This window comes from Pseudotabrizicola sp. (genome assembly GCF_030684215.1).
GTDB lineage: Bacteria > Pseudomonadota > Alphaproteobacteria > Rhodobacterales > Rhodobacteraceae > Pseudotabrizicola.
Genome location: NZ_JAUXOV010000056.1, coordinates 1 through 57,671, shown reverse-complemented (window position 1 = coordinate 57,671; position 57,671 = coordinate 1). Strand labels below are relative to the sequence as shown.

The 57,671-nt window shown below is 60.4% G+C and carries 50 protein-coding genes and 1 tRNA gene (1 of these 51 running past the window's edge); 22 read left to right on the top strand and 29 right to left on the bottom strand.

The genetic code is table 11. The features are described 5' to 3' along the window. From iolG to uxaC, 9 genes are all read right to left on the bottom strand, one after another. On the bottom strand, positions 1-146 hold the start of the coding sequence (gene iolG, locus Q8K08_RS11605; protein ID WP_305250150.1) for an inositol 2-dehydrogenase. Its footprint begins 856 nt before the window's first position; only the first 146 of its 1,002 coding nucleotides appear in the window; it begins with the start codon at positions 144-146; the stop codon falls past the left edge of the window. Positions 147-500: 354 nt separating this feature from the next. Continuing rightward, positions 501-1,925 (bottom strand): mannitol dehydrogenase family protein, encoded by a 1,425-nt coding sequence (locus tag Q8K08_RS11600; RefSeq protein ID WP_370654088.1) that lies wholly within the window; start codon positions 1,923-1,925, stop codon positions 501-503. Next, positions 1,903-2,625, bottom strand: coding sequence for a 2-dehydro-3-deoxy-D-gluconate 5-dehydrogenase KduD (gene kduD, locus Q8K08_RS11595; protein ID WP_304796526.1), 723 nt, complete (start codon positions 2,623-2,625; stop codon positions 1,903-1,905). Before kduD ends, Q8K08_RS11600 begins: the two co-directional genes overlap by 23 nt. Next, positions 2,622-3,446: a 5-dehydro-4-deoxy-D-glucuronate isomerase gene (gene kduI, locus Q8K08_RS11590; protein ID WP_304796530.1), complete on the bottom strand. Its 825-nt coding sequence runs from the start codon at positions 3,444-3,446 to the stop codon at positions 2,622-2,624. The genes kduD and kduI overlap by 4 nt, the downstream gene beginning before the upstream one ends. Positions 3,447-3,457: 11 nt before the next feature. Further along, positions 3,458-3,766, bottom strand: a complete 309-nt coding sequence (locus Q8K08_RS11585; RefSeq protein WP_304796532.1) for a cupin domain-containing protein — start codon at positions 3,764-3,766, stop codon at positions 3,458-3,460. A gap of 7 nt (positions 3,767-3,773) precedes the next feature. Beyond that, positions 3,774-5,054, bottom strand: coding sequence for a TRAP transporter large permease (locus Q8K08_RS11580; protein WP_304796535.1), 1,281 nt, complete (start codon positions 5,052-5,054; stop codon positions 3,774-3,776). Continuing rightward, positions 5,054-5,581 carry a TRAP transporter small permease gene (locus Q8K08_RS11575; protein ID WP_304800192.1) on the bottom strand — a complete coding sequence of 176 codons (528 nt, stop codon included), beginning with the start codon at positions 5,579-5,581 and terminating at the stop codon, positions 5,054-5,056. The genes Q8K08_RS11580 and Q8K08_RS11575 overlap by 1 nt, the downstream gene beginning before the upstream one ends. A gap of 100 nt (positions 5,582-5,681) precedes the next feature. Beyond that, on the bottom strand, positions 5,682-6,665 hold the full coding sequence (locus Q8K08_RS11570) for a TRAP transporter substrate-binding protein (RefSeq protein WP_305250148.1): 984 nt from the start codon (positions 6,663-6,665) through the stop codon (positions 5,682-5,684). Positions 6,666-6,690: 25 nt separating this feature from the next. Next, positions 6,691-8,097: a glucuronate isomerase gene (gene uxaC / locus Q8K08_RS11565; RefSeq protein WP_305250147.1), complete on the bottom strand. Its 1,407-nt coding sequence runs from the start codon at positions 8,095-8,097 to the stop codon at positions 6,691-6,693. Positions 8,098-8,197: 100 nt separating this feature from the next. On the opposite strand from uxaC, the gene Q8K08_RS11560 reads away from it, so the two are divergent. After that, positions 8,198-8,929 (top strand): GntR family transcriptional regulator, encoded by a 732-nt coding sequence (locus tag Q8K08_RS11560; protein ID WP_304797040.1) that lies wholly within the window; start codon positions 8,198-8,200, stop codon positions 8,927-8,929. A gap of 18 nt (positions 8,930-8,947) precedes the next feature. Here the strand turns inward: Q8K08_RS11560 and Q8K08_RS11555 are convergent, their stop codons facing one another. Beyond that, positions 8,948-10,273, bottom strand: coding sequence for an aspartate aminotransferase family protein (locus Q8K08_RS11555; RefSeq protein ID WP_305250146.1), 1,326 nt, complete (start codon positions 10,271-10,273; stop codon positions 8,948-8,950). 206 nt (positions 10,274-10,479) lie between these two features. Here Q8K08_RS11555 and Q8K08_RS11550 point away from each other — a divergent pair, with 206 nt between their 5' ends. From Q8K08_RS11550 to Q8K08_RS11525, 6 genes are all read left to right on the top strand, one after another. Continuing rightward, on the top strand, positions 10,480-11,085 hold the full coding sequence (locus tag Q8K08_RS11550; RefSeq protein ID WP_305250145.1) for a TetR family transcriptional regulator C-terminal domain-containing protein: 606 nt from the start codon (positions 10,480-10,482) through the stop codon (positions 11,083-11,085). A gap of 68 nt (positions 11,086-11,153) precedes the next feature. Then, entirely contained in the window at positions 11,154-12,473 is a 1,320-nt protein-coding gene (locus Q8K08_RS11545) for a helix-turn-helix transcriptional regulator (protein WP_304797035.1), read from the top strand. Between the two features lie 76 nt (positions 12,474-12,549). After that, complete coding sequence (locus Q8K08_RS11540) at positions 12,550-12,918, top strand: response regulator transcription factor (RefSeq protein ID WP_304797033.1); 369 nt, start codon at positions 12,550-12,552, stop codon at positions 12,916-12,918. 4 nt (positions 12,919-12,922) lie between these two features. Further along, positions 12,923-13,216, top strand: a complete 294-nt coding sequence (locus tag Q8K08_RS11535; protein WP_304797031.1) for a hypothetical protein — start codon at positions 12,923-12,925, stop codon at positions 13,214-13,216. Between the two features lie 12 nt (positions 13,217-13,228). Further along, complete coding sequence (locus Q8K08_RS11530) at positions 13,229-15,916, top strand: sensor histidine kinase (protein ID WP_305250144.1); 2,688 nt, start codon at positions 13,229-13,231, stop codon at positions 15,914-15,916. A gap of 88 nt (positions 15,917-16,004) precedes the next feature. Then, positions 16,005-16,994: a FliM/FliN family flagellar motor switch protein gene (locus Q8K08_RS11525; RefSeq protein ID WP_305250143.1), complete on the top strand. Its 990-nt coding sequence runs from the start codon at positions 16,005-16,007 to the stop codon at positions 16,992-16,994. Positions 16,995-17,013: 19 nt separating this feature from the next. Here the strand turns inward: Q8K08_RS11525 and Q8K08_RS11520 are convergent, their stop codons facing one another. The 4 genes from Q8K08_RS11520 to Q8K08_RS11505 all read right to left on the bottom strand — a co-directional run bounded on the left by Q8K08_RS11520 (position 17,014) and on the right by Q8K08_RS11505 (position 19,236). Next, complete coding sequence (locus Q8K08_RS11520) at positions 17,014-17,439, bottom strand: protein tyrosine phosphatase family protein (protein ID WP_304800175.1); 426 nt, start codon at positions 17,437-17,439, stop codon at positions 17,014-17,016. Next, on the bottom strand, positions 17,421-17,870 hold the full coding sequence (locus Q8K08_RS11515) for a DUF6691 family protein (RefSeq protein WP_370654126.1): 450 nt from the start codon (positions 17,868-17,870) through the stop codon (positions 17,421-17,423). The genes Q8K08_RS11520 and Q8K08_RS11515 overlap by 19 nt, the downstream gene beginning before the upstream one ends. 4 nt (positions 17,871-17,874) lie before the next feature. Then, complete coding sequence (locus Q8K08_RS11510) at positions 17,875-18,300, bottom strand: YeeE/YedE family protein (RefSeq protein ID WP_304800179.1); 426 nt, start codon at positions 18,298-18,300, stop codon at positions 17,875-17,877. Positions 18,301-18,372: 72 nt separating this feature from the next. Next, positions 18,373-19,236: an MBL fold metallo-hydrolase gene (locus Q8K08_RS11505; protein WP_305250142.1), complete on the bottom strand. Its 864-nt coding sequence runs from the start codon at positions 19,234-19,236 to the stop codon at positions 18,373-18,375. A gap of 156 nt (positions 19,237-19,392) precedes the next feature. Here Q8K08_RS11505 and Q8K08_RS11500 point away from each other — a divergent pair, with 156 nt between their 5' ends. Further along, entirely contained in the window at positions 19,393-19,623 is a 231-nt protein-coding gene (locus Q8K08_RS11500) for a hypothetical protein (protein ID WP_305250141.1), read from the top strand. A 111-nt stretch (positions 19,624-19,734) separates the two neighbouring features. Beyond that, positions 19,735-21,537, top strand: a complete 1,803-nt coding sequence (locus Q8K08_RS11495) for an enoyl-CoA hydratase-related protein (protein WP_304803385.1) — start codon at positions 19,735-19,737, stop codon at positions 21,535-21,537. On the opposite strand, the gene Q8K08_RS11490 is transcribed toward Q8K08_RS11495, so the two are convergent. Continuing rightward, positions 21,524-21,739 (bottom strand): hypothetical protein, encoded by a 216-nt coding sequence (locus Q8K08_RS11490; RefSeq protein WP_304803383.1) that lies wholly within the window; start codon positions 21,737-21,739, stop codon positions 21,524-21,526. The two genes, Q8K08_RS11495 and Q8K08_RS11490, sit on opposite strands and share 14 nt — an antisense overlap. A 123-nt stretch (positions 21,740-21,862) precedes the next feature. Here Q8K08_RS11490 and Q8K08_RS11485 point away from each other — a divergent pair, with 123 nt between their 5' ends. Continuing rightward, positions 21,863-22,117, top strand: coding sequence for a DUF2312 domain-containing protein (locus tag Q8K08_RS11485; protein ID WP_304803380.1), 255 nt, complete (start codon positions 21,863-21,865; stop codon positions 22,115-22,117). Positions 22,118-22,163: 46 nt separating this feature from the next. On the opposite strand, the gene Q8K08_RS11480 is transcribed toward Q8K08_RS11485, so the two are convergent. Beyond that, a complete protein-coding gene (locus Q8K08_RS11480; protein ID WP_304803378.1) occupies positions 22,164-22,973 on the bottom strand; it encodes a hypothetical protein in 810 nt (269 codons plus the stop codon). A gap of 242 nt (positions 22,974-23,215) precedes the next feature. Between Q8K08_RS11480 and Q8K08_RS11475 the strand changes: the two genes are divergently transcribed. Beyond that, positions 23,216-24,874 (top strand): iron ABC transporter permease, encoded by a 1,659-nt coding sequence (locus Q8K08_RS11475; RefSeq protein WP_305250164.1) that lies wholly within the window; start codon positions 23,216-23,218, stop codon positions 24,872-24,874. Between the two features lie 42 nt (positions 24,875-24,916). Beyond that, positions 24,917-24,992, top strand: a tRNA-Thr gene (locus tag Q8K08_RS11470). Between the two features lie 346 nt (positions 24,993-25,338). Here Q8K08_RS11470 and Q8K08_RS11465 read toward each other — a convergent pair. Next, positions 25,339-25,554: a hypothetical protein gene (locus Q8K08_RS11465; RefSeq protein ID WP_304803374.1), complete on the bottom strand. Its 216-nt coding sequence runs from the start codon at positions 25,552-25,554 to the stop codon at positions 25,339-25,341. A 542-nt stretch (positions 25,555-26,096) separates the two neighbouring features. On the opposite strand from Q8K08_RS11465, the gene Q8K08_RS11460 reads away from it, so the two are divergent. The 3 genes from Q8K08_RS11460 to Q8K08_RS11450 all read left to right on the top strand — a co-directional run bounded on the left by Q8K08_RS11460 (position 26,097) and on the right by Q8K08_RS11450 (position 29,201). Continuing rightward, positions 26,097-26,831 (top strand): trans-aconitate 2-methyltransferase, encoded by a 735-nt coding sequence (locus Q8K08_RS11460; RefSeq protein WP_304803372.1) that lies wholly within the window; start codon positions 26,097-26,099, stop codon positions 26,829-26,831. A 25-nt stretch (positions 26,832-26,856) separates the two neighbouring features. Continuing rightward, positions 26,857-27,546 carry an acyl-homoserine-lactone synthase gene (locus Q8K08_RS11455; RefSeq protein WP_305250140.1) on the top strand — a complete coding sequence of 230 codons (690 nt, stop codon included), beginning with the start codon at positions 26,857-26,859 and terminating at the stop codon, positions 27,544-27,546. A gap of 206 nt (positions 27,547-27,752) precedes the next feature. After that, positions 27,753-29,201 (top strand): cell wall metabolism sensor histidine kinase WalK, encoded by a 1,449-nt coding sequence (locus Q8K08_RS11450; RefSeq protein ID WP_304798733.1) that lies wholly within the window; start codon positions 27,753-27,755, stop codon positions 29,199-29,201. An 83-nt stretch (positions 29,202-29,284) separates the two neighbouring features. Here Q8K08_RS11450 and Q8K08_RS11445 read toward each other — a convergent pair whose 3' ends face one another. The 6 genes from Q8K08_RS11445 to ytfQ form a co-directional block, all read right to left on the bottom strand. Then, positions 29,285-29,674 (bottom strand): response regulator, encoded by a 390-nt coding sequence (locus Q8K08_RS11445; protein WP_304798736.1) that lies wholly within the window; start codon positions 29,672-29,674, stop codon positions 29,285-29,287. Positions 29,675-29,921: 247 nt separating this feature from the next. Then, a complete protein-coding gene (locus tag Q8K08_RS11440; protein WP_304798740.1) occupies positions 29,922-30,665 on the bottom strand; it encodes a FadR/GntR family transcriptional regulator in 744 nt (247 codons plus the stop codon). Position 30,666: 1 nt separating this feature from the next. Next, on the bottom strand, positions 30,667-31,644 hold the full coding sequence (gene yjfF, locus Q8K08_RS11435) for a galactofuranose ABC transporter, permease protein YjfF (protein ID WP_304798743.1): 978 nt from the start codon (positions 31,642-31,644) through the stop codon (positions 30,667-30,669). Beyond that, positions 31,641-32,657, bottom strand: coding sequence for an ABC transporter permease (locus tag Q8K08_RS11430; RefSeq protein WP_305250138.1), 1,017 nt, complete (start codon positions 32,655-32,657; stop codon positions 31,641-31,643). The genes yjfF and Q8K08_RS11430 overlap by 4 nt, the downstream gene beginning before the upstream one ends. Next, positions 32,654-34,180: a sugar ABC transporter ATP-binding protein gene (locus Q8K08_RS11425; protein ID WP_305250137.1), complete on the bottom strand. Its 1,527-nt coding sequence runs from the start codon at positions 34,178-34,180 to the stop codon at positions 32,654-32,656. Before Q8K08_RS11425 ends, Q8K08_RS11430 begins: the two co-directional genes overlap by 4 nt. Before the next feature lie 103 nt (positions 34,181-34,283). Then, a complete protein-coding gene (ytfQ, locus tag Q8K08_RS11420; RefSeq protein WP_304798752.1) occupies positions 34,284-35,255 on the bottom strand; it encodes a galactofuranose ABC transporter, galactofuranose-binding protein YtfQ in 972 nt (323 codons plus the stop codon). Positions 35,256-35,845: 590 nt separating this feature from the next. On the opposite strand from ytfQ, the gene Q8K08_RS11415 reads away from it, so the two are divergent. From Q8K08_RS11415 to Q8K08_RS11405, 3 genes are read left to right on the top strand one after another with little or no spacing between them, the layout of a single operon-like run. Then, the gene (locus tag Q8K08_RS11415) at positions 35,846-36,889 is read left to right on the top strand and encodes a glycosyltransferase family 2 protein (protein WP_305250136.1); all 1,044 of its coding nucleotides are present in this window, start codon (positions 35,846-35,848) and stop codon (positions 36,887-36,889) included. 3 nt (positions 36,890-36,892) lie between these two features. After that, positions 36,893-39,208 carry a rhamnan synthesis F family protein gene (locus Q8K08_RS11410; RefSeq protein WP_305250135.1) on the top strand — a complete coding sequence of 772 codons (2,316 nt, stop codon included), beginning with the start codon at positions 36,893-36,895 and terminating at the stop codon, positions 39,206-39,208. Further along, the gene (locus tag Q8K08_RS11405; RefSeq protein ID WP_304797007.1) at positions 39,205-40,785 is read left to right on the top strand and encodes a glycosyltransferase; all 1,581 of its coding nucleotides are present in this window, start codon (positions 39,205-39,207) and stop codon (positions 40,783-40,785) included. The genes Q8K08_RS11410 and Q8K08_RS11405 overlap by 4 nt, the downstream gene beginning before the upstream one ends. On the opposite strand, the gene Q8K08_RS11400 is transcribed toward Q8K08_RS11405, so the two are convergent. The 5 genes from Q8K08_RS11400 to Q8K08_RS11380 all read right to left on the bottom strand — a co-directional run bounded on the left by Q8K08_RS11400 (position 40,769) and on the right by Q8K08_RS11380 (position 47,371). Next, positions 40,769-41,467: an acetyltransferase gene (locus tag Q8K08_RS11400; RefSeq protein ID WP_305250134.1), complete on the bottom strand. Its 699-nt coding sequence runs from the start codon at positions 41,465-41,467 to the stop codon at positions 40,769-40,771. The genes Q8K08_RS11405 and Q8K08_RS11400 overlap by 17 nt on opposite strands. Before the next feature lie 256 nt (positions 41,468-41,723). Continuing rightward, a complete protein-coding gene (locus Q8K08_RS11395; protein ID WP_305250133.1) occupies positions 41,724-43,253 on the bottom strand; it encodes a GMC oxidoreductase in 1,530 nt (509 codons plus the stop codon). Between the two features lie 454 nt (positions 43,254-43,707). Beyond that, positions 43,708-44,877: an AAA family ATPase gene (locus Q8K08_RS11390; protein WP_305250132.1), complete on the bottom strand. Its 1,170-nt coding sequence runs from the start codon at positions 44,875-44,877 to the stop codon at positions 43,708-43,710. Then, the gene (locus tag Q8K08_RS11385) at positions 44,878-45,846 is read right to left on the bottom strand and encodes a hypothetical protein (protein WP_305250131.1); all 969 of its coding nucleotides are present in this window, start codon (positions 45,844-45,846) and stop codon (positions 44,878-44,880) included. A 274-nt stretch (positions 45,847-46,120) separates the two neighbouring features. After that, positions 46,121-47,371: a hypothetical protein gene (locus Q8K08_RS11380; protein ID WP_305250130.1), complete on the bottom strand. Its 1,251-nt coding sequence runs from the start codon at positions 47,369-47,371 to the stop codon at positions 46,121-46,123. 209 nt (positions 47,372-47,580) lie between these two features. Between Q8K08_RS11380 and Q8K08_RS11375 the strand changes: the two genes are divergently transcribed. Further along, positions 47,581-48,012, top strand: a complete 432-nt coding sequence (locus Q8K08_RS11375) for a MarR family winged helix-turn-helix transcriptional regulator (protein ID WP_305250129.1) — start codon at positions 47,581-47,583, stop codon at positions 48,010-48,012. 102 nt (positions 48,013-48,114) lie between these two features. On the opposite strand, the gene Q8K08_RS11370 is transcribed toward Q8K08_RS11375, so the two are convergent. Then, entirely contained in the window at positions 48,115-49,542 is a 1,428-nt protein-coding gene (locus Q8K08_RS11370; RefSeq protein WP_305250128.1) for a PLP-dependent aminotransferase family protein, read from the bottom strand. A gap of 64 nt (positions 49,543-49,606) precedes the next feature. Between Q8K08_RS11370 and Q8K08_RS11365 the strand changes: the two genes are divergently transcribed. The 3 genes from Q8K08_RS11365 to Q8K08_RS11355 all read left to right on the top strand — a co-directional run. After that, positions 49,607-50,308 (top strand): pyridoxamine 5'-phosphate oxidase family protein, encoded by a 702-nt coding sequence (locus Q8K08_RS11365; protein ID WP_305250126.1) that lies wholly within the window; start codon positions 49,607-49,609, stop codon positions 50,306-50,308. Positions 50,309-50,635: 327 nt separating this feature from the next. Further along, the gene (locus Q8K08_RS11360) at positions 50,636-50,944 is read left to right on the top strand and encodes a transposase (protein WP_305250162.1); all 309 of its coding nucleotides are present in this window, start codon (positions 50,636-50,638) and stop codon (positions 50,942-50,944) included. Positions 50,945-51,167: 223 nt separating this feature from the next. Beyond that, positions 51,168-57,671: beta strand repeat-containing protein (locus tag Q8K08_RS11355; protein ID WP_370870545.1), on the top strand; the 6,504-nt coding region annotated here is incomplete at its 3' end.

Genomic DNA, 57,671 nt, shown 5'->3' with positions numbered 1-57,671 from the left:
CAGCCATAGGCATCTCTGATCGCCTGCGCGGCGGCAGGAACCGGGTCGGCGATGGCCACAAGGCTGGCACCGGGAACGGCGGCCACTGCGCCTGCGTGAACCTTGCCGATGCGGCCTGCGCCAAGGATTGCGAATCTGACGGTCATGGTGGTCCTTTTCTGCCCGGCGTATCTGCACGGGGCGACGTGATGTCGGGTGGCGCTGTCATTGGACATAACCCACTGAATGACAGGCATAAAATGCCGATAGCCAGTGAAGGCCAGTCAAAGCGTGAATGATGTAGAACGCAGCGCCTCCCCTAGCTGCGAGTTGCGCGAAAGGTGCGTCAGACGGTGTCTTTGGTCAACGGGTCAGCAGGCGCTATCCATCATTTCTGACGAAATAGCGCGCATGGAATGACGAAAATCCATCATTTCACTGAAAGGGTTTGGCCCGGTTCACGGACAGGGTGGCAAAAGGGGCGATGACAGGCCCATCGGCCATGTCATCGCCCCAATGCGTCAGGCCAGCGTCTCCATCGCCGCCTTGGCCCCTTGGTTCACCAAGGTTGCATAAGCGTTGCGCAGGGGCTGCTCTAGCCTGTTTGCCAATGCTTCGGGGAACACCGCGCGCAAGCCAAGCAGCGCGCCGACCGGATCGGCTGAGGTTGCAGCCTCGCGCAGACGGGGGGCGAGTGGATCTTTGACCTCAATCGGGGCCCCGGTCAGATCGGTGCCGCGCACATAGATCATCCATGCCGCCACCGCCAGCATCAGGCCGGGGCAGGGGCGGCCTGCCTCAAGGTTCGTCTCCAACGTGCCAAGGATTCGCTGCGGCAGTTTCTGGCTGCCATCCATCGCGATCTGCCAGGTGCGGTGGCGGATCGACGGATTGGCATAACGCGCGTGCAAGGCGCCCGCATAATCCGCAAGACTGACACCTTCGGGCGGGGTCAGCGCCGGGATAATCTCACGCGACCACAACGATTGCACGAAACGGTCCAGCACAGGGTCAGCCATGCAATCGGCAATGGTTTCATGGCCCGACAGATACCCCAGATAGGCCAGCGACGAATGGGTGCCATTCAACATGCGCAGCTTCATGTGCTCATATTCGGTGACATCCGCCACCATTTGCACACCCACCGCGCCCAGATCGGGGCGCAACCCGCCGATGAAATCATCCTCTACCACCCATTGCCGGAACGGTTCGTGCAGGACCGGGGCCGCATCCTGCGCGCCGATCAGCGCCGCCACCCGCGCGATGTCTTCGGGCTTGGTGGCAGGCACGATGCGGTCAACCATGGTGGAGGGAAAGCGGCACTCTGCCTGTATCCAATCGGCCAGTGCAGGATCAATGGCGCGCGCAAGGTCCAGCACCACGCCGCGCACGACTTGGCCGTTGTTGGGCAGGTTGTCGCAGGTCAGCACGGTAAAGGCAGCAAGCCCGCGCGCATGTCGCAAGGCCAAAGCGCGCACCAGAAAACCGGGGGCCGAAACGGGCAGGGCGGTGGCCAGGTCATGCAGGATATCGGGGTGCCGGAGATTCAGCCGCCCCGTTGAGGGCTCGTGGCAATACCCCTTTTCGGTGACCGTCAGGCTGACAATCTTTACCCCCGGATCGGCCATCGCCTCCAGCACCGCGCCGGGGTCTTCACGCGCGACAAGCACGCCCTGCACCGATTGCACATGGCGCAGGGTCTCGCCATCCGGCCCCAGCTCCAGTGCCGTATAGGTGCCGCCCTGCGGGGTCAGCTGATCGCGCATCGTGGTTGATTGCAGCGACACGCCAAGGATGCCCCAGTCGCCACCCGAGGCCGACATGGCTTCCTCGATGTACACAGCGCCATGGGCACGGAAAAACGCGCCAAGGCCAAGGTGAACGATGCCCACCGGAACGGCAGGGGCACTTCGGGTCAGGCGATCAGCGGGCAAGCCAGCCTCCATCAACGTTCAGAACCGCTCCGTGAATATAGGCGGCGGCAGGAGAGGACAGGAACACGGCGGCCTCACCGATATCATCCGCGCGGCCCCAGCGTCCGGCGGGAATTCGGTCCAGAATGGCCGCGTTGCGCGCGGGGTCTGCACGCAGGGCTTGCGTGTTGTTGGTCTCGATATAGCCGGGCGCGATGGCATTCACATTGATCCCCTTTGCTGCCCATTCATTGGCCAGCAGTTTGGTGATCCCCGCCACACCATGCTTGGACGCGGTATAGGAAGGCACCCGGATGCCACCCTGAAACGACAGCAAGGATGCGATGTTCACAATCCGCCCACCGCCCCGCGTCAGTGCCGCGCGTGCAAAAGCCTGACAGGTGAAGAACACCGCCTTAAGGTTCACATCCATCACCGCATCCCAGTCTTCTTCGGTGAACTCCACCGAGTCCGCGCGGCGAATGATGCCCGCATTGTTCACCAGAATGTCGATGGGGCGGCTGGCGAACACGTCACGCGCGGCCATCGGATCGGCAAAGTCCAGCTGCAACGCCTCACCGCCCGTGATCGCCACGGTCTCGGCGCAAGACGACCGCCCCGCTGCAATCACATGCGCACCAGCCCGCGCCATGGCGGCGGCTATGGCCTGACCGATGCCGGTATTGGCCCCGGTGACAAGCGCTGTCTGGCCGGACAAAGAAAACGGGTTCACCGCAAATCCTCCATCTTCACCATTTCCACATCGCGGTAATCCACATTGTCGCCCGCCATCGCCCAGACAAAGGTATAGCTGGCCGTGCCCGCGCCACAGTGGATCGACCATGGCGGCGAAATCGCGGCCTCTTCATTCGCAATCACCAGATGCCGGGTCTCGGCCGGGTCGCCCATGAAGTGAAACACCCGCTGGCCCTCGGGAATGTCGAAATACAGATACGCCTCCATCCGGCGGTCGTGCAGGTGGGCTGGCATCGTGTTCCAGACCGAGCCACCATGGAACTGGGTATATCCCAGCACCAACTGGCACGAGGTCATCACCTCGGGGTGGATGAACTGGTTGATGGTGCGGTGGTTCACGGTTTCGGCCGCGCCCAGCGTGACTTTTTTGGCATCCTCCAGCTTTATCAGGCGCGCCGGATAGGCGTGATGCGCCGGGCAAGAGTTGATGTAGAATCGGCCCTGACCCGCAAAGGTGACAGCCCCCGCGCCCATCGGCAAGTAAAGCACATCGCCCTTGGACAGCGCATGAGTCTCACCGCCCGCCGTTACAGTGCCATCGCCGCCGATGTTGACGATGCCCATTTCACGACGGTCCAAAATGCTGGCAGTGCCCGCTTCCTTGACCTGATCCAACACCAGATCCTTGCCTGCCGGCACCGCGCCGCCAACAATCATCCGGTCGTAATGCGTATACAAAAGCCGGACCTGGCCGTCCTGAAACAACCCCTCGCCATGAAAATTGGCACGCAGGGCGGTGGTGTCCATGCCCTTGGCCTCATTGGCGGAAATTGCCTGACGGGTTTCAACAGTCAGCATAGGGTATCCTTTCAGAGAAAATCATTCCGACGGGGGGTGAACCCGTCGATCAGTGTGCCGGGCTCAAGGCAGACGCAGCCATGAACGGCGTTGGAGGGGATGACAAAAGCATCACCCGGCCCCACTTCGAAATCGCGCGCTTCAACCGTGAACCGGAACCGCCCCGATTGCACAAAAGTCGATTGCACATGGGGGTGATGGTGCAGCGCGCCCACAGCCCCAGCGGCGGCAAAGCGGAAGGCCACGGTCATCAGCTCAGGCGCATCGGCCAACACCTGCCGCGTCACGTTCTCACCGGTTTCAACAATAGCATAGGTCATAGGGGCCTCAACGGAACAGGGCTGGCAGCCACAAGGACAGTGCCGGGATGTATGTGACAAGCATCAGGGTTCCAAAGGCCGCGCCATAGAACGGCCAGATCGTGCGTACCGCCTGCCAGACGGAAATCTTGCCAACCGCACAGCCGACAAACAGCACCGCGCCGACAGGTGGCGTGCAAAGCCCGATTCCAAGGTTCAGCACAAGGATCACCCCGAAATGCACCGGGTCCACCCCAAAGGCCACGGCTACAGGCAGGAAAATCGGCGTGGTGATCACGATCAGCGGCGACATGTCCATGAAGGTGCCAAGGATCAGCAGGATGACGTTCATCAACAGCAGGATCACGATCGGATTGTTGCTGACGCTTTGCATCAGCGCAATCATTGCCGTTGGAACCTTCAGATATGCCAGAAGCCAACCAAAAGATGCCGCGCATCCGATCACTAGCAATACCATCGCCGTGGTGCGCACCGCCGCCTTGACCGCGCCCACGAAATCGTTCCAGCCCATGGTGCGATAGGCCAGTGTTGTCACTCCCAGCGCGTAAATCGCCGCGATGCACGACGATTCTGACGCGGTGAACACCCCAGACCGCACTCCGCCAAAGATAATCACAATCAGCATCAGCCCCGGAATGGCAGCGATCAACAGGTGGCCCAGCACAACCCAGCCCGGAAACGCCTCTGTCGGATAACCCTTCTTGCGCGCCACCCACCATGCCGCCGCCGCCAGTGCCAGCGCAAGCAAGATGCCCGGAATGATCCCTGCGGTGAACAGATCGGCAATCGACAGGCGACCGCCGGCCGAGATCGAATAGATGATCATGTTGTGGCTTGGCGGCAGCATCAGCGCGATGATAGAGCTGACCACGGTGATATTGACTGCATAATCAACGTCATAGCCGCGTTCCTTCATCTGCGGCACCATCAGCCCGCCGATGGCCGAGGCATCTGCCGCGGCTGATCCCGAAATGCCGCCGAACAGCACGGATGAGGCAATGTTGACCTGCCCCAAACCGCCCCGGAAGTGCCCCACCGCAGCCCCTGCCACCGCAATCAGCCGCCGGGCAATGTCGCCGCGCACCATCACCTCACCGGCAAAGATGAAAAACGGAATCGCCATCAGCGCAAACACTGACACGCCGGAATTCAGCCGCTGGAACACCACCACCGGCGGCAGGCCCAGATACAGCACCGTGGCGAAGCTGGACACGCCCAGACAGAACGCCACAGGTGTCCCGATCGCCAACAGCAGCGCGAAGGTGCCAAAAAGAACCCAAAGCTCCATCACGCCACCTCTTCGAGTTCAGTTTCGCCAAAGCGCGCCGTCGGCAATCCCGCCGCCCGCCGCGCCAGACGTTCCAGTGAAAAAATCACCATCAGCACGCCGCCCACCACCAGCGGGATGAAATCCACCGCCCCGGTGATGCCAAGCGAGGGCAGGGTGATACCGTAAGCCGACACCATCAACTGCCCGCCAAACCAGACCATGCCGACCCCAAAACCGGTAACCACAAGGTCTGACAGCGAAAACAGCACCATCTTTACCCGGTGCGACACCAGATACAGCAGGATGTCGAATGATAGGTGATAGCCTTCGCGGATGCCAACAGCAGCCCCCAGAAAGATGAACCATCCCATCAGGATCACCGCAGCCGGCTCGCTCCAGATGATGGAATCATTCAACAAATAGCGGAAAAATACCTGTGCCCCGATGATAGCCGTCATGGCAACCAACCCGGCCCCCGCCACCCAAAGGGCAGCTTTCGCGACATAGCCCAGCCAGACGGCAAGCGTCTTCAAACCCGGTTGCATCAATGGCCTCCTGCTGCGTGCGACGCTCATTCATCTTGGTCAAAATACTCCACAGGGGGGCCGGGGGGAGTGAATCCCCCGGTCCTGTGGCTGGGTCAGATCACTCGGTCGCTTGAATGCGCTGAACCAGATCCTGCAGCTTTGGCGTGTTGGCGTGCTTTTCATACACCGGCACCATCGCCTCGATGAACGGGGTCTTGTCGATATCCGAGATCACCTCGACCCCCGCCGCGCGGACTTTTTCTTCCGACACCTTTTCACGCGCAGCCCAAAGCTCGCGGTTGACGGGGATGGAATCCTTGGCGGCTTGCTTGACCAGCGCCTGATCCTCGGCGCTCAGCTTGTCGTAGCTGGCCTTTGACATCACCAGTACCTCTGGCACGATCAGGTGCTGGTTCAGGGTGTAATAGCCCGCAACTTCATAGTGGCCCGACGACTCGAACGATGGCCAGTTGTTTTCAGCCCCATCAATCACCCCGGTCTGAATGCCGGAATAGACCTCGCCATACGGCATCGGGGTCGCATTGGCGCCAAGGGCGGTCATCATGTCCACAAACACATCTGACTGCATCACGCGGATTTTCATGCCCTTCAGGTCGTCAACCGAGGTGATCGGCTTTTGCTTGTTGTAAAACGACCGTGAACCACCGTCAAAATAGGCCAGACCAACAAAGCCATGCGGCTCAAACGCGGCCAGAATCTCGTCGCCGATCGGACCATCCATCACGCGGTGCATGTGGTCGGTGCCGCGGAAGATAAAGGGCAGCGAGACGACCTTGGTTTCTTCAATGATGTTGTTGAACGGACCCATCGACACACGGTTAAAGTCGATCACGCCGAACTTGGTCTGCTCGATTGTGTCCTTCTCCTCGCCCAACTGGGCCGAATGGAACACTTCCACGCAAATGCGGCCCGCACTGCGCTCTTTGAGCAATTCGCCCATATGCTTGACCGCGTCCACGGTCGGATACCCGTCGGGGTGCGTGTCCGACGATTTCAGGGTCACTTCGCATTCGGCAAAAGCTGCCCCTGCAAAAGCCACAGATGCCAGCAGGGCAGCGGCCAAGGTGTTGAATTTTTTCATTGTAGTCTCCTCCCGTTGAATGGCTTCACAGCCGGTAGGCTTGTTTTGCAAGCCGGTATGCAAGGTCGTGTGCGACCTCGTATGCATCGCCCTCAGCCAGCCTGCCGGTGCGGACAAGCGTGGCGAGAAAGGCGCAATCCACGCGGCGGGCCACATCATGGCGCGCGGGAATCGAAAGATAGGCGCGGGTGTCGTCGTTGAAGCCCACTGTGTTGTAAAAGCCCGCCGTTTCGGTGGTCATCTCGCGAAAGCGACGCATGCCTTCGGGGCTGTCGTGGAACCACCATGCCGGCCCCAGCTTCAGCGCCGGATAGACCCCGGCCAGCGGCGCCAGTTCACGGGCGTAAGACGACTCGTCCAGCGTAAACACAATCACTGACAGGCGCGTATCCATGCCCACTGCGTTCAGCAGCGGGCGCAGGGCGGTCACGTAATCGGTGCGGCCCGGTATATCGAACCCCTTGTCGCGGCCAAACATCGCCTGCACCGTGTTGGAATGGTTGCGCCGTGATCCGGGGTGGATTTGCAGCACCAACCCGTCATCAAGGCTCATCCGCGCCATTTCGGTCAACATCTGGCCGCGAAATGCATCGGCCTCGTCGGCGGAACATGCGCCGCGCAGGGCGTGCGCGAACAATTGCGCCGCCTGATCCGGGGCCATATCTTCGGTGCGGGCGGTGGCGTGGCCGTGGTCAGATGACGTGCAGCCGTAGCTTTTGAAAAACGCCCGCCGGATGCGGTGCGCGGTCAGATAGCCCGCCCATGTTGCGGTATCTTCGCCGGTCATTTCGCCCAACAGGGCCACATTCTGGGCAAAGCCCGGAAATTCCGGGTCCACCACGGCATCGGGGCGGTAGGCGGGAACAACACGGCCCTGCCAGCCGCTGTCGCGGATCTGTTGGTGCCAAAACAGATCGTCCAGCGCGCCATCGGTGGTAGAGATCACCTCGATATTGAACCGCTCATACAGCGCGCGGGGGCGAAAGGCGGGGGTGGCAAGGGCGGCGTCTATCCGGTCGTAATAATCATCTGCTGTGGTTGCAGACAGCGGCACATCAAAGCCGAACACGGTCTCGAACGCGTGATCCAGCCACATGCGAGACGGCGTGCCCCGGAACACATGATAATTCTGCGCAAACAGGTGCCAGATCTTGCGGCCATCCGTTTCGACCGGGCCACCATCGGCGCGCGGAACCCCCAGATCGGTCAGCGCGATGCCCTGCGAACACAGCATCCGGAACACGTAGTGGTCGGGCGTGACAAAAAGTTGCGCCGGGTCGGGAAAGGCGTCATCGGTGGCATACCACGCAGGGTCAGTATGGCCGTGCGGGCTGATGATCGGCAGGTCGGCGACCGTGTCGTAGAGCGCGCTTGCAAGTCCACGAGCGCCTGATTCGATGGGGAAAAGCCGATCTTTGTCCAGCAATGTCACGTATTTTTTCCTCCCCCTCGTGCTTGGTGGGCGAAAGACGCTTTTCAAGTCACATGCAAACTAATATGCTAGTATGCGAAACCTGTCAACGGAGCGAGAGATGGCCGAAAGCACGCTTCTAAAACTTCTGGAGCCGGTTCAGCGGCCTTCTGTGACGGATACGGTGTTTGAAGAACTGCACCGCCAGATTCTTGCCCTTGACCTGCCCCCCGGCACCAAGATGTCAGAGGTGGATGTGGCAAAGGGCATGGGCGTGTCACGCCAGCCGGTGCGCGATGCGTTCTACCGGCTGTCAACGCTGGGCTTTCTGACCATCCGCCCGCAACGCGCCACCGTCATTTCTGCCATTTCCGAGGCGGCGGTGATGCAGGCGCGGTTCATCCGCTCGGCCATCGAGGCGGAAACGGTGCGGATGGCTTGCGAGCGTCTGAGAGATGATGACCTGACCGCGCTGGACGATGTGCTTGAACAGCAGCGCCTGGCGGCTGATGCGCGTGATCCGGTTGCCTTTCACGCTCTGGACGATCTGTTCCACCGTGAGATTTGCGAGCGTAGCGGCCACGGCTTTGCCTGGGACATCATCCGCGAGAACAAGGCGCATATGGACAGGGTACGGTTTTTGTCGCTGTCCTTCGCCTCAAAGGATGCCTACGGCGACCATCTGAAAGTCATGGCGGCGCTGCGTGACCGGGACGCCTTGCGTGCGATGGCGGCGATGCACGCACATCTGTCACGGATCAAAGTGCAGATCCGCCGCATCCGTGCCGAGCACGAGGCGTTTTTCGAGGGCGATCCTGCCCCCGAAACGCTGTGGCCAGTCACAGATATTTAACCGGGTGATCGCGCACGCTTAGTCCAGCGATTTCAGCACATCGGCCAGCGTGCCGATCAGCGTGTCAATCTGGTCGCGTGTGATCATCAGCGGCGGTGACATGGCGATGATATCGCCTGTTGTGCGGATCAGGATGTTTTTGTCGTAAGCCGCCAAAAACGCGCTGAACGCCCGTTTTGTAGGCTCGCCTGCAATCGGATCCAACTCGACCGCGCCGATCAGACCCATGTTGCGCACGTCGATAACATGACGTGAGTCGCGCAAGCTGTGCAGTGCATCTTCCCAATAGGGCGCGATTTCGGCGGCACGTTCAAACAGCGCTTCTTCCTTGTAGGTCTCCAGCGTGGCTATTCCGGCGGCCGATGCAATGGGGTTGCCGGAATACGTATAGCCATGGAACAGCTCGATCATGTTCTCGGGCCCGTCCATAAAGGCGTCGTGCAGTTCTGCCGTGGTCAGCACAGCCCCCATGGGGATCACCCCGTTGGTCAGGCCCTTGGCGGTGGTCATCATGTCGGGCAACACGTCGAAATACTGCGAGGCAAAGGGCGCGCCAAGACGGCCAAATCCGGTGATGACCTCATCAAAAATCAGCAAGATACCGTGCTTTTTGGTGATCGCGCGCAGCTTTTCCAGATACCCTTTAGGCGGCAGTATCACCCCTGTTGACCCTGCAACGGGCTCCACGATGACCGCCGCGATGGTTTCCGCGCCGTGCAGCGCCACCAGCTTTTCCAGATCATCTGCAAGATACGCGCCATGTTCCGGCTGACCGCGCGACCAGCGGTTGTTATCCGGCAGATGCGTATGAGGAAGATGGTCCACCCCATTGAGAAGGCTTCCAAAATGCCGACGGTTGTTGACGATGCCGCCAACCGAGATGCCGCCAAAGTTTACCCCATGATACCCACGTTCCCGCCCAATCAAACGGGTGCGGGTGGCCTGACCCTTGGCGCGGTGGTAGGCGATTGCCAATTTCAACGCAGTTTCAACGCTTTCCGAGCCAGAGTTCGTGTAAAATACATGCTCAATGCCCTTGGGCGCAATCTCGATGATGCGGTTGGCCAGTTCGAACGCAACCGGGTGGCCCATCTGGAAGGCCGGGGCATAGTCCAGCTCTGCCGCTTGCCGTTGGATCGCCTCGGTGATTTTGGGGCGGCAATGGCCCGCGTTGCAGCACCACAGACCCGCCGTTCCGTCCAGCACCTGACGGCCATCAGAGGTGGTGTAATGCATGTCCTTTGCCGCAACGAGCATCCGCGGGTTTTTCTTGAACTGGCGGTTTGCGGTGAAGGGCATCCAAAAAGCATTCAGGTCGTTCGGGGCTTTGCGATCCAGCGCCATGGCGAGTGGGGTTCCTGTTGGGGCGGCCTTGCGGCGCGCGAATGGGTTTTGACCGGATGGTCAGATGTTGCTATCACCAAGGGCAGGCCAGTCAAGCCCTCGCCCTGATCGCGATGATCTTAGCATAGTCAGCCTTCGTTCTGCCAATTGCATGATGGCGCGTTCTGCGCCAACCTGACACACCGGACGCAGGAAAAACGACACCAATGCCAAGACCCAAGACCCGTATTCAGCTCAGGAATTCTGAAACCATCCTTGAGGCTGCGCTTGATGTGTTTTCTTCGCAAGGTTTTCGCGGAGCTACGCTGGACCAGATTGCAGAGGTTGCCGGCCTGTCAAAGCCCAACCTGCTGTATTATTTTCCGTCAAAAGAGGCGATCCACCAGACCCTGCTGACGCGCCTTTTGCACACATGGCTTGATCCGTTGCGCGAAATGGACCCCAACGGCGATCCGGTGGCGGAAATCATGGGTTATGTCCGGCGTAAGCTGGAACTAAGCCGCAACTTCCCGCGTGAAAGCCGGCTGTTTGCCATCGAAATCCTGCAAGGTGCGCCTCGGATGCGTGCGGCGATAGAGGGCGAGTTGACCGAGTTGGTGGCGGAAAAGGCGCTGGTGCTGCAGCGCTGGATGGATGAGGGCCGCATCGCCCGGCTGGACCCGGTGCATTTGGTGTTTTCGATCTGGGCGCTGACCCAGCATTACGCCGATTTCGATGTGCAGGTCCGCACGGTACTTGGTGAAGGCCACGACCCCTATGCCGAAGCAGGGGCGTTTCTGGAAACGCTCTACGCCCGTTTGCTCGCACCATAGACTAGTTTGACAAGCCGTTGTAAATTTTGGCAGGGCTTGTAAAGTCAGGTAGTCCTTAGTGGTTTGCCATGTCCAACAGCCCATCCTCTGCCCCTGCCAGTCTGACCGGAAGCCTGATCCGTGAGCGGCGGCTTGCCTTGGGTCTGCGTCAGGGCGAGGTGGCGCAATCGGCCGGGGTATCGGCCAGTTATCTGAACCTGATTGAACACAACCGCAGGCGTGTCGGGGCCGAGGTGTTGGAGCGTCTGGCCGCAGCGCTGGGGACTGAGGTTGCGATCTTGTCAGAGGGCGCGGGCGGCGCGCTGATCGACGATCTGCGCGCGGCGGCGTCAACCGTGCCGGGGGTGCAGCCCGAACTGGACCGGATTGAAGATTTTGCAGGCCGCTTTCCGGGCTGGGCGGCGGTACTGGCCGCGCAGCACCACCGCGCCGCGCAGCTGGAGCGTGCAGTTGGTGCTTTGAATGACCGTTTGACCCATGATCCGCATTTGTCGGCGTCGTTGCATGAGGTGTTGTCGGCTCTGGCCTCGGTGCGCTCAACAGCGGCCATTCTGGCGGATACCGAAGACATCGACCCGGACTGGCGTGCGCGTTTCCATCAGAATCTGCATCAGGACAGTGAACGGCTGGCCCATGGGGCCGAGGCGTTGGTTGCTTATCTGGATGGCCCGGACACAGCGGTTGATGCCGGTCTTGCCGCGCCGCAAGAAGAGGTAGAGGGCTGGCTTGCCGCGCGTGGATGGCATCTGGCGGAATTGGCAGAGCCGGGCGGGTTTGAAAGGCTGATGGCCGAGGTGGCGGGGCTTGCTGCGGTAGCTGCGCGCAGTCTGGCGCAAGAATTCCTGCGTCAGTCCGCTGATGAGGCGCGGCTTTTGCCTGATGCCGTACTGCGCGCCGCGCTGGAGGGCGGCGAGGCCGACCCGTCGGTTCTGGCGCAGCGTAGCGGTTTGCCGGTGCTGGCGGTGATGCGGCGAATCGCGCTTTTGCCGGGGTCTGTCGCCGGGCTGGTGATCTGCGACGCCTCTGGCACCTTGTTGTTTCGCAAGCCGGTTGATGGTTTCGCCTTGCCCCGCTTTGGCGCGGCCTGCCCGTTGTGGCCGCTGTTTGCGGCGCTTGCGCGGCCGATGATGCCTATGGTCGCGCGGGTGGAACCTGCGGGGCGGGCGGCGCGGGTGTTTCGCACGCTGTCAATTTGCGAAACGCGCCTGCCGCAAGGGTTCAGTGGCCCGGACCTGCGTGAAGCCGCCATGCTGATCCTGCCCGACGACGCCCCGTTGCGCGCGGCAGGGCCAGTGCTGGCGCTTGGTTCCTCTTGTCGCATCTGCCCGCGTGCGGCCTGTCCTGCCCGGCGCGAGCCGTCGATACTGACCGAGGCTGGCGTGCAATAGGTCTTTGACATACCCACACATTCGCCGGATAGTTTGCAGCAACCCGGTTGCTGACCGGAGGGGGGACACAAGACATATGACGGCGCGTGTGCTGCTCATCGAGGATGAGCCGAACATAACCGAGGCTATTCGGTTCATCCTGTCGCGTGACGGCTGCGAAGTGACCACGCTTGCCGATGGGGTGGGCGCGGTTGCGGCGGTGCGGGCGGTGATGCCGGATCTGGTCATCCTTGATCTGATGTTGCCCGGTGTCAGCGGTCTGGAAATTCTGGCGGAATTACGGGCGGACCCGGCGACGCAAGGCCTGCCTGTGATGATGCTGACGGCAAAGGGCCAGGGCCGTGACCGCGAGGCGGCGGAACGGGCAGGGGCCAACCATTTCATGACTAAGCCGTTTTCCAACGATGACATGCGCGCCGCCGTTCGCGCGCTGATCAGCGGCTGAGCCGATGTCGCAATCCCCACGCACCCCGCCGCTGTTTCTGCGCCGCGCCAGTTACCGGCAACGCAGGCGGCGCGATGCTGCGCGGTTGTTGCCGGTCGTTGGTCTTTTCCTGATGCTTCTGCCGGTGCTTTGGGCCCCGCAAGACACTTTCCGCCGGGATACTGCGCCGGATGGCATTTATCTGTTTGTGATCTGGGCCGTGCTGATTGCTCTTGCGATGCTTGTGTCGCGCAGCCTGAACACGGCGGACGAAGCCGATGATGCCGATGCCAGCCCCGATCCGGGCCAAGGGACATAGGGGCCAAGCAAGATGCCCTTTAACATTCTGGTCCTGTCCTGTCTGGCCTATGTGATCTTTCTGTTTGCCGTCGCATGGGCGGCAGAGCGGCGGGCGGATCGTGGCCAGCTTGGCTGGCTGCAATCGCCACTGATCTACACGTTGTCCTTGTCAATTTATTGCACCGCCTGGACGTTTTACGGCGCGGTCGGCTATGCGGCGCGGTCGGGGCTTGAATTTCTGACGATCTATCTTGGCCCGACGCTGGTGTTTGTCGGCTGGTGGTGGGTGCTGCGCAAGCTGGTGCGGATCGGGCGGCAACAGCGCGTGACGTCAATCGCCGACCTGATCTCCAGCCGCTTTGGCAAGTCGAACCTGCTGGGCGTGATCGTGACGGTGATCGCGGTGGTGGCGGCGACGCCCTATATCGCGCTGCAACTGCAATCGGTGACGCTGTCGTTCAGCGTCTTCGCCAGCCCGACCGACGACGGCTTTGCCCCGCCGGGGACCGAGGCAACGGCGGTCTGGGTGGCGGCGGGGCTGGCGCTGTTCACCATCCTGTTCGGCACTCGCAATCTGGACGCCAAGGAACAGCACCACGGCATTGTCACTGCCATCGCGGTTGAGGCGGTGGTCAAGCTGGTCGCCCTTATCGCCGTGGGGGTGTTTGTGGTCTGGTTCATGGCCGATGGCCCTGCCGATATGATCGCGCGCATTGATGCGTCAGACATTGCCGACTGGAACCTGCAACCGGGCCGCTGGGCGGGGCTGTTGTTTGCGGCAGGGGCGGCAGTGATCTGCCTGCCGCGCATGTTTCAGGTGATGGTGGTGGAAAACGCTGACGAGCGGCATCTGGCCACTGCATCGTGGGCCTTTCCGCTGTATCTGTTTGCGATGAGCATGTTCATCGTGCCGATTGCGGTGATGGGGCTTGAACGTCTGCCATCCTCTGCCAATCCTGATATGTTCGTGCTCACCCTTCCCCTGTCCGAAGGACAAGGCGCGCTGGCGATGCTCGCGTTTCTGGGCGGGTTTTCTTCGGCCACGTCGATGGTCATTGTGGAATCCATCGCCCTTGCCACCATGGTTTCCAACCATATCGTCATGCCTGTCTGGCTGCGGCTGCGTCCGGCAAAAGCGGTGTCGGGTGATGTGCGGCGGCTGGTTTTGCTGTCGCGGCGTATCTCTATCGGCGTGGTGCTGGGCTTGGGCTATGCCTATTACCGGATGTCGGGCGGCTCTGCGGCCCTTGCTGCTATCGGGCTGATCGCTTTTGTCGGAGTGGCGCAGTTTTTGCCCGCGATGATCTTTGGCATTTTTTGGCGCGGCGCTACCCGGATCGGTGCGGCGCTTGGCATGTCGGTGGGCTTTGTGGTCTGGGCCTATACACTGTTTTTGCCGTCTTTTGGTCCCGATGCGGTGATCCCGGCGATGGTGTTTGTGGAGGGTCCGTTCGGAATAGACTGGCTGCGCCCGCGTGCGCTGTTTGGCGTGTCCACGATGGACCCGCTGCTGCACGCGCTGTTCTGGTCGATGACTCTGAACACTGCGGCGTTTCTCGCCGGATCATTGTTCACCTTTCCCGGTCCGGTAGAGCGGATGCAGGGTGCTGCTTTCGTGCGTGTGTTTGACACTGCATCGGGCAGCCCGCGCGGGTGGGAGCGGGGCGTGGCCGAACCCGAAGACCTGTTGGTCATGTCGCAGCGGATCATGGGCGATGACGACGCGCTGATTTTTTTCGAGGCCGAGGCGAAGGGGCAGGGCAAGGCGGGCTATCTGCCTGATCCCACATCCGATTTCATGGCCAGGCTGGAACGGCGGCTGGCGGGATCGGTGGGGGCGGCGACCGCGCATGCGATGATGAGCCAGCTTGCAGGTCGCGCCACGGTGACGGTCGAAGACCTGATGGCGGTGGCCAGCGAGTCGGCGCAGATCATGGAATATTCCGCCCGGCTGGAAAGCCAGCAAGAGGAAGTGACCCGCACGGCGCGTGCGCTGCGCGAGGCCAATGAAAAGCTGATGCAACTGTCGATCCAGAAAGATGCGTTCCTTTCGCAGATCAGCCACGAGCTGCGCACGCCAATGACGTCCATCCGCGCGTTTTCCGAGATCCTGACCGAAGGCGATCTGCCGCCTGAACAAGTGGCCAATTACGGACGCATCATCCATGACGAGGCCAAGCGCCTGACCCGGTTGCTGGATGATCTGCTGGATCTGTCGGTGCTGGAAAACGGCACTGTGCAGCTGAACCTTGGGCTTGCGAACCTGAGCCAGATGATCGACCGCGCCCTCGCATCGGCCAGCCATACCAAGCCCGAGCGCAGCTTTGTGATCTTCCGCGACCTGCCGATGGAGAATATCTTTATCCGCACCGATGCTGATCGTCTGGTGCAGGTGTTCATCAACCTGATCTCGAACGCGCGCAAATATTGCGATGCGACGGCACCCGAGCTGCGGATCTCGGTGCGGCAGCGCGGTGGCCGGGTCACGGTCGATTTCGCCGACAACGGGTCGGGCATTCCCAAGGAAAGTCAGGCACTGATTTTTGAGAAGTTCGCGCGGCTGACCGACCAGACCCGTGCGGGCGGGGCGGGGCTTGGCCTTGCGATCTGCCGCGAGGTGATGGCCAATCTGGGCGGCACGATCACCTATCTGCCTGGGCAGGGCGGGGCAGCCTTCCGGGTGGCCGTGCCGCTGCGGCTGGAACGAAAAGTAGACTAAAACACCCGCCGTCAACCCTTTGGTAACGCCGCTGCGCAAAACTGGCATAAAGCGAGCAAGAATTGGGGTCGCCGTGCCGGGTGAGGTGATGCGCAAAAAGCTGCGGTTCGGGCAGCATTCCGCCTTTGAAGGCGGGCCAGGTGCGGATCGGGCGTGGCGTCTGGGATTCGCGCGCGCGGCGCGTGACATGATGGATTTGCCGGTTGATTTTGTCAGCCTGACCACGGCCCGGCTGTCTTTGGCCGAATTGCTGGACCTGCCACCAGAGCGGGCGCTTATTCTGATGCTGGAGGGGCCAGAGGAAGGCTTGGGCCTGCTGATCCTGTCTCCCGATCTGCTGACCGCCCTGATAGAGGTGATGACGCTGGGCAAATGTGGCACACAAGCCCCCGATCCGCGCAAACCCACCCGCACCGATGCGGCCATGGTCTCGCCCTTGGCCGATCTGGCGTTGTCGCATCTGGAAGAAGCGCTGGCCGAAGAAAGCGATCTGGTCTGGACCAGCGGCTTTCACTACGCGTCCTTTATCGAAGAAGCGCGCCCCTTGGGGTTGCTGCTGGAAGATGTGACGTACCGCACGCTGACGGCGCGGCTGTCTTTGTCCCATGGCGCCCGTGTCGGGGATATGATTCTGGTGCTGCCCGCCGAAGGAAAGGGGCGCAAGCCACGGCTCAAGGCGGATGCCGTGCCGGATTCGGTGGCGCGCCCTGCATTCGCCGCCGCTCTTGCCGTGCGGGTGGATGCCGCCCCGTCCCAGATCGACGCAGTGCTGACGCAGCTGACCCTGTCTTTGACCGAGGTGATGGGCCTGCACGTTGGCATGGCCCTTGCCCTGCCATCTGCGGCGTTGGACAGGATCAGCATTCGGGGTCTGGACGGGCGTTGTGTGGCAGAGGGCAAGCTGGGGCAGAACCGCGGCATGCGCGCCATCCGCCTGACCGGTCAGGCCATCACAGCGAAACGGGCACAGACTGCAGTGCAGCCGTCAAGCCTGTCGGTGTGGGGCGAAGGTGAGTCCGGGGCAGATCTGCCCCAGTCTTTTGATTTTGAACAGTTCTCTGCCACCGGAACCGATTAGCGGGCTTGCCACCAAATGGTCAGCGCTTGGCCAAAATCTCGATCTGGGGCCGTAGGGCCTCCAGATTGTAGCCATGACGGGCGGGAATGCCGATCAGATCATCGGCGGGCATCTCGCCTGCATTTGCCAAAGCCCAACAGATCGAAGACCGGTTGCCGCTGGCGCAATAGGCCAGAACTGGGCCGCTTGCCGTTCCGATGGCCTCTGCCTGTGCCGTAACATTGGCCATGGTCAGCGCACCGCCGATCACCGGGTTGATCACAAACTCCAGCCCCGCCGCTTCGGCCGCGGCCTGCATGACCGCCGCACGGTGCGAGGCAGGGATTTCGGCATCGGGGCGGTTGTTGATGACCCGCGTATAGCCCGCCACCTTGATCGCCACGAAATCTTCGGGGTCGATCTGGGGGGCGACGGCGTAGTTGGGCGTCAGCGGGCGGATGTCCATGCGGTATCTCCTATGGCGGTCAGGGCGCGGCGCAGCGCGGGCGTGGCGACCATAGCTGCGACCATCGCAACAAGGAAGACCAGACCGCTTACCCCGTTCAGGAAAGACGCCGCAAGCGCAGGGCCGGGGCACAGGCCAACAAGCCCCCATCCGGCCCCGAACATCGCCGACCCAAGGATCAGGTTGGTGTCCAGCTTTTGGTTTGGTTTCGCCGGAATCGGCGTGCCCAGCACCGAGGTTTTGCGCCGTTCTGCCACGATCCATGCAATTGCCATTGGCAGGATCGCACCGCCCATCACGAAGGCCAGCGTCGGATCCCATGCGCCGAACACATCCAGCCAACCCTGCACCTTGACCGTATCCACCATGCCAGACACCAAAAGTCCGGCCCCGAACAACGCCCCCGACAGGGCGGAAAACACTGCACGCATCATATCAGATCACCCCGAACAAATGACGGAAGGCGACCACGGCCACCCCGCCTGCTACGATATAGACAATGGTTGCGGCCAGACCGCGCCACGACAGCCGCGAAATGCCGCAGACCCCGTGACCAGAGGTGCAGCCATTGGCGATCCGTGTGCCAAACCCCACCAGCAGACCCGCTGCGATCAGCAGCCAGACATTGTCGGTCAGTCTGGTGTCAACCGTGCCGTAAAGTAAGGCCAGCACGGGCGGAAACAGCACCAATCCTGCCAGAAAGGCCAGTCGCTCGCCCCAGTTGCTGCGTCCGGATCCGTCAACTAGGCCGCCGATGATCCCCGACGCACCCATGATGCGACCGTTCATCAAAAGAAAAAGCGCGCCTGCGCCACCGATCATCAGACCCCCGACAAAGCCCCAGATCCAGTCTTGTTCCAGCATTGTGCTATCCCGTGTTGTTCAAAGTTCAGGGCCATGCAGCGGACGCGCCTGCCGCATGGCCGTCAAAGGTTACAGCCCGTTGATCGGGACTTTCAGATAGACTTGGCCGTTGTCCTCGGGCTCGGGCATCTGTCCTGCCCGCATGTTCACCTGCAAGGATGGGATGATCAAGCGGGGCATGGCAAGGGTCGCGTCCCGGTCTTCGCGCATGGCGACAAACTCTGCGCGGGTTTTGCCGGCGCCGATATGGATGTTCAGCGCCTTTTGAGCGCCGACCGTGGTTTCCCATGCATAGTCATCGCGGCCCGGTGCCTTGTAGTCGTGGCCGACAAAGATGCGTGTCTGATCCGGCAGGGCCGTGATCTTTTGTACCGAGTCAAACAGCGTTTCGGCAGAGCCGCCGGGGAAGTCACAGCGCGCCGTGCCGAAATCGGGCATGAACAGCGTATCGCCAACAAAGGCCGCATCGCCGATCACATAGGTCAGACAAGCAGGCGTGTGGCCGGGCGTGTGCAGCACATCGCCACGCATCTGGCCGATGTGAAAGCTGTCGCCTTCCTGGAACAGCTGGTCAAACTGCGATCCGTCGCGCTGAAACCGGGTGCCCTCATTGAAGATCTTGCCAAAGGTGTTCTGCACAACGGTGATCCGGTCGCCAATCCCGATCTTGCCGCCCAGACGTTCCTGAATATAGGGGGCTGCGGACAGGTGATCGGCATGGACATGGGTTTCCAGAATCCATTGCAGATCAAGGCCCTTGTCCTGAATATAGGCGATCACCTCATCAGCTGAGCGCGTATCGGTGTGGCCCGAGGCATAATCGAAATCGAGAACGGAATCGATCACCGCGCAGGCCGATCCCGCAGGTTCGGTCACGACATAGGTGATCGTGTTGGTGGCTTCATCAAAGAAAGCCTGAACGGTGGGTGTCATGGTTGTCTCCCGTTGCTGTCTGAGGGTGATATAGGGGGGAAAGATATATATTGCAAGAATTGAATGTGTGATGTTGTTGACCTGAGTCAAGGCGGGGTTCCGCGCGGGGATTGAAGATCTTTGCGATGATATGGAATGGATAAGAAGGGGGGAAGTATGATGGGAACCGAACAGGATCTGCGCCGGATTGCAGAACTGGCATCCGAAGCCGCTGACCGGGTGGCAAAGCAGGACGACCCTGCGCTTGGGGCCTTGCTGATCGAAATGCAGGCGCTGGAGGATGTGTTGCCGGGTTTGGGGTCTGCCCGGACTGTGGTCAGCCCGCGCGTGCGCAATACGGCCATCGACGCCGAGATCGAGGCCAGTTTCGATAATATGCCGGTCTGACCGCCACTTGGTCATGTGACGGAGTGATCACAGCGCCTTGACCGCGCGTCCCGTTGCGCTGCACTGTGGAGATTGCGGGGCAAGTGGTAGGGCAGTCACAAGGACATGGCAGTGAGCATCGGCATAGATGTGACCACCACGGACGGATTGGTCGATGTCTGTCTGTTGCGTCGGTCTGACGGCCATTGGCTGGATGCAGCGCAGCGCGCGCAATTGCTGGCCGCACTTGGGTCTGTGGGTCGTGGGGTGGTGGCAATCGTGCTGCGCTCTGCCGATCGCAGTCTGGCGTCCCATCCTGATGGCGGACCTGATCTGCCGGGGGGGGATGACACAGCAGCGCCCACGCTCGCCAGTTTGTGCCTTGCGATTGAAGCAAGCCCGGTGCCGGTCGTGATGCTGCTGGAGGGGCCGGTTGCGGGCGCCTCGGCAGAGATGGCTTTGGCGGCGCGGGCACGTGTGGCCACGCCGGGCGCGCGGATCGCTTTTCCGGCAGCGCGTCTGGGTCGGATCAGCGGCGCGGGCGGCACACAGCGTTTGCCGCGTCTGATCGGGGCCGAGCAAAGCTTGCGGCTGTTGACGGCAGGCAAGGCGGTCGCGGCGCCCGAGGCTTTGGCCATTGGTCTGGTGGATCAGGTGGTTGAGGGCGAAACCCCCGTCGAGGTTCTAGACGCGGCGCGGGCGTGGGCAAAGACCCACGCAGCCCTGCCGCGCAGCACAGCTGCCTTTGCCGATGGCCGGGCCTATCTGGCGGCGGTCAAGGCCATACGGGCCGAGGCTGCACCCGGCAGTCTTGCCATGGCACTGGCTGATTGCACCGAAGCCGCGCTCTTGCTGCCCCCAGAGCAGGGTTTTGCGTTTGAGGCGATGCTTGCAGCGGAACGTGATGCTTTGCCACAAACGTCAGCCCTGGCGCATCTGATCCGCGCCGAGCGTGCGGCGGCCGTGACGCCGGAACCGCTCAGGGCGGTCAAGGTGGCCCAAGTGGCCCGCCCGGCACTGGTGGGCGCATCGCCGCAGCTTGCCGCCCTGTCTCTGATGGCGCTGGCGCGGGGGGTGCGTGTCACGCTGCTGGAGCCAGAACGCGCGCGTCTGGTGCCAATGTTGCAAAGCATCGCCTCGCGGCAAGAGGCGGCTGTGCAGGCTGGTGCGCTGTCTGCGGCGCAGCGCGACGCCGATTGGGCGCGGTTGCGCCCCGTTGTTGATGCGGCGGAGCTGGTGCAATGCGATCTGGTGATCGTGGCAGCGGATACCGCCGTTCCATCTTTGCCTGCGTCGGTCCCGCTGTTGGTGATGGGGCGGACCGATCTGCCACCGGCTGCGTTCCGGCTGGTGCTGTCAGGGCGGGTGGCCGAACTGGGCCTGCCCGCGAATTGTCCAGCGGCCGCGGCGGCGCAGGCCTTGGCGTTTCTACGCCGGATCGGGCAGATGGTGGTGTTGACCGGGGTGCAATCGCCCGTGGGCATTTCTGGCAGGCTTGCGGGCGCGGGGGGGGCTGCTTTGCGCGCGCTGATCGCGTCAGGGGTTGCGCCAGACGCGATTGTGTCGGCGCTGACCAATTTCGGGCTGGCCGCACCAATGGTGCCAAAGGCCGAACCCGGCCCCATGCTGCGCCTGATGTCAGCTGATGAGATTGTCAGCCGTTGGCTGGCGGCGCTTGCCAATGAGGGGGCGCGGCTGCTGTCGGCGGGGCTGGCGCTTTCGCCCCATGACGTGGACCTCGTGGCCATTCACGGACTTGGCTTGCCTGCCGAAAGTGGTGGCCCCTTGTATCAGGCCGAACAGCGCGGGCTGATGATCCTGCGCCGCGATCTGCGGCTGTGGGCCGAAGAGGCTGAAGTGTGGAAGCCGGTTCCCGCACTGGATGCGCTGGTATCTACCGGGCGCGGCTTTCGGTCCCGTGTCAGCCGAGGATAACGCCCACCACCACGACGATCAGCCCCAGACCTGATACTGCCAAGGCCCCAAGGTTCAGCACCACCACGCTTTGAAGCTGGGCTTTGATCTCAGCATCGGGCAGGCCGGATTTGCGGGCGCGCATGGCAAGGATGATGCACCACAGCAGCGTCAGCACACCCGCCATGGTCAGCGCAGCACCGCCCCAGATCAGCATTTCCATGGCTTCCCATCCTTTGGCTTTGGTTTCGCGCCGCCTAGCCTAAGCTTGGACGCGGCGCAAGCCTTGAACCCCTGACGGGGCCAAGGTAGGGATGGGATCAAACCAGCGGAGCATGAGGCCGAGATGAGCGATCCGATTGACAATTATTCCGTGACAGCGGACGAGCTGCGCCAGTTTATAGAGCGGGCCGAACAGTTGGCGTCTGAAAAGAAAGATATCGCCGAACAGGAAAAAGAGCTGTTCGCCGAGGCCAAGGGCCGCGGTTATGATACCAAGGTGATGCGCAAGGTGATCGCGCTGCGCAAGCGCAAGCCCGATGAGATTGCCGAAGAAGAAGCTGTGCTGGAAATGTACAAGACCGCTCTGGGCATGGCCTGACACGCGATTAAAGAAAAAGGGGTGCTCGCGCCCCTTTTTCATGGGCTCATGCCGAAATGAAGGTCACGCCCGGCATCGCCCGGATCCGCGCAATGTCTTGCTGGTAAGCGTGGGTCAGGCTGGTCACGGTGTCTTCGGTCCAGCCCGGCACATCCAGTTCCAGCTCTACCCGCTCGGGCAGGGCGAATTTGTCCAGAAACGCCGACACGATCCGCCGGCGCTGAGTGGCCGTGGCAACCGGATGGCTGTCGATATAGGCGTTCATCCGCACCAGACCTTCGGGCGACATGATCATCGCCAGCAATTCGTCCGTGTCGATCAGTGGGGTGGCTTCGGCATGGCCAGATACGGCTTGCAACACCTCGGGCCAGATCAGCGGCGTGTCTTCATCGCACCAGACCGTAAAGGGCACATCGGGGTTGTTGCTGAGCACATCCTCGATCACCTCGGACCAATGCAGATCCATCGGGTCTATTCCGTCCATGAACTGATCAAAGCTTTTGTCGCGCTGCTTGGCGAAAAGCTCTGGCAGAAAGGTGGCGGGGTTGCGGATGGCCAGATGAAACTCGGCCTCGATTTCGGGGAATATCTGGGTGAAGGCACGGACCCGTTCGGCGGCGGCGGGATAGAGCCGCTCTTTCAGCACCCATTGCGGAAAGGAGAGGAAGTTATCCCATGATAGGATCAGGCGCTCGGCCCTGTCTTCTTCCATGATCTGTTCCAGCACCAATGCCTGAGTGTCGCGGCTGGCGGGCTGACCTTTGAGCGTGATCGCCGTGTCGCGCAACAAAGAGCGATACCGGGCAGGGCCGGGCACCACGATGCCTTGTGCGCCAAGGACATCCCGGTTTTTCAACAAGCATCGCATCAGACGTTCGTCATCTGTGCAATGGGCGCCTAGGTGATAGACAATACGCATCCTGCTCTGGACCTGTGCCGGTTCTTATTGCGGAGGACTATAGGCGCTTTGCGGACGGATAACACGGGGGAGATCACAAGAAATACCGACAGAGTCCGTCAAGCCACGCTTGGCGCATTGCATGTCCGGCACCAGTGATCTGGACAGGGCAGGGCGCGCAGTGCTACCTGTGGCGCAAGATGACCAAGCAAAACGCTCAAGTTCACCGCTCTGCCTCGCGCCTGCCGCATCTTGACCTGTGGTCTTTGGGTGCATTGCTGATCGCCGTGGTGGTGTTGGCACCGATGGCCTCGGTTCTGTGGATCGCCTTTCACCCGACCGAAAATATCTGGCCGCATCTGTCGGCCACGGTTTTGCCGCGCTATCTGGGCAATACGCTGGTTCTGATGGTTGGCGTGGCGGTCCTGACGGCGATGGTGGGCACGGGCGCTGCATGGCTGACCACAATGTATCGGTTTCCGGGACGGGCCTGGCTGGATTATGTGCTACTGTTTCCGCTGGCGATCCCGGCCTATGTCGGGGCCTATGCGCTTGTTGATTTCCTGCAATACGCGGGGCCGGTGCAGACCAATCTGCGTGCGCTGATGGGGTTCGAGACGGCGCGCGATTACTGGTTTCCGCAGGTCCGATCACGCGGGATGGCGGTGATCGTGCTGTCGGCGGCGCTGTATCCTTACGTTTATCTGCTAGCCCGCGCGGCGTTTCGTGAACAATCTGGCGGCTCGTATGAAGTGGCGCGCGCGCTGGGTTGTGGTCCGTGGCGGCTGTTTGGCCGGGTTGGCCTGCCTCTGGCGAGGCCCGCGATTGCAACCGGAGTGGCGCTGGCGCTGATGGAAACGGTGGCGGATTACGGCACGGTGCAGCATTTCGGGGTGCAGACGCTGACCACCGGCATCTTCTCGACATGGCTGAACGGCAACAATGCGGGTGGGGCTGCGCAGATCGCCCTTGTGGTGCTGACGCTGATCTTTCTGCTTCTGGGGCTAGAGCGGATCAGCCGCCGCAACGCGCGGTTTCACCGTGTGGGCGGATCGGCCCGCCCGGTCGAGCCTGCCACGTTGTCGCGCGGCGCGGGATGGATCGCCTTTGCCCTGTGTATGGTTCCTATCGCCGTCGGATTCATCCTGCCCGTGGCTGTGATGGGCTGGCATGCCCTGCGCAGGCCCGAGGTCTGGCTGTCGCCGGGCCTCGCCAAGGCGTTTGTCAATACGCTGGTCACCGGTGGCCTCGCTGCGGGTCTGACAGTGGGGGCGGCGATCTTTCTGGTGTATGGGTTGCGCATGATCAACCGCTCTGCGGCGCGCTGGGTCTTGCCGATAACCACGCTGGGCTATGCGGCGCCGGGTGCCGTGCTGGCGGTCGGCATCCTGATTCCGCTGGCCGCACTGGATCACAAGCTGGCTGATGGCGTGCTGGCGGTCACGGGCTGGGATCCGGGGCTGATGTTTACCGGGACGGCGGCGGCGCTGGTGCTGGCCTATTCGGTGCGGTTCTTTGGTGTGGCGCAGGGGGCGGTGGATGCAGCCTTTGGCCGGATATCGCCCTCGCTGCCGATGGCTGCGCGGTCTTTGGGCCGCTCGCCGGGGGGCGCGCTGCGGGCGGTGCATCTGCCCTTGATGCGCGGCTCGGTGGCCACGGCGCTGCTGGTGGTGTTTGTCGATTGCGTCAAGGAATTGCCTGCCACCCTGCTCTTGCGCCCGTTCAACTATAACACACTGGCCACGCGGGTTTTTGAGCTGGCCTCGCTGGAGCGGTTGGAAGAAGCCGCCCCCGCCGCCCTGATGGTGATGGCCGTTGGATTGCTGGCCGTTGCATTATTGGCCCGAACCAACCGCTGAGGGGCTTGCGCAGAGCCGCTTGCGCGGTTATTTCACACTTATGCCTCTATAGCTCAGCTGGTAGAGCACCTGATTTGTAATCAGGGGGTCCCGGGTTCGAGTCCTGGTGGGGGCACCATATAAATCAATGGGTTAAGCTAAGAAATGCACTCTCATAGAGGCGCGTTTTGATAGTTGGTAGAGCACTAGTGGCTTGGTGATCTGGCAGCCATATGAATTGCCTTGGCTAATACAGGAATCACTTGTGTTTGGCTTGGCAGTTCGCGCCAGGTTCAGGACTCCGCCCGGTTACCTTGTCAAAACGCCTTATTCATCAACTGTCTGTGCGCTGGCTCTGATCGGTTCAGAGATGCGTTATAAAACAAGGGTATAATGCACCTGCACCCCCGAGCGGAAGTTGCGCGGAAAGCCGTCAGAGCCCGTCAGACGGGCAGGGGCCAGACCGATGTCGTCACCCGATATCTTTACGCTTGATGTAGAACTGTTGAGCGGGCTTTGATCTCGCGGCGCCTTTGGGCGAGTTGGTCGATCCCTGAACTCAGCAGGGTTTTTCCGACGGTGGTCTTGGGCGTCGCCGTTCCCGAGGGGGCTGCATTGATGTTGTGGTGCGTTGCTATCCCGAGAAAATGCGCGACCAGATCCAGCGTTGCTTGGTCGTCATCAATCATTAAAACTTTCATCACGTCTCCAGAGACCTTGCGCCCAATCGATTCGCTCCTTTGTCGCTCAGAATTGGGGTTGCATTTTGTCGGATCGGCGAAATTTGGCCCCGGAATCTGGCATCCGCGCCTTTATTTGGTCACATTTTGTAGCTGCTTTCCGCCGACTCTGCGGGAGGATCGGGCTGTCACACGAGGTCGAACTGGGCAGGGCTCTTGCGTCCCGGACGGCTCTGAAAGCCATTCGAGCAGCACTACAATTAGAGGTTGTGCCTTGATCGGGAAGCACATTTTGTAGAGATGCCCAGCGGGGATGTAGCAGATGTCTTGCCTGAACATCGTCACGTTCGCATGCCGCGATAGGCAGGAAGCTTGTCAGATAGTTGCGAAATTCGAAACATTAGGTGCCAGATCGCCACACTGTGGATAAAACTTCTTGCAATGTTAGCTTCGCGGCGTAACCTATTGTTAACTAAAGAGGTCGCGCCACAGGCCCTTTCCCCATTGAACCTTGGAGTTTTTCTCCCATGCCGTCACACGTTAGTGCTGAGGGATCCTCTTCCGTGGGTCTCCATAGACCTGAATCGGTCGATCGGTCGGCCCAGGTCGATTGGAGCAGCTATGCAACGTCCTACGATCTGCTTTCAGAGCACAACCCTGAGTACCAAGCGATTTTGCATGATTTTGAGGCGTTTCTTGGCACGATAGAAAAGCCGCAGTTGATCTATGACATTGGTGGCGGGACAGGAAACTATACAGAGATTGCGGCTCGCGTCTGCCCCGACAGTCAGATCCGCTTGGTTGAACCCGACGCAGGCATGATCGGTTTGGCCAAGGCCAAATTGGCAGCCCACAGAAATGTCAGGTTCGACACTCTTGCGATTGAAGGTATCGACGCCCCCGGCACGGCCGATCTCGTCATCTGCGTCCATGCGCTCTACGCCATGCCCGCACAGGAGCAGCGGCTCGCCGACCTGCGTCGGTTGCTCCGTCCGGGCGGCTGGCTCTACCTCGTCGATCTTGGTCGTTACATGAACGTAGGCGACTGGCGCAGCTACCTGTTTTCAAATCTGAAAAAGGAACACGGGGTGGCCGGCGCGCTCCGGATCTTCTGGCAGGGCCGGGAAATCGCAAAGCAAAACAAGGCAATATTCAAGGCACAAAAGAAAGGCGTCTACTGGACTCACACCGAGGCAGAAATTGCATCGGCTGTCATCGCAGCGGGTTTCGAGATCGTACGTCAGCAATCAGTTTATCGTGGTTACAGTGATCTCCTCGTTTGTCGTGCACAGCCGTAGTGGCGCAGGGCCAGAGAAGTAAATCATGAACCCGCAAGTTGTCGAAACACTTAAACAATCCCGCTACAAGGTTCTGACCAACAGGCAGGACCTCGAGGAGATATATCGCCTGCGCTACAGATGCTATCGCGCCGAAGGGTCGATTGTCGAAAACGAGCAGGGGATCATGACTGACGCATTCGATGAGACCGCGAACTGCGTCCATGTCGCGGTTGAAATGGATGGGAAGATTCTGGCGGCGATGCGGTTGCACCTGTTGTCCAAGCTGTCGCTTACATCACCAACGCTGGAGGTGTTTCCCGAGATTTTGGACTATCTCAAACAGGGACAGACGGTTCTGGATCCAACCCGCTTCGTGATCGATCCTTCGGCCAGAAAGATGCGTGTGCCATTGCATTTTCTGGCACTGCGTATCCCGTTTCTGGCCGCGATGTTCTACGACATAGACTTGGCTCTTGCACCTGTGAGGGCTGAGCATACAGCGTTTTACCGCCGCTACCTTGGCTATGAACTTGCGATGCAACCACGCAGCTACCCGGGGTTGAAAAAGCCGATTCAGCTTTTGACCGCCAAGGTTCGGGAACAGCGTGACGCGGTTCTAGCCCGCACACCGGTTTTTGGTCCGATGGATGAATACTCGCAGTCCGACATTGCGTTTCCGGCGCTTTTGGGGGTTTACGAGGCGTCCAAGGAGGGCCGTTCCAAGGCGGCCTGACAGCAGGCTGGCGTGGCTTTCGCCAATCCGCAAAGGGCATTTGGCATCCAACGCGAATTATGGCGTGGACCGAAAGGTTTGAAGCTGGCTCTTGGCGCCTTACCGAAGATTGTGAAATGCAAAGGCCTCGTCTTGCCTAGCTTATGACGGATTTTAGACACATTGCCGCAGTAACGTTCGAACTCAATTTAGCTGCAGAGGCATGCATGAAGGACCTGAACGCGTCTTGGGCGGCCTGGATGAACTGGTTCAACTCGGACGGCCGCGAAAAACCGATCAAAGATTATTTGGTCCTTGCCAACCAGCTAGTCTGGCAGCGGCAGGCGAGCTTTTTTGCTGCGGCCGTTCTTGCGGCGCTTTATTTTGACCCGATCTCGACCTTCGCAACCTACGGTGTGGTGGTCCTGACCGAAATGCTCGACATGATCCTTGGACGCAAGTCCAAGGCTTGGGATGGGCAAGACCCGGTCGTGGGCCGTCAGATTCTCAAAAGCATCGTCTTAAATACGACGATCAGCGCGATGGCGATCAGCGTCTTTATCATTAACATTGCGGTTCAGCAGACATCGGGCGGGCACTTCACACCGCTCTTTTTTCTGTTCTCAGCGTCGCTCTTTGCTGCGATGTACAATAGCCAAATGATTGGCATACTGCTTTTGCGGCTTTCGATCTACGGTTTCGCGTTTCTCTACATCGCGTTTCTGGACGTGGTTCGCTATTCTCCACCGCTCAGTTCCTACATCTGGTTGGAGTTTTTCACGATCATTTTCGTGCTCTACTTCATCATCGACATATCGGTGAAGTTTTACTTCAGCTATCACAACCAGCTTAACCAGATGAAACTGATCAAGGAGGAGAACGAGCGCACCAAGGCCGCCTTGGAGATCAAGTCGCAGTTCTTGTCCACGGTCAGCCATGAGTTGCGCACGCCGCTGACTTCAATCATCGGTGGGCTTGACCTCGTCAACAACGGTGTACTCGGCGAGGTGCCCGAATACCTCAAGCCCATTATTGGCATCTCGGCCAAGAACGGGCATCGGCTTGCCAATCTGATCGACGATCTGCTCGACCTGCAAAAGATCGAAGCCGGTGAGATAGCGTTCCATTTCAAACCGCTCGACGCGAATGACGTGGTGAACGAGGCAGTGGAATCTACCACAGGGTATGCCGAAAAGCTCGGGATCAAAGTGATGACCGTTCCCTGCGTAGAGGATTGCCGCTTCATGGGCGACCATGGCCGCCTGATCCAAGTGATGAACAACCTGCTGTCAAACGCCCTTAAGTTTTCAGGCCAGGGAGGCACGGTAAAGGTGCGGGTGGAGACCAGTGACGCCCATATCCGCATTTTGGTGCAGGACGAAGGAGTGGGCATTCCAAAAGGCGCCAAAGACCGCGTGTTTGGCAAGTTCAGTCAGGTGGACTCCTCCGATGTGCGCAAGGTCGGCGGGACAGGCCTTGGCCTCAACATCACCAAGCAAATCGTCGAGCGACACAGCGGCACCATCGATTACGTCAGCGAACTGGGTGTCGGCTCAACTTTTTGTATAGAGTTCGACCGCCTGACAGACAAAATCAAGAGAAGCTCCCGCCCCGAAATGGTCGCTGATGTGGCCCGCCGGAACACATTCAATCAGACAATGGCCCGGAGTTCTTAGCCCGAAAGGTGAGAGAGTTGATTGCTTCAGCCGGCTCCAGATCATGACAGGTCCAGATAGTGGGCCGATGTCACTCTTGTAGATTACAGGCCAGTGTGGGTCTGCCAGAGGGCGCGGAGTTGATCGGCGAGGTCCATCGGATCGAAGGGCTTTGCTATCACAGCCAAAGCACCATCGCTGCGGAGGCTGTCTGCAAAATCCCCGTTGACCCGTGCCGTCATGAAAACAACGGGCACATCACTTAAGCCGGGCAGCTTGCGAAGCTCGAGAAGTGTCTCTTTGCCATCCATGTCAGGCATCATGTAGTCCAAAAGGAAAAGATCCGGACGAAAGGCTTCTGCTTGTTCAAGGGCCTGTTTGCCGGAATCACATTGCAGAAGCTCAAATTGACCAATCAACTTGAGCGCTATGTCGGCTATAACTCGAATGTCTTCGGCGTCATCAACGTGCAGAATCCGCTGTAATTCTCTCATTACATCGTCCCCAGAATGTGTAGGTCTGCTGCTCAAGCTAAGAACAGATTGCATGGTAGTTACATAACTTCCAGCAATTTATCGGCATCACAGGGGATCTCCACTTTGTTTTTCGAATGTGCCGGTACCCAGAACGTGGCGGCGAAGCTCGTGGGAATTTTCCCCATGCGATCCGGGGCACGGGAAATGTTTGCGAAAATCCCGATCTGCCGCGAGGCCCCAACGTCCTTATCTGTCAGATGTCGGGTCAGGCTGGCCTGTTTGGCAGGGTCCAGTGGCTGTCTTGGGCCAGAATGGCAGTCATCGCGCTGGTGACGCTGGCGACATCGCCTGTGGTGATGCCATCTGTCAGGTCTTTGTAATGCGCCGATTTTTCGGCAGCAAAATCTGACACGCCCGCTTTGATGCGGGCCAGCGTGGCCTGCACCACGCCAAATTCGACCAGACCGGATGTTGCGCGCAAGAACGGGTTATGGCTGGCTTCGCACAGGGTGCGGTGAATCTCGAACTCTGCCAAGGCAAAGGGTTCGCACAGCGTGGCCATCGCGCTGCGCTGGTTCAGCCAGTAATGCATCATCCTGACCTGTTCAGCGGTGCGGCGGGCGGCGGCAAGGGTGGCGGTCTGCATCTCGATCTGTTCGCGCAACTCGACAAAACTGGCCAGAAACGCTGCATCCGGCCCGGCTTCTTGAATCCACGCCAGCACCTGCCGGTCAAACAGGTTCCAGCGGCTGCGTGACAGCACTCGGGTTCCGACCTTGGCGCGCGCCTCGACAAGCCCTTTGGCTTCCAATGTCTTCAACGCCTCGCGCAGGACAGTGCGCGACACGCCGTATGATCCCATCATCTCGGCGTCATTTGGCAGGATGCTGCCCACGGCAAAGCGCCCTGAGGCGATGCCAAGGCCCACCTCGGCAATCACATAGGAATGATAGTTCCGCGCCGTCTGCCGCCCGGAGAGTGCGCGCACCAGGCTCCCCGGTTCGCTCATGTTATGATTTCCTGAACGCCTTTTTGCGTGGGGTGGAGGCTGAGAACACCAGCCTTTGCAACAGAATGAACATAAAGAGAAGCCCGCCAATCACAATCTTTGTCCACCAACTGGACAAGGTGCCGTCAAAGACGATGTAGGTTTGCACCAATCCTTGCAGCATGACCCCGATAAAGGTGCCCGCGACAAAGCCATATCCCCCGGTCAGAAGCGTGCCGCCGATCACCACGGCGGCGATTGCGTCAAGCTCGACCCCCAAGGCCGACAGCGAATACCCCGCCGAGGTATATAGTGAAAACACGATGCCGGCGATCCCGGCAAGCGTGGACGACAAGGTATAGACCAGAATTGTGGTGCGCGCGACCGGCACCCCCATTAGCGCGGCAGAGGTTTCATTGCCGCCAAGCGCGTAGACATAAGAGCCAAAGCGCGTGCGGTGGGCCAGCACGATCCCCACCACGAAGACCGTCAGCATGATCATCGCAATCACGGTCAACCGCCCGCCACCCGGCAGCAGGATATAGCTGCGCGAGATGGTGGTGTAGACCTCATGCTTGATGCCAATGCTGTCGGGTGACAGAACCGATGCACCGCCTCGGGCCAGAAACATGCCCGCCAGCGTGACGATGAAAGAAGGCACCTTCAGGTAATGTATGGCCGCCCCCATCACAGCGCCAAAACCCGCCGATACGACCAGCGTGATGGCAAAGGCAACAAAAGGGTGAAGCCCCGCCCACATGATCAGCGTGGCGATCATCACGGTGGAAAATCCGATCACCGCACCCACCGACAGATCAATGCCGCCCGAGATGATGACAAAGGTCATCCCCACAGCGGCGATGCCCAGAAACGCATTGTCGGTCAGAAAGTTGCCCAGCACGCGGGTCGACAGCATCGACGGGTATTGCAGAACGGCGGCGATATAGGCCAGCACAAAGATGGCTGTGGTCGCAAGAAGCGGCCGGAAGGCACGGTTCATTCGGCGCTCCTTTTTGCGGGCGGGGTGGTCGGGACAAAGCGGCGGCTGATCCATTGCCCGGCCTGCGGTGATTGAAGCACAAGGATCAGGATGATCACCCCCGATTTGACAACAAGGTTGAACTGCGGCGAGAAGCCGGAAATCAGGATGCCGGTGTTCATCGCCTGAATGATCAGCGCGCCCACCACCGACATCGGGATGGAAAACCGCCCGCCGAGCAGCGAGGTGCCGCCCAGAACCACGGCCAGAATGGCATCCAGCTCCAGCCAAAGGCCCGCGTTATTGGCATCCGCGCCGCGAATGTCGCCCGCCACGATCAGCCCGGCGATGGCGGCGCAGAACCCTGCAAAGCTGTAGACCAGCAGAAGCAGCAAGCGGCTGGAGATGCCAGCGAAACGAGCGGCAGACCGGTTGACGCCGACCGCCTCGATCAGCAGGCCAAGGGCGGTTCGGCGGACGGCCAGCGTGGTCACGATCATCAGCACCAACGCGATCACCACTGGCATCGGCAGACCTAGCAGTGCGCCAGTGCCGATATAGCTGAGAAGCGGATCTGAAAAGGTGACGATCGACCCTTCGGTGATCAACTGCGCCAAGCCGCGCCCGGCGACCATCAGGACCAGCGTGGCAATGATCGGCTGAATGTCAAGATATGTCACCAGCACGCCATTCCAGAACCCGCAGACCAGCCCGGCCAGCAACGCGATCGGGATCGCGATTGTGGCGGGTGTTCCGGTGGACACCATAACGGCGGCCACCGCGCCCGAAATCGCCATCACCGCGCCAACGGAAAGGTCAACGCCCTTGGTCGCGATCACCGCTGTTACGCCGATGGCCAGAATGGCCACCGGGGCACCTCGGTTCAGAACGTCGATCAGGCTGCCAAAGAACCGGCCATCCTGCCATGTAATGGTGAAGAAGCCCGGAAACAGCAGCCAGTTGATAAACATGACAGCGGCAAGGGCGGCAAATTGCGGGCGCAGCAGCGTGGATGTCAGTGTTTGCCGTTTCATACTTGTGCCTCTGTCGGGATGCTGTTGTCAGCGATTGCGCCCACAATCACCGCCGGGGTGATATCGGCGCCGTGAAGCTCTGCCACCATCTGACGGTCGCGCATCACCACGACCCGGTTGGAATAGGCCACCACCTCATCCAGCTCGGACGAGATAACCAGCAGCGCCAGCCCGTCCTCGCGCAAGCGGTTGATAGTGCGAACGATTTCGGCATGCGCGCCGACATCGATGCCCCGTGTCGGCTCGTCCAGGATCAGGAAGGTCGGGTCATTGGCCAGCCAGCGGGCAAGGATCACCTTTTGCTGATTGCCCCCCGATAGCAGCTTCACAGGCATATCATGGTTGGCGGCGCGGATATCCAGATCGTCGGCATAGCGCCCGGCGATTTCGTCCTGTTCATCGCGGTGCAGGGCACGGAACCAGCCCAGCTTTGCCTGTAACGCGATGATGATGTTTTCGCGCACAGACAGTTCACCGAAAATACCGTCCAGCTTGCGGTCTTCGGGGCAAAAGCCAAATCCTGCCATCACCGCCTGCGCGGGGTTGCGGATTTTCACGGGTTTGCCCGAGACGGTGATCTCCCCCTCATCGGCTGTATCCACCCCGAACATCAGCCGTGCCATCTCCGTCCGGCCAGACCCCAGCAGGCCCGCCACGCCAACCACCTCACCCTCATGCAATGACAGCGTGAAAGGGGCCATCCGACCCGCGTGGCCAAGCCCTGAAAAGGTGACCTTGACCGGGCCTTTCGCGGCCTCGGCCACGGGAAGGGCGCTGTGGCCGTAAGCAAGATCCTTGCCAAGCATCATGCGCACCACTTCTGTCGCGGTAAGCTGGCTCAGGTCACGGGTGCCGATCAGCTGGCCATTGCGCAGGATCGTTACCCGGTCGGCCAGCGCAAAGACCTGATCCAGAAAATGCGTGATGAAGATGATGCCAAGCCCGCGCGCCTTCAGCTTTGCCACCACGTCAAACAGCTTGTCCACCTCGTTGCGGTCAAGGCTGGCGGTGGGTTCATCCAGCACCAGCACCTTGCCCGACAATTCCACTGCGCGGGCAATGGCCACGATCTGCTGCACGGCGACGGAATAGCTGCCAAGTTCGGCCCGCACGTCGATATCCAGCCCATAAGTCGCCATCAGCGCGGCGGCCTGGCTTACGATGGCCTTGCGCTGCACAAGGCCAAACCGGGTGGGCTGGCGGCCCAGAAACAGGTTTTCCGCCACAGAGCGGTTGGGAAGCAGGTTCACCTCCTGATACACGGTGCCGATGCCTGCGCCCTGCGCGTTCAAGGGGTCGGTGAAGCGTACCGGCGCACCGTCCAGCATGATCTCACCGCCATCGGGCTGATAGGCCCCGGTCAAAATCTTGATCAGCGTTGATTTGCCCGCACCATTTTCGCCCAGAAGTGCATGCACCTCGCCGGGGCGCACCGCGAAATCGACACCATCCAGTGCCCTGTGCTGACCGAAAATCTTTACGATCCCCCGTGCCTCCAGCACCGGATTTGCCTCATCCGCCATATCCTGCCCCCTTGTTCCTGCCTGCCACAGTTCTGCTTTTGCCCGCACAAAGCAATTCCGTCGGCGGGATTTCCCCCGCCGACGGCTGCCCAATCGGGAAAGATCAGTAGCCCAGACCCTTGCGGCGGTCGTATTCGCCCTGTGGATCATCGCTGGGGGTATAAAGTTTGGATTCAGTGATGATGAACTTTTCCGGTAGGGTGCCTGCGTTCAGGAATGCGTCCAGCGCCTCAAACGCAGGGCCGGCCATGTTTGGCGTCAGCTCCACCGTTGCATTGGCCTCACCTGCAACCATGGCGGCAAAGATATCTGGCACGGCGTCGATCGACACCACCAGAATATCGCTGCCCGGTTTCAGACCCGCATCCTTGATCGCCTGAATGGCACCCACGGCCATGTCGTCGTTGTGGGCGTAAACCGCGCAGATACCTGCACCACCGCCTTCGGCTTTCAGGAAGCCTTCCATCACTTCCTTACCTTTTGATCTGGTGAAATCGCCGGTCTGGCTGCGGATGATCGACACATTGGTGGCCGCAGCAATGCCTTCTTCAAAGCCTTGCTTGCGGTTGATCGCGGGAGATGACCCCACGGTGCCTTGCAGTTCGACCACCTTGCACTCTTTGTCGCCCACGGTGCCGACCAGCCATTCGCCGGCCACGCGGCCTTCTTTCACCTGATCCGACGCCACCGAGGTCAGATACAGGTCTTCTGGCGCATCAATGCCGCGGTCCAGCAGAACGACCGGAATGCCTGCGTCTTTTGCTTCGGTCAGCACTTCTTCCCATCCGGTCGATACGACAGGAGCGATCAGAATGGCCTCAACCCCTTGTGCGATAAATCCACGCAGCGCTTTGATCTGGTTTTCCTGCTTTTGCTGTGCGTCTGCAAATTTGAGATCAACGCCCAGACGTTCGGCTTCGGCGCGTGTCACCGATGTTTCTGCCGCACGCCAGCCGGATTCAGATCCGATCTGCGAAAAACCGATGACTTTGCCGGACAGCCCGTCTGCATAGGCCGCCGTTGACAGCAGTGCGCCTATACCCGCGGCCAGCGCGAGTTTCTTTATTGTGAACATGAATCCCTCCCTAGGATTGTGAGGCAGACGTCTCCTCCCGTCGACCTTGGAGAAGGCTAGCAAAAGTAATACTATATGTAAAATCCAATGTGCGATGCAGGTAGAGTTTGCGTCCAGATCCAGATTTTTGGGCTGGATATGGAAAGAACAGATGGCATTTTTCGCATTAGAATACGCCAGTAATTCTATGATAACATGATGTATTCAGGCTGCTGGCTCGGTCGCGCAAGAATGGCCCGCCTTGCGGCACCCAAGGATGCCAAATGGCCCGTTGCCGCGTCTCTCCTTTCTTTGGCCTGCCCAAACCTCCACCTGTCCTGATCCGTGTTTCGGTGAAAAAAAGAGGGGGCGACAGGCGCAGGATCTTGCGAATCACAGCGTCGTGAGCCGCGTCACGCACCCCGCGCGTTGTGTGTTTTTGCGAACAGCCGCCGGGGCAGGGCCATCGCATCCCCGCGCTTGTGTGCTTTCCATCCGCTGACCGCGATATCTTGTGCATTTTTCTCTGTCGGGCGTCGCGTGACTATGGTCCAATGGGTGATGCAGTCCTGCGCGTGGCGTGGCCTTTGGTTTGTTGGCGGAGACGGTTCTTGAAAATCCTGGCCTTCACCTGCGTTCGCAACGAGGGTCCGTTCCTGCTGGAATGGATCGCCTATCACCGGCTGATTGGTGTTTCGGATTTTCTTTTCTTTTCCAATGATTGCGAGGATGGAACAGATCATATGCTGTCCTGTCTGGCCCAGCATGGTGTGGTGCGCCACATCAAGCATAGCGCAGAGCCGGGAAAAAGCGTGCAATGGATGGCGCTGCAAAAGGTGGCCAAGGAACGGATGACTGCCGGGTTCGATTGGGCGATGTTCACCGATGTCGATGAATTTCCCATGATCCACGCAGGCGCGCATCGCTTGGGTGATGCCATCGCGCAGGTGCCTGCAGAAACCGATGCAATTGCAATGCCATGGCGGCTGTTCGGGGCCAATGGGCGGGTTCAGTTTGCAGACATGCCGGTCACGGCGCAATTCCTGTCCTCGGCCCCGCCAGAGCTGTATCACCCGATTGCCGGGCGCTACATCAAGACGCTGTATCGCCCCGCCCGTTTTCAAAAAGCGGGCGTGCATCGGCCAAAACGGCTTTCAAAAGGCACATTGCCGATCTGGGCAGACGGATCAGGGCTGCCCTTGCACCCTGATTTTTCACAGCGCGAAAGCCAGATCGCCTTGCCAACGCTGACGCCGGGACGCGACATCATCGAGCTGAACCATTATTCGCTGCGGTCGGTTGAAAGTTTCATCGTGAAAACTGCGCGCGGGCTGGCCAACCGCCGGGTCAAGCGCATCGACCTCAGCTATTGGGTCGAGCGCAATTTCAACACGGTTGAAAACAAGGCCATCACTGCAATGTCGTCCGCGTTGGATGCGGAAATTGCCACCCTGCGCGCTTTGCCGGGGATAGAGGCGTTGCACCAGCAAGCCTGTGACTGGCATCGCACCCGCGCGGCCCAGCTGATCCGCACCGAGGAGGGCTATCGGCTGTATTGCGATTGCCTGCATGCGGCCGATTCCACGCCCCTGCCGCGCAAACTTGCGCTGCACCTTTACTCCGTCTTCGCCGACCTGCGGACCCAAGGCGCCTGAGGCATGGTGATGACCCTGCATATCGGCCTGAACGCCCGGCGCACCAATGCCGACGGTTGGGGCGATCTGGCCTTTGCTCACTGCCTGCGCGCTGCGTTCACCCAGCTTGGCCACCACAGCACGGTGTTCTTCCGCGACGAGACGCCCGATCTGACCGGGCGCGATGATGTGGTGTTGCGGATCATTGGCCCGCATCTGGACGAACCTGTGCCGGGGGTGCCGAATTTGTTGTGGGTGATCAGCCCGCCAAATCAGGCTCCCTTTGCCACTCTGGCCCGCTATCAGGGTTTGTTCCATGCCTCGATGCCGCTGGTCGAGAGGTGTCTGGCCCATGGGCTGCACGCCAGCTATCTGCCTCAGGCAACCGATGGCAGCGTGTTCAGCCCGGCAGCACGGGGCGATGACCCGATTGATCTGGACATCAGCTTCGTCGGCAATTTTGCCCCGCGCGCCCCGCGTGCCAATGTGCTGGAGGCGGTCAGGCTGGGCTTTGATGTGAAAATCTGGGGGCAGGGGTGGGAGGGCGTCGTGCCGCCCCGCCACATCTGCGACACAAGGCTGGATATCGCCGAACTGGCTCAGGTCTATGCCCGCTCACGCGTGGTGCTCAACAGCCACATGCCCTACATGGCCGAGGTCGGTTTCATGAGCAATCGCAGCTTTGACGCCATGGCCTGTGGCGCGCAGGTGGTGTCAGACCCTGTGCAGGGCTTTTCCGATCCGGCGCTTGGCGCGTTGCATCAGATCGGGACAGATCACGCGATGGCCGAAACACTGGCGCGTCTGGTCTGTGCCGGGCAGGATATCGCGGCAAGGGCTGCAAGCTCTGCCACCACACTGGAGCATTACAGCTTCGCCGCCCGCGCCAAGGTTCTGGCCACCGAGGCTGCGCGTTTGCTGGAGCTTGATCAGCGCGCGCAACCGGCTTTTTCCCTGATGCCGGCACGGGCGGCACAGGGTGACATTGTGGCGATTACCCTGTCGGATTATCCCAAGCCCGGCGAAGCTCTGTCGGTTGCGCTTGGTGATTGGCTGGATGCTTTGATGGCAAAGTCACAGCTTGATGTCACGCTGGCGTTGTCAGACCCCAGCACAACGCCCAATGGGTTAAGTGTGGAAGAGGCGATGCTTCGGGCTGCTGCGGCGGTGGGGCGGATCGGGGCCGTCATTGCGCGCAAGGCATCCTTTGCGCGGCTTACGGTGATCGCCCCGGCCACACTGGCATGTAAGGGGCTTGTTCATGCGATGATGCCGGATCACCGCGCGGCACAAGCTGCGGCCTGTGATCACGGCAGTGCCGATGCTCTTGCCGCGCTGGACCGGGTCTGCACCCGCGCGCGGCGGGTTTTGGAAGGTCCGGTGGGTGAGGTGATGGCGCTTGCCGAGTTGGACCAGCGCATAGATCCGGTGCAGGCCCAGATTCGCCAATTGGCCAACAGACCCCTTTACGCCCATAGCCCGGTGGGCTTTTCGCGGGATCGTCAAAAGCGCCACCTGCTTTTGTGGCCGCGCAACGCGCTTGGGCGGCTGGATGTCCCGGTCGGGGTGTTCGTGCATCTTTACCATGCCGATCTTGCGGCGCTGTTTCGGGATCGTCTGGCCGTTTTGGATCTACCGCATCGGCTGTATGTCTCGACCGACACGCAGGAAAAGGCCAACTCAATACAGGCGCAGATTCCCCTGGCGGTGGTGCGTGTGGTGCCGAACCGGGGGCGGGATGTGTTTGGCAAGGTTTATGGCTTTGCCGATGCCCATGCCGATCATGAGATCGTGCTGCATCTGCATGGCAAAAAGTCTTTGCATGCCAGTGGTCTGGACCGATGGCTTGACCTTTGCCTGCAATGCCTGTTGCCCAGCCGGGATGAGGTGTTGCGGATCGTGTCGCTGTTTCAATCCGTTCCCGATTTGGGGATCGTGGCACCACTGACATTCAAATCGGTGCTGGCGGCGGCCCATTGGGGTGATAACTTTGATATCGCGCGGGAATTGGTGGCGCGGATGCCGCATGGAATTGCGCTGCCTGACGATGCGGGTCTGGATTTTCCGGTGGGGTCGATGTTCTGGGCGCGGCGCAAGGCCATGCAACCCCTGTTGGACCTGTGCCTGACCGCCGCGCATTTTCCACCAGAAACCGGTCAGCTCGATGCGACCCCCGCCCATGCGATAGAGCGGCTGTTTGGCGTGATCTGTCAGGCGGGCGGGTATCACATGATACGGGTGGCCCCGGCAGGCAGTCACCAGCATAAGGCGCGACAGATCGTGGCCAAGCGGAACGAAGATGTGCGCCGTTTCCTGCAAGACGGAGTATTTGGCCAATGACGACGACGCTGACCCTGACCCCGGCCACAGACCTGCCTTGCGAAGGGTTTTTCGACGCAGACTTTTACAGGCGTCAGATTCCCACAGATGTCACCGATCCGCTGACCCATTTTCGCGGGCAGGGGGATCAGCTGGGCCTTGATCCATCGCCCTACTTCTCAACCCTGCATTACAAGCGCCTGTATCCCGACTGGGCAGACGGTGGGAAGCCGACTGCGCTGGATGATTTTCTTGCGCAAGAGGCACTGGGGGCGCGGCGCTCTCCGCATCCGCTGATTGACCCTGTGGCCTATGTGCGGCGCCACCCAGATGTGGCGGAGTCGGGGATGTCTGCTGCGGGGCATTTTGCCCGGCACGGCGATCTTGAAGGGCGTAGCCCGTCGGATGCGTTTGATGCAGGCTTTTACCAGCGCCGGTATTTGCGGTTGGCACAGACCCTTGCCTTTGCGCATTACCGGAATGTCGGGCAAAAGGCGGGCCATATGCCCAAGCCGCAGCCGCGCAGTGCCGCACAATCAGCGGCGGCCTCTGGTCAGGCGCGGGCCACTTTGCGCCGCCCGGTCCTGTTGGGCGTTCATGATGCGCAACAAGCCGGCACTCCGATTCTGACGCTGGATATCGCCCGTCACTGTGTGGCGCGCGGCCATTCCGTTGCCTTTGTCCTGCGCGAGGGTGGCCCGCTTGTTGCTGACTTTCAGCGCCTTGGTCCGGTTTTTGTGCTGTCCGAAGGCTGGGACGCTCCGGGGATTTTTGCCGGGTTCGGGCAGGATGTTCCGGCCATCCTGCACAGCGCAGAGATGGCCCGCATCGCCACTGCCGCAGCACAGGCCGGGCTGGCGACAACCCTGCTGATCCATGAATTGCGTGGCTATCTTGCGGCGCGGGACCTGTTGCCCGATCTGATCGCCGCCCAAGCGGCTGGCGCTCGGGTGGTCGCGTCTTTTCCCCGGATGGCGGCGGCCCTGATGCCGGATCTGGGCTCTTTGCAGGTGCTGCGGCCCGGCGTGGGGCTGCCGCCCGCGCCACTCGCTGATTTCAGGGCCTGCCGCCGTGCGAGCAAAGGCAAAACGCTATTCATCGGGGCGGGCTATGCGGACAGGCGCAAGGGTTTTGATCTGTTTCTGGATGCGGCACAGGATCTGCACGCGGCTTTGCCGAATGCGGGGTTTGTCTGGCTGGGCGGGCTTGACCCGTGGGCGCAAGGCTTGGCTGACACCGCACGGGCGCATGGTCTGCCCTTGGTACTACCCGGATTTGTCGCCGGTTCACTGCCTTGGTACGCGGCATCGTCGGTCTATCTTCTGACCTCACGCGAAGATCCCGGCCCGACGACGGTGATCCACGCGGCGGCAACCGGAACACCCTTTGTGGGCTACGCCGCCGATATCGGCCTGTGGGGCATTGCCGATCCGCTGGGGCAGTTTGTCGATGCGGGCGACAGGGCCGGTTTTGTGGCCGCAGCCCTTGCGTTTACCCGGACCCAAACTGCGGCGGATCGGCACCAACGGCGCGCAACGCTGCGCCCCCATCTGGGTTTTGGCGCATATTGCGACGGGTTGCTTAGCCCGGTCGCCTGACCAGAGCCTGCAAGCGCATCCATTCGCGCACCGTCATGGCCGGATTGCCCATCATCCGCGCCCCCGGCGGCACATCGCGCATGATGACAGCCCCCATTGCGATTGTTGCGCCGTCACCGATGCGCAGCGGGTTGCCGGGCGTTCCGTTGCAGATCACCGCGCCAGAGCCGATGTTGACCCCGGCTCCGATCTGGACATTGCCGTTGATGATGCAGCCAGCCGCCAAAGTGGCGAAATCGCCGATGGTCACGTCATGCCCGATGGCCAAGGCCAAAATCTGCGCCCCGGCGCCAATCACCACATTGGGGCTGATCCGGGTTAACGGATCCACAATCGTGCCCGCCCCGATTTTTGCATCTGCCGCGACCCTTTCCGGCACCCGGTTGATGAAGGTGGCCAGAACCGCGCCTTCCTCTGCCAGTCGTGCGGCGATTTTGGCGCGTGTTTCACCATTGCCGATCGTCAGCAGGACCGGCAGATTAGCGTGGTGCGCGGCCCGCTCTGCCCCGGAAATCACCTTAACACCAAGCGATGGATGCAGATATCCGTTGTTCAGATCATCGACCACGGCACGCAGGCGGACCCGACCTTGCCAGACCCCTTCCAACACGATGACAAACATCTGACTGTGCCCCCGGCTTCCGAAAAGCACAAACTCGTCAAACGACTCGCTTCCCTGCATCTGCCTCCCCCGGCGCTTTTGGCCCTGCATCCGCACGGTAAGGCTTGGGAGTCGCCTTGCCAACGCGGTGCAGTGGTTTTGTTGCGGCCAGCTCTATCGGTCTGGCTCTTGTACAGTGACACGCCGGCACAACGCCGATTTGTGAGGTCTGGCGCAATGTGAATGCGCCACTGACAATCGGCCGTGCGCCTTGTGGAAGCTACGCCGCTTCACCGCTGACAGAGACCGGGCTGCCTTTCCGGGCTTTTCAGCATGGTCAGACCGCAGCCCCGGCATCCTGCCCGCGCGTGTTGTGCAAATGCGCCCCGACCCGAAGCGCTTGGGCCGCGATGGTCAACGCAGGGTTCAGTGCTGCAGAGGATGGGAAGAACCCGGCATCCACCACATAAAGATTGGGGTGATCATGGGCGCGGCACATCCCGTCCAGCGCCGAAGACGCCGGATCATTGCCCATTCGAACTGTGCCGCATTGGTGCGATGGGGCCTGAATGCCAAAGCTATGGCGCAGTACGGCGGCAAACCCCGCCCGGCGCAAAATGCCTCTGACATGGCGCACAAAGCGGTCATGCGCCGCAGTGCCGCCGGGGCGGTAGTCAACCACCACCTGCCCGCCACTGGTCAGGCGCACGCGGCTGTCGGGATTTGGCAGGTCTTCTGACATCGCCAGCACATCCACAGAATGCCGCCCCAGCCAGTTCGCCAAAGCCCGTGGCATCGCCGGATAGGTTGACCGGATCATGGGGCCCTGAATATTGCCCAGCATCTGCACATTGCCGCGCGCGTCAGCATCCCCCGGCAGCCCGTGGTAAAAATCGTTCACGGACAGTGTTTTGGGAAACTTCGTGTCATTGGTCGCAAACGGACTGATACCCATCATCCCGGTCAGATGGTGGTTCATCAGATACCGCCCGACAACGCCTGACCGGTTCGCCAGCCCCTCAGGAGCCGCCTCACAGGCCGAGCGCAGCAGGATCAGGGCCGAATTGATCGCCCCCGCGCTCAGCACAAACAATGGTGCCTCAACGCGGAACATTGCGCCCCCGCGCTGCACCTCAGCCGCAATGATGCGCTGGCCCCGGTCATCGACAATCAGCCGGGTTACTTCGGCGTTGCGCTCCAGCCGCACATCGGGATGCGTAAGCAAAGGGCGCAGAACGCGGGTATCTGCGTCGCCCTTGGCATCATAGCGGCAGGCAAACGCGTCGCAGGTGCCGCAACGCTGGCAGGCCCCGCCCGGCCCGTAATCCACCGCAGATGGCATCGGAAACGGATGCAGGCCCAGACCGCGCAGCCGGTCGGCAAGGGCGGCAATCACCGGCTCGTGCGGAATGGCGGCGTGTGGGAAACCGGCACGCGGCGGCTCGGTCGGATCCAGCCCGGAGTGCCCGCGCACCCCGTAAAGCCGCTCGGCCTTTGCATAATGTGGCGCAAGGTCATCGTAGCTGATCGGCCAGGACGGCGAGGCTGCGCCATCAATCATCGTTGAGACAAAATCACGCGGGCGAAAGCGGAACATTGCCGTGCCGTAGAATTTAGTGTGCCCGCCAACATAATAATACTGCCCCGGCCGATAAAGCGCGCCCTTGGCATCTTGCCATTCTTCGCGGGTCTTGTAGCGGGACTGAACAAAAACCGCCTCGGCATCGCTGTTTTGCGGCTCGTTGGGCAGAAAATCGCCACGCTCCAAAATCAGGATTTTTGCGCCACTGCCCGCCAGCTGATGCGCAACCGAGCTGCCGCCCACACCCGATCCGATGATCGCAATATCTGCCGTGATCGTTTTCATGGGATCCCTTTAGTCTGGTCGGACAGACAACCCGCGGGTCTGTATGCGGATGTTCAAACAACTGGCCCATGAAGCGCAAATGATAGCGGCTGATCCCGCGCCTCCCGCCAAGCGCAAAAGGATCGTAAGACAGCGGCGGCGTCAAGGATATCTCTGGCAGGTTTGTCAGGCCAATCCATGCGCATTGTGCTGAACGAGGCAGCCCACATTTTCTGCCCGGGTATGGAAAACCAAGGCAGCCAGCAAGAAAACCCCAAAAGCCCCAAGTGCCACCCCTAAGGGATTGCTTGCAACATTCTGCTTTTCTTGAGATTTTTGGCTCCGGCGGTAGTGAACGGAGCCATCTTCAAATGGTTTGATTTCAAAGCAAGAAATTCCGCAGGTCCAGTCTGTGATGCCACACTCTGATGCCACAGTTGGTACATCGGCCGGATCGGCCCATCAACTAGAATTTCTACCCATCCACCGACGCATCTTTGAGGGTTTGCTCAATTTCTGGCAGCAAAGCAGAGATATCATTGGCGGTCAGATAACCTGACACAGCGAGCCGCTTCGCGATTTCTGCCAGGATCGGAAGATGGGGGGAAAGAAGCGCAACTGCACGCTTTGATTGCAATTCCAGTCGTTGGCCCACGTTCCACCGCTCGCCCTCGGTCATCGGTCGGCCAGCAGCGCCGATGGGTTCCCAGAGCAGGCCGTTCAGGCCGAGGCCCATCGTCCGTTCCATTTGCAATGCGAAGGAGGTTGCCAATGCGAGGTCGGAGTTTTCGCTGCCGCCAGCTCCGCCGGATGCATCCCCCAGCATGATGATTTCCGCTGCACGTCCCGCCAAGCAGTATGCGATCTGGTCGTCGAAAGTCTTGATCGTGCCCTCCCAGGCCGCGCGGTAGATCAGGATTTCGCCGCCATTGCCCTTGAGCGAAAGCTCGTGGATGTCGCCGATCTTCAGGATGTGCGCGATCAGTGCGTGTCCCGCTTCGTGGACAGCGATCCGCCGTGCCAGTGGTGAATCGGTCACCGCACGGTGCGGCAGGGCTGCGGTGATGTGGCCAAGGGTCAGAGGGACGCCGCTTGCCCGTGCCGTGGCGCGGGCGATGCGAATGGATCCTGCGATGTCAGACGGAGTTTTCCCGCGTGCCGCCGTCACGACCGGCGAAAGGTCCACAAAGGTGTCGGAGCCGAGATGGTGACGGAAAATGCGCTCGATGCCTTTGGCGTCGGGCAGCGGCACGGTCACATGCATGTCCAGCCGACCTGCGCGCAAGACAGCGGCGTCGATGTCTTCCGCGTGGTTTGTTGCGCCCACCAGCATGATCCCTTCGCACCCGACAACCCCATCGATCTGTGCCAGCAGTTCGTTGACCACCTGGCGGCGGTAAGATCGGGCGTGGTTATCGGTATCCTTCCGGTCCCCGATGCCATCCAGTTCGTCGATAAACAAGATGCACGGAGCCTTGAGGCGTGCTTCATCGAATGTTGCGGTCATGGCCCTCAACATATCTCCCAAATGTCCTTTGCTTTGCCATTCCCCGACTGTCGCCGCGACAAAGGGCAATCCGGTTGCAGCGGCGATGCACTGAGCCGCATAGGTTTTTCCCGTTCCTGGTGCGCCGTTCAGCAGCAATCAATGTGGCACCTCGGACCAGGGAAGCGTGCCATTTTTAAAGGCCGTCATATCCGCAACGATTTGCCGGGCGACCGTGTAGAGGGCTCCAGAACCCTCAAGTTCCAAAAGTCGATCCGTCGCGGTGATAACCGTACCCTTCGACAGGTCCTGAGCCACCCGAAGGGTCGTAGGCTCGCGAAACGCACGGAACAGCTGCACCTTCGACAGCTGTGCAAGGATCTGACCCTCGGGCAGCAGCGCCAGAATCTTTTTGCGATCGACGCGACCGGTCCGGGAGTGGCTTTTCGACAGCGCAAAAAGTACCGCTTCCTGGGTCAAGGAGGGCAGGCGGATCGGTTCGGGGAGAACCTCGCGCAAGTGTTTGGGCAACAGCATCGGATCTGACAACAGCACGATGAGGGCAGGGCGCAGCGCCAAGGCGTCTTCGATCCGCGCAATGGCCGCCTTTGGCGAAGTATCAACACTCTCGCCCCGGAACAGCGAAATGCAATGCACGGCCTTCTCTCGAAGGGCCCGCTGCAGGGTTTGCGACACACGAATACGTTTCGAAATCATGCCGTTTCGCACCACATCGCTCAACATGGGTAGATCAGCGCTGTCAGCAATCTGTAACACGGTCACCGCCCCGGGGCGGGTCAGATCGCTCACGGAGCGCGAACTGCCAATGGCTTGCGCAACCCGTGCGCACATCAGCGTCAGTGGAATATCGACCGGCAAATCAGGCAAGGTGTTGCCATTGGAGTCCGCGGCCAACAGGTCTTCATTGGCGGCAGCCATGGCCTCGGCTTCCTCTGGCGATACAGACGCCTCAGCCGGGGTCATCGCCCACAAGCCAGCAACTTCAGCCGCGATCTGGGCTTCTGTCTCTGGATCCAGCGGAGGCTTTCTGCCGTCTGAAATGGCCTCCAGCATCGAATTTGCGAAGCCGTGCCACGCCGGGATCTTGGAGGTATTGTATGGTCTCATCTTGATATCCTTCATTTGGGATCCTGTTCAGCGGCCGCGGGTTGCGGGCGGGCGGGGCAGAGAAATCGGGCGGCGTGGGCGGCGTGAAAGCATCGCGTCCACATTAAACGAGAACTGTGCATCCGCGCGGGCAGCATCGCGACGGTCATTTTGGGGCGTCAGGCGGGGGTGAGGATCAGCTTGAAACATGATGTTTTCCTTGAATTTTAGGTGTGAGAGTTCGGCCCGTGAGACCGGGTTGAGGTTGACGTGTTTGTTTGGGAGTGGCTTGGTGTTACGGCAACGCAAGCGCCGGGACGAGGCGCAACAGCAAGGGACGCCACACGTCGATCCTGCGGTTGAACTCTGCGGGATCATGGCATCGGCTGGCGCGGTCGATCATGGCCGCGGTCTTGAGGCCGAATCCCACTGCGTTGGGCAGCTCGGCCCGCCGCTTCATGGCCATGGTGATAATAGGCGCCCACAGATGTCGGCCGTCGGACAGGCCTGTCGTCAGAGCATTGTGAACTACGGCGGTGACTTCAGACGGGCGGCGCGCAGAGCCATCCCGCACTTCGCTTGCCAGGACCGATGCAAGAGCGCCGAGCAGCGGGCGCAGGCCATCTACCCTGAACGCATTCCAGTCGGAGAGTCCGAGGTCCGGCCCCACTGCTTCGTACCAGCGTTGCAGGTCAGCACGATCGGTCGATGCGAGGGCAGCAAGAAACGCCTGTGAGAGAAAGTCCTTGGCTGTGCCTGTGTCGGTGGGCGACATGCCAAGGCACGCCAGGAGGTCGTCCCCCTGGACCCAATGCCATGCCGTCGTGATCAGGTTCCCTTCATCCGTGATGGTGACAAGCTTGAACGTGAGCGCTTTGGAAGACACGGATTTCTCCAAGCATTCCTCGTCAAATGCTAAGGTGCGACCGCCTTGCCGCCAGAGCAGATCCTGGAACGGCTGTAGATTGACGCGATCCAAGGCAGCTCCGTCAAGAACCCAGGCATGCCTAAAGCATGCCGGTTCATAGAAGGCTGTCCTCCCGCTGATCGTGATGCGAGGCGGCGGCGCAAGTTGAATGTCACAGCATACAAGCTGATCGTTGATCCCGACGACGACGTCGGGACGTCGGCCAGCATTGCCGTATGTCAGATACACCTCAGCTTGTGCGAAGGTCACGGCCGCATCAGCCGCAGCTGCCGCCAACATCATATCTTTCATTTGCCGATGGCGCGGGCCTTCCTGTTTTCCACCAAACATGGTCGCGCCGATCTCGTCGGCCCGACAGGCATCCTGTGTGACTGCGGGGCACCCGACACCTTCATCCACGGCATGTGCGAAGTATGCACGTAGACCGCCGGTCGTGCCGGAAGTTCCGACAGATTGGACGCGGAGGTTCACCCGCCCGCCGCAATGGCCGCAAGAATGAGGCAAAAAACGCATCAGGGCGAGGGCCTCGGCAGAAGCGCTGTTCAGGATGCCAGCAACGGATTTCGGTGCGGTGTCGCCATTCACCATCGCCCGTACCAGAGTAATGGATCGTGACATTTCGCAAGGGTGTCTCAACATGATGCCTGATCCTCGCTTGTCTGGGTCGATAGTTTGCAGGGGTCCATCCAGGATGCTCCAAAAGAAACGCTAGTATGCTAGCAATATGGATGCAAGATGCCGTCTTGTCAATAGCATGCTAGCGATTTTGTGCGCATTAGTGCATAAGGAGGGAACTACGTGGAATCATGGGGGGCAGAGGTAGCGGCATGCAGGAACAAGAAGAGGTTCAAGCGCCTCTCATCAGCCTTCTGATCCTGGCGGCACGCATTGTGGAGCGCGAGTTCGCAGAAGCCTTGGCACCCTTTAGCCTCGCACCTGCCCAGTTTGCGATCATCGACCTTCTGGACCGAACAGGTGATCTTCGTCCGGCGGTTATAGCTCGGGCACTGGACGTCGAGACGTCGACAATTACGCTGAGCCTGAAACGGGCAGAACGCGATGGCCTTGTTTCTCGTGTGCCGGACCCCACGGACGCACGCAGTATTCTGATTTCACTCTGCCCAGATGGCCTAGACCGGTTGCTGCCCGCCAGGAAAGCCATGACGGCAGTGGAAGATCGATTGACCGAAGGATTGACTCAGGAACACAGAGCGGCGCTGAGGTTTGCAATGAATCTGATCACGAAGCAGCGAAGGTGAGGGCGACTGTGAGGCAGTATGGGCGGGAAGCGGTCGTTCAGGGTTCCAGCGCTTGACCGTATCGTGAACGCGTGACCTGATGCATGCAGAAGCCTGCGCGAATTATCCTCTTCTTCCCGAAGTGATGGCCCGTGTCGCTCCATGAGCGGCAGCCCGGATTTCGGCGGTCTCGAAGCCAGAGTAGCCGATCACAAGCCCCTGTCGTGCTGGGGCCTTGAGGAACATCTGCGATAGGCGGCGGCTGCAAAGACCGCCCGCCTCCGCCAGGCGCTGCAGTTCGGCATCCGCTTCGTCGCCGCGGGCAAAGGCAATCAGATGCAACCCCTGATCGGGGTTCATCACATCCAGCGGTGCCGCAGACAGCCCCTCGACCAGCGCGTCCCGCGCCATCCGGCAGCGCTTGCGGGCGCGGCGCAGGTGCGCGGCGTAATGCCCATCGGCCATGAATCGGGCCAGCACCGTCTCGATCAGAGGGTTGGGATAGCGGTCGGTCAGGTCGCGCAGTCTGCGGACCGTTTCGACAACCTCGGCCGGCAGCACCGCATAGCCGAGCCGCAAGCCGGGTGCCAGCGCCTTGGAGAAGGTGCCGAGATAGATCACGCGCCCGGCCCGGTCGATACCGTGAAGTGCGGCCAGAGGCGGACCGGTGAAGCGGAATTCGCTGTCGTAATCATCCTCGATGATCCACGCGCCAGCCCCCTGTGCCCAGTCCAGCAGCGCCAGACGGCGCGGCATGGAGAGCGTCGCGCCAAGCGGGAACTGGTGGGACGGTGTCAGATAGACCGCCTCGGCCTCGGGCGCGGCGAGCATACCTGCGGCGGGGTCAAGGCCATCCCCGTCCACCGGCACCGGGATGATTGTCAGCCCAAGGCTTCGAAACAGGTTCAGCGCCTGCGGATAGCAAGGGTCCTCGACCCAGATCCGGCTGTCAGACGGCAGAAACGCCCGGGCAATCAGCGACAGGGCTGATTGCGTGCCCGATGTGATCATCACCTGATCGATCCCGGCCCGGATGCCGCGCGTGACCCGCAGGTAATCCACGATTTCCCGGCGCAAGGACAGGTCACCGAAGGGATCGCCGTAGTGCAGGAACTCCGGCGGCGGGCGCAGCAGCGCCTCGCGGAACAGGCCGCGCAGATCGCGCAGAGTCCTGTCGTCGACCGTGCCGCCGCCCAGCTTGCCCGGGGCCGGGGCCAGGGGCGTGGGGCCGGTCGGCACGGGCGCCTGCAATGCGGTGCCGTGGGCTGCATGCTCGGGAACCTGCGCCGCCACAAAGGTTCCCGCGCCAAGCCGCGCCTCGACAAAGCCATCGGCGGCCAGCTGTTCATAGGCTGCGACCACGGCACCGCGCGCCAGTTTCAGCCGCTGCGCCAGCTCTCGGCTGGGCGGAAGCTTTTGCCCGGGCAGCAGGACCCGCGTCACGATCAGACGTCGCAACTCGGCCTGCAGCGCATCGCGGCGCGGCCCTGCGGCAGGGAGCACCGGGATCAGCGCGGACCAGTCGGGTAAATTGGTTCGATGTTTCTGCAAATGAGTGGTCCTTTTGGGTTCCAATATTGCCTGCTACTCCGTCGGCAACAAGAGGAGACCCTTCATGAGCGACGCCGCCACCCCGACCTATCCCCTCACCGCCCGCAACCGCCTCAAGCGCCGTCATGACCGGGGCCGCTACGACCATGCCAGCGTTCATGCCATCCTGGATTCAGGGATGCTGTGCCATGTGTCCTATGTCATCGACGCCCAACCCTATTGCACGCCGACCCTCTACTGGCGCGAGGGCACACGGCTTTACTGGCACGGGTCGTCCGCCAGTCGGATGCTGCGTGCGCAGGAAGGCGGCGTGCCGGTCTGCCTGACGATGGCGCATCTCGACGGGCTGGTGATGGCGCGGACGGGGTTCAACCACTCGGCCAACTACCGGTCGGTCATGTGCTTCGGCCAAGCCAATCTGATCGAGGGCGAGGCGAAGGTTGCCGCGCTCCACGCGATGATCGAGCGCTTTTTTCCCGGTCGGGACGCCGGGCTGCGACCCTTCTCGACGCAGGACATCAAGGCCACGACTGTCATCGGGATGGAGATCGAGGAAGCCTCGGCCAAGATCCGCGCCGCGGGGAACCTCGATGAGCCCGAGGATATGGACAACCCCAGCTGGGCGGGTGTGATCCCGGTCGCAACCTTGATCGGGAAAGCGCAACCCTGCCCGAACAACCCGGCACAGCCCCTCATGACGGGACTGGAGGGCTATGTCGCGGGGGCGCGTCTGGATGACGTGATTTCTGCCGTCGCTTCGCGCTGAACCCACCGTTCGCCACCGAGCGACCGTGGGCCCCTGTGGGCCGGGCACGTCGATTCTGCCGTCAACTTCGCAAGGGGCGGATTGCCGACTGTGAGGTTGCAGCATTGCACTCGCAGCATCTTGTGATAGCTGCCATTCGCTCCATTTTTGTGGCTATACCAGAGCCATTTTCAGCTACATTTGCCAACACTAAATGCACGCGAAACGGCTGAGGCGATCCGCAGACCAGAGACCAAGCCATGTCAGCCGCTTTCGGCGGCGGCGTAACCCGGTCGGAACGATCGCCAGACTCATGCGTTATGTCCCCGTTAACGACTCTCGTTATGACTGAGGGACGACCGGGGGCAGCTCAGCCGCCATGTCCTGTCGGCCGATGCGATCTTTGCTGATGATACGCCGCTCAACATGCTGGCGTCCGGCACCGGCAAGACACAGATAGCCCGGTTCTGGACTTACGCGCGTGACGAACGACCGTGGGGCGGCACCGCGCCCCCTGCCCACCGGTATCGCTTCTCCGGCGATCGGAAAGGCGGCGGCTCACTTCTCGGTGAAAAAGTCGCCTCAATTCTGGGTGAAAATCAACATGCCAAGACCCCGAACCAATCCAGGGCTGCGGTAAAGCCTTTTACAACCTAGGGGCGTTTTTGTTCGAAGGGCTGGCTGGCTGAAAGGGTGGTCGAACTCGCACTCTTTGATCATTTACGTGCGATTTGGCCCAACGCGAATCACCTGTGGCGGTAGTTACACATGTTGCAACAACGCCACTCCAACCGTAAGGGTGGGAGCGCGCCGCCGCCGTTCTCTTTGCAATGTAAGGCTTTTTAGTTAATAATTATTTTGCAACAAAAATGGTCAAATTATGTGTATTTGTTCGGTGCGCGCGGCTCTGTTTTACTCAGTAGTCACTGTTTTTGGTGTGTTTTTCACTGCAGCCGCTCAGGCGCAGGTTCTGCCAGCGGTTGAAATGGATGTGTCTGGCGCGAATACCGCAGCCTTGGCCGTTGGCCTGAACGCGCAAACCGTTACCATGGTTAACAACCCAAACAACCCGAACGACAACATCTTTGCCGGTGTTGCGCCCCCTATCACGGCGACGTATGAACTGTTCAATCATCAGTTTTCAGGTCTTGCCTCGCCGACAGTTGGTGGCGTTGGCGTTGGTTTTGGCGGCGAGGGAAACCCCGCTTATGGGCGGTTGAACGCTTTTGGGGGCGGGGCCAATAATCAGGTGACATCCCTGCCCGGCAACACGCCCGGAACCGGGATCGCAACAGGAACCAACTACGGTGTTATGTTGTTCAATTGGGTGGAGGGCTTGAGAGGCCGGCCCGCAGTTGGCCGTTACCACATGGCGGACATGCGTATCACCTTTAGCACGCCAGTCTCCAACCCTGTTTTGAATTTGACAGGCTTGGGCGGTTCGGTGGGGTCAAAGGGTTTTTCCGCGGCGTTTGATCTGCTGCCCGGTGGTGGGGCAACCGGGTTGAGCCGGCTATCTGGCACGGCCAGTTTCGGGGTGGCAGGCAATCAGGTCAACAACCTGACGGTGAACCCCGGAGCATCTTGTACGACACTCAGTTCGGGTGCTTGCGGTTCGGTGCATGTCCTCGGCAATGCCGTGACCGAGATCACTTTGCGCATCTACACAAGAAGCGACAGCACGACTGTCTGGCCCACCACGACGAGCGGTGCGGATGCCTATCTGGTTGGCGTGTCTGCCGAAGTGTCGGACATGCAGCCTTCGTTCAGCAACCTGCCAACTACGGCCTTGATCCCCGGTCAGACATACACCGGTCTGACACTGACCTGCACCAACAACGGTCCCAATACGGCGCGCGGTGCATTCTGCGAACCTACTGTAAATGTTGGCCTTATCTCGAACCTGTCGTGCACTCCTGCGATGCCGGGTTCCGTTTCAGCCGTTTCGCCGAACAATACGACTGTGTGTACCTATGATTACCAATTCCCGCTTGGCGCGACGGAAAACGAGATCATCCTGACTGGCCAGACGGGCGCGTTCAACGACCGCAACGGCGGCGACGATGGGGCGGCTGGCAACAACGAGGTGACGCAAATCCTGCCGATTGCGCAACCTGCATTCACCCTGACCAAATCCAGCCCGACTGCAAGCTACGCCGCATCGGGAAACACTATCAGCTATCAGTTTGTCATCACCAACACGGGCAATGTGGCCTTTCCTGCGCCGCCCACCATAAGTGACCCTTTGATCCAGAACGCGGGCGGCAGCATTTCCTGCCCATCCGGCCCGATTGCAATTGGCGCCAGCCGGACCTGCACCGCCAGCTACACGGTTGATCAATCTGATCTGGACAACAGACAGGTTCAGAACACTGCGACGGCAGCGATCACACTTGGCGATCGTGAAGCGGCCGCGACCTCAAACCAAGTGACGGTTCCGGTTGCGCTTAATCTTGCATTGTCGATCGACAAGCGGCTGCAAGCTGGCTCGCCTTCGCCCTATTCGGCTGTCGGTGAGCAACTGATCTATGAGTATGTGCTCACAAACTCCGGCAATATTACACTACTTGATCCGATCAGCGTGGCTGACGACAAGGTCTCGGTCACTTGCCCAGCGGGCAATCTTGCACCCGGTGCCAGCATCACCTGCACCTCAGCGGCCTATGTCATTGCGCAAAGCGATCTGGATGATGGAAGCGTCACCAACATCGCTTCGGCCAGCACAACGGCAGCCGGTGGCGGTGAAGCGGTTACCAGCCCGACTGATACAGTGACAGTCAACGCCAACCAGCAACCTGCGATGACCATGGTCAAGACCGCGCCGCCAGTCGATCCGGCAGATTTCGCGCCGGGGTTAGAGGTGGTTTATTCTTACCAGATCACGAATACCGGCAATGTAACCATCACGGATCCGATCACCGTCAGTGACGACCGGATCAACGCTGGCACACCCTTTGCCTGCGGGCCGGTTCCGCTTGCGCCGACGGCGATCATCACCTGTACGGCAAGTTACACGGTGACAGCGGCAGATGTTGCGGCAGGGTTTGTCAGCAACATCGCCTCTGCCACCGATGGCACAACCACTTCGAATACCGATACCGAAACGATCCCCCAATCGGGCTCGCCTGGGTTGACGCTGAGCAAAGTCGCTGACAACGTGACCTTCTCGGCACTGAGCGACACCTTGACCTACACATTTACCGTTACCAATAGCGGCGAGACGGTGCTTGTAGATCTGACGCCGATCACCATCAGCGACCCTAAAATTACCGGTATCAGCTGTAGCCAGCCCGCGGTACTTAACCCGGGTGAGAGTTTCACCTGCACTGGTAGCTACAGCCCGATTTCGCAAGCCGAAATGGATGCGGGAGAAGTCGTCAACACGGCGACCGCAAGCGTTGTTCTGCCGGGGGGCACGATCACCTCTCCATCGTCCAGTGCCACAGTGCCAGCAAACGTTACCCCGGCGCTCAGCCTTGAAAAAACGGGCCCTGCCAGTTTCAATGCGGTTGGGCAGGTGCTGAACTTTGATTTCCGTGTCACCAATACCGGCCCGCAAACGCTATCCAGCATTTCTGTCGCGGATCCGATGATTGTAGCAGCGGGTGGGGCGGTATCTTGCCCTGCAGGTTCGGTTGCGCCGGGCGCCGATGTGACCTGTACGGCCAGCTATACCGTGACGCAGGCCGATATGGATTCGGGCCAGATTACCAACACGGCCACAGCTTCGGGTTCCACCAACTTGGGTGTGACCGCGACCGATACCGATGATGCCATCGTGCTGGTCGCCGCTGGCGCACAAATCCGCGCCTTGTCGCTGAACAAGTCATCAACGCCGACCACGTTCACTAATGTGAACGATGAAATCACCTTTGCCTTCGCTGTAGAAAACACGGGCACTCTGACCCTGACCAATATCGTGGTCACAGACCCAATCGACGCAAGCTATAGCTGCACGATTGCCTCGCTTGCTCCGGGACTGACCGATACAAGTTGCAGCCTGACCTATTTTATCACCCAAGCGGATATTGACGCAGGCAGTTTGACCAATACCGCCGCGGCAGATGACGGGGCAGGGGCCTCTGATACAGGTGGCACCACTCTGTCTGGCCCCATCGCTGCGCCAGCCATCGAATTCGACAAGCTTGCCAGTGTTTCGCAATACACTGCGGCTGGAAACACCGTCACCTTTACCTTCAGCGTGCGCAACATAGGCAATGTCACGCTGTCAGATGTTGTGGTCACCGACACTTTCTTTAGCCCGGCATATACCTGCAACGTGCCCGACCTTTCGCCGGGGCAAGTGAACACGGCCTGCCAGGTTAACTATACCGTCACCCAAGCCGATGTGGACAGTGGCAGTTTTCAGAACGCCGCCAGTATAGTGGTCGAAGATCCGAATGGCACTGTCGTCACTGGCGAAGATTTTGTGGTGCTGACAGGGCCAAACGAAGCCCCCGCAATCACCGTCACCAAGACTGAGGCTGATGGGACGGGCGGTTTTGACAACCTGCCCACGTCCGAAACCTTCACGTTCGAAGTGACAAACAGCGGCAATGTCACGCTTGTTGGGCTGCAACTGTCTGACCCGATGATTGGCTTGTCTTGCACCCTGCCAGACCTTGCGCCCGGCCAGTCAACAACCCAATGCGCCGACAGCAGCGCGCTGAGCGGCAGTTACACATTGACGCAGGCGGATGTAGACGCCGGGTCGATCACCAATACTGCTACGGCAACGGGTGCGACAACGCGCGGTACCGCAGTCACTGCCACCGGTGATCTGACGCTGACTGGCCCTGAGCGCGCGCCGTCACTGGCGATTGCCAAGGCCACCAGCTTTGTCGGACCATACACCACCGTCGGTGAGGTCATCCCTTACAGCTATACCGTCACCAATACTGGCAATGTCACTTTGGCCGGGCCGATCACGGTTGATGATGACCGGATCGCCGATGTGCAGTGCGCTGGCGTTCCCGCAGGTGGGCTTGCACCGAATGCCACGCTTGACTGTTCGGGCAACTATGCCATCACCCAAGCCGATCTTGATGCCGGGTCTGTCACCAATACAGCCTTTACAGAAACCGTTGATCAGGGCGTGCCGGTGCAGTCCTTGACGGATGATGTGACAGTCACCGCCGCCCAGACCGCCGCCCTTGCGCTGGACAAGCGTCGGGCAACGGGCGCACCTAGCAGTTTCACTGCCCCCGGTGTTTTGATCTCCTATGAATTCGTTCTGCGAAATACGGGCAATGTTACCCTGTTCGCGCCATTCACGGTGGATGATGCGCTGGCCTCTGTCGATTGTACGACGGCCCCCGCCAGCCTCTCCCCGAATGCGACCACCATCTGTACAGCCAGTTACACCACCACGCAGGCCGATGTGGATGCCGGCGGCGTGACAAATACGGCGGATGCCGCTGCACAAGACCCGGATGGAGCCACGGTCACCTCTGCGCAAGACAGCGTAACAGTTCCGGCGATCCGCACACCGGCGCTGAGCATTTCTAAATCGGCAGATGCTGCATCGCTCGACCCGCTGAACTTTTTGGTCGGAAACACGGTCACTTATACCTATGTGGTTGAAAATACGGGTAATGTGACCTTGACAGACCCGGTCACGGTTTCAGATAACCTGACACCCGTGTCTTGCCCCGCTTTGCCTGTCGGCGGCTTGCTGCCTGCCGCGCAGATTACCTGCACGGCAAGTTACGAACTGACCGCTGATGATCTGGGTCTTGGATCGACGACGAACAATGCCCTTGCGACCTCGGGAACAACTGTATCCCCCAGCGACGATGTCACCATTCCTGCGGGTGCAATGCCTGCGTTGTCGATCGAAAAGAGCATCGTGTCAGGTGCACCGTTTGCGGAACTGAACGATCCGATCGTCTATAACTTCCGCGTGACCAATTCGGGCAACGCCGCATTCATTCAGGACGTCCGGGTTTTTGACAACGTGATCAGCCCGATCGACGGGGACACGCTGTGTTTTGACAGCCAGGGCGGCACCGTGAACTTTCCGCCTGTCGCCGCTGATCCGCTTGCCGGTGTCGTGGAGTGTCAGGCGACCTATTTCGTGACGCAGGCGGATCTTGACCGTGGCTTTGTCACCAATGAAGCCTATGCCTTCACAACCTATCAAAACCTAAGCCCTAATCCGATTGCGGTCCAATCCCCGACCGATACCGAAACGGCCAATGCGGGCACTGATCCTGCTCTTACCCTCGCCAAAACCGCCGCCCCTGCCAATGGTGCAGCGGCTGGAGATACCATTACCTATACTTTGGTTGCGACCAACTCCGGAAATCAGACGCTCAGCAATGTCAGCATAGCCGACCCGATGTTGCCGACCCTTAGTTGCGATCTGCCTGCGCCTGTCACGCTGGCCCCGAATGCCGCGTTGACCTGCACGGGAAGCTACACAGTCACGCAATCTGATGTGGATGCACAGGAAATCAATAACACGGCGGGCGCGACTGCCGTATCGCCCCAGGGTGCGGATGTGTCTGCAACAGATACGGCCCAACACGTTCCACAAGCGCCTGCGGCAGCTATTTTGATTGAAAAACTGGCCAACCCTGCCCCTGGCGCTAACCCCGCCTATACGGCGACAGGTCAGACATTGGGTTACCGCTTCCGCGTCACCAATACCGGCAACATCACACTCAGTGACATCGTTGTCACGGATAGCCTCGATCCGGCCTATTCCTGCCCGGTTCCGGACCTTGCGCCGGGCCAAAGCAATAATGCCTGCATTTTCAGCCTGACTACTACGCAGGCAGATATCGACGCGGGCAGTATCTTAAACACCGCGACAGTCGTCGCAGTGCCGCAAAACCCCGGCGCAATCCAAATCGATGATTCCGACGATTTGAGCCGCAATGGTCCTGCTCGTCTCCCGGAGCTGATGCTCTTTAAATCCGCGCTTACCGCGTCATTCGATGCACCAAACCAAATCCTGAACTATGCCTTCGAGGTGGTGAACAGCGGAAACGTCACAATTACCACACCGGTTACGATTACCGACGACCGCATCGGACCATTCGTTTGCGGTAACGCTGATCCGGGGACACTTGCGCCCGGCGCATCGATTATCTGCGAAGCGATCGATACAACCATTCAGGCAGATGTGGATGAAGGTGTAGTCGTCAATACCGCCAGCGCCGTAGGCAGCTTCGATGGCGCGCCCGTGATGTCCGGCAATGTGCAGGAATCTATCAATGCAGTGCAAGACCCAAGCATTGCGCTGGTCAAGACGGCGGATATCAGCGGCCTGTCCAGCCCGGTGGCGGTTGGCGATGTGATCACCTATGGCTTCACGGTGACGAACACGGGCAATGTGACGCTGACGGGGATCACGCTGGACGACCCGCTGGTCACGGTT

Coding starts and splice junctions, on each gene's coding strand:
- Q8K08_RS11430 (WP_305250138.1), bottom strand. CDS start 32,657: ATGAAACGGCAAACACTGACATCCACGCTGCTGCGCCCGCAATTTGCC.
- Q8K08_RS11385 (WP_305250131.1), bottom strand. CDS start 45,846: ATGAGACCATACAATACCTCCAAGATCCCGGCGTGGCACGGCTTCGCA.
- Q8K08_RS11535 (WP_304797031.1), top strand. CDS start 12,923: ATGTCGCAATCCCCACGCACCCCGCCGCTGTTTCTGCGCCGCGCCAGT.
- Q8K08_RS11600 (WP_370654088.1), bottom strand. CDS start 1,925: ATGGAGGCTGGCTTGCCCGCTGATCGCCTGACCCGAAGTGCCCCTGCC.
- yjfF (WP_304798743.1), bottom strand. CDS start 31,644: ATGAACCGTGCCTTCCGGCCGCTTCTTGCGACCACAGCCATCTTTGTG.
- Q8K08_RS11555 (WP_305250146.1), bottom strand. CDS start 10,273: ATGGCGCTGGATCGCAAAGCCCCGAACGACCTGAATGCTTTTTGGATG.
- Q8K08_RS11500 (WP_305250141.1), top strand. CDS start 19,393: ATGATGGGAACCGAACAGGATCTGCGCCGGATTGCAGAACTGGCATCC.
- Q8K08_RS11475 (WP_305250164.1), top strand. CDS start 23,216: ATGACCAAGCAAAACGCTCAAGTTCACCGCTCTGCCTCGCGCCTGCCG.
- Q8K08_RS11560 (WP_304797040.1), top strand. CDS start 8,198: ATGGCCGAAAGCACGCTTCTAAAACTTCTGGAGCCGGTTCAGCGGCCT.
- Q8K08_RS11580 (WP_304796535.1), bottom strand. CDS start 5,054: ATGGAGCTTTGGGTTCTTTTTGGCACCTTCGCGCTGCTGTTGGCGATC.
- Q8K08_RS11570 (WP_305250148.1), bottom strand. CDS start 6,665: ATGAAAAAATTCAACACCTTGGCCGCTGCCCTGCTGGCATCTGTGGCT.
- Q8K08_RS11520 (WP_304800175.1), bottom strand. CDS start 17,439: ATGGACATCCGCCCGCTGACGCCCAACTACGCCGTCGCCCCCCAGATC.
- Q8K08_RS11575 (WP_304800192.1), bottom strand. CDS start 5,581: ATGCAACCGGGTTTGAAGACGCTTGCCGTCTGGCTGGGCTATGTCGCG.
- Q8K08_RS11465 (WP_304803374.1), bottom strand. CDS start 25,554: ATGAAAGTTTTAATGATTGATGACGACCAAGCAACGCTGGATCTGGTC.
- Q8K08_RS11375 (WP_305250129.1), top strand. CDS start 47,581: ATGCAGGAACAAGAAGAGGTTCAAGCGCCTCTCATCAGCCTTCTGATC.
- Q8K08_RS11440 (WP_304798740.1), bottom strand. CDS start 30,665: ATGAGCGAACCGGGGAGCCTGGTGCGCGCACTCTCCGGGCGGCAGACG.
- Q8K08_RS11445 (WP_304798736.1), bottom strand. CDS start 29,674: ATGAGAGAATTACAGCGGATTCTGCACGTTGATGACGCCGAAGACATT.
- Q8K08_RS11410 (WP_305250135.1), top strand. CDS start 36,893: ATGGTGATGACCCTGCATATCGGCCTGAACGCCCGGCGCACCAATGCC.
- Q8K08_RS11490 (WP_304803383.1), bottom strand. CDS start 21,739: ATGGAAATGCTGATCTGGGGCGGTGCTGCGCTGACCATGGCGGGTGTG.
- ytfQ (WP_304798752.1), bottom strand. CDS start 35,255: ATGTTCACAATAAAGAAACTCGCGCTGGCCGCGGGTATAGGCGCACTG.
- Q8K08_RS11365 (WP_305250126.1), top strand. CDS start 49,607: ATGAGCGACGCCGCCACCCCGACCTATCCCCTCACCGCCCGCAACCGC.
- Q8K08_RS11505 (WP_305250142.1), bottom strand. CDS start 19,236: ATGACACCCACCGTTCAGGCTTTCTTTGATGAAGCCACCAACACGATC.
- Q8K08_RS11545 (WP_304797035.1), top strand. CDS start 11,154: ATGTCCAACAGCCCATCCTCTGCCCCTGCCAGTCTGACCGGAAGCCTG.
- Q8K08_RS11455 (WP_305250140.1), top strand. CDS start 26,857: ATGAACCCGCAAGTTGTCGAAACACTTAAACAATCCCGCTACAAGGTT.
- Q8K08_RS11585 (WP_304796532.1), bottom strand. CDS start 3,766: ATGACCTATGCTATTGTTGAAACCGGTGAGAACGTGACGCGGCAGGTG.
- Q8K08_RS11425 (WP_305250137.1), bottom strand. CDS start 34,180: ATGGCGGATGAGGCAAATCCGGTGCTGGAGGCACGGGGGATCGTAAAG.
- Q8K08_RS11525 (WP_305250143.1), top strand. CDS start 16,005: ATGCGCAAAAAGCTGCGGTTCGGGCAGCATTCCGCCTTTGAAGGCGGG.
- Q8K08_RS11400 (WP_305250134.1), bottom strand. CDS start 41,467: ATGCAGGGAAGCGAGTCGTTTGACGAGTTTGTGCTTTTCGGAAGCCGG.
- Q8K08_RS11395 (WP_305250133.1), bottom strand. CDS start 43,253: ATGAAAACGATCACGGCAGATATTGCGATCATCGGATCGGGTGTGGGC.
- Q8K08_RS11450 (WP_304798733.1), top strand. CDS start 27,753: ATGAAGGACCTGAACGCGTCTTGGGCGGCCTGGATGAACTGGTTCAAC.
- Q8K08_RS11515 (WP_370654126.1), bottom strand. CDS start 17,870: ATGCGTGCAGTGTTTTCCGCCCTGTCGGGGGCGTTGTTCGGGGCCGGA.
- Q8K08_RS11405 (WP_304797007.1), top strand. CDS start 39,205: ATGACGACGACGCTGACCCTGACCCCGGCCACAGACCTGCCTTGCGAA.
- Q8K08_RS11550 (WP_305250145.1), top strand. CDS start 10,480: ATGCCAAGACCCAAGACCCGTATTCAGCTCAGGAATTCTGAAACCATC.
- kduI (WP_304796530.1), bottom strand. CDS start 3,446: ATGCTGACTGTTGAAACCCGTCAGGCAATTTCCGCCAATGAGGCCAAG.
- Q8K08_RS11530 (WP_305250144.1), top strand. CDS start 13,229: ATGCCCTTTAACATTCTGGTCCTGTCCTGTCTGGCCTATGTGATCTTT.
- Q8K08_RS11540 (WP_304797033.1), top strand. CDS start 12,550: ATGACGGCGCGTGTGCTGCTCATCGAGGATGAGCCGAACATAACCGAG.
- Q8K08_RS11485 (WP_304803380.1), top strand. CDS start 21,863: ATGAGCGATCCGATTGACAATTATTCCGTGACAGCGGACGAGCTGCGC.
- Q8K08_RS11380 (WP_305250130.1), bottom strand. CDS start 47,371: ATGTCACGATCCATTACTCTGGTACGGGCGATGGTGAATGGCGACACC.